The sequence below is a fragment of the Parashewanella spongiae genome, assembly GCF_004358345.1.
GTDB classification, from domain to species: domain Bacteria; phylum Pseudomonadota; class Gammaproteobacteria; order Enterobacterales; family Shewanellaceae; genus Parashewanella; species Parashewanella spongiae.
The window spans coordinates 3,633,307-3,690,977 of sequence record NZ_CP037952.1; the positions used below are offsets into that span (position 1 = coordinate 3,633,307).

The window sequence follows — 57,671 nt, forward strand, 5'->3', positions numbered from 1 at the left end:
AATGACTTTTTCTTGGCCGTAATCTTGGGTAGAGGCCATTGCCATACCCAATTGTTGTACCTGTTTTGGCTCTAAATGGCGCAAAACAGAAGCGGCATCCGCTTCGCTTAAGCTCAACAACAAGATTGCGGCTTTTTCTACACCTGTAATATTACTCACTACAGCCGTAGAGACTTGGGTTGGGTCATCACTACTAATATCAGGCATCTTCTTGCAACCAGCTCTTAATTACTTGAGTTGAAAGCTCGGGCTCGTTGGCCACAAGCGCGCGAATCGCTTTGATCATATCATCATCTTTATGCAAATCGGGTATAAGAATTGAGCCATCATCAGCATAACTGTACTCTGAGTCCGATTTATTTAGCATCCCCAAGGTATCTACGGCATATTGATCTTCAATTTCTGCTAATTCGTTACCAGTGCTGCTTTCATCATTCGCTTTATCGCCATCTGGTTGAACCATTCGCTTAAACATTGGGCGAATGACCGTCACTATTAACACAATGACAACTAATGCACCCAAAGCGAGTTTGACCGTTCGCATAAACCATGGTTGCTCCCAAATTTCTGGTTTAGGTGCGCTTTCTACCAATTGATCCATAAATGGCACACTGACAACTTCTAGCACATCACCTCTAGCAGCATTAAAACCAACTGCGCCCTCAAGTAAACGGCGAATATTAGCAATTTCTTGATCATTACGAGACACGCGATCAACTTGGCCATTTTCATCGGCTACACCAGATTTAAAATTAACAGCAACAGAAACAGAGACACGATTTACAGTACCTACTTGTTGGCGAGTGTGGCTTACTGTCGTGTCTAATTCGAAATTGCGAGTGGCCTCGCGGTGCAAAGAGCCTGACGCTCCAGTTTCACTTGCCGCTGCATTTGTGGCATCTTGAGGGATATCTGATGCCGCAGGAGGCTGATTAGTCAACGCCCCCGGGATACCTCCAATCCCACCACCTTTTGAGTTCGTTTCTAACGTTTGCTCACTTCGCACAGCATTTTGATCTGGACTAAAACGTTTTGTTGTTTTTTCAACTGCAGTAAAGTCCATAGAAACATCAACTTGAGATGAAAAGTTTTCAGGACCTAGTATCGGAATAAGAATTGACTGGATTTTATTGCGGTATTCATTTTCTTTTGCCTGAGCAATTTCGATTTCTCGGCGTGCTCTGGAGGAAGCACCATCTTGACTGCCAGAATTAAGTAATCGACCCGACGAATCTGTCACGGTTACACGACTTGGGTCCATTCCTTGAACCGCAGAAGCCACAATATCAACGATTGAATCGATTTCTTCTTGCCCCAAACCACTTCGGCGAGTAGTGATCACCACTGTTGCACTTGGCTTAGAAGCACTTCGTGCGAATACGTTTTCTTTTGGCAGAGCTAAAATTACTTTTGCACGACTCACGCGCTTGAGTTCTTCAATAGCTCTCGCTAAATTCATCTCTTGGCTGTGCTTTAATCGTGCTTGCTCCATCCTTTGGCTAACGCCAAAACCACTGTCTTTACTCAAATAGTCATCATTTTTACTGCTACTTTCAACACCGGCGCGGCTTAACAATAATTTGACTTCTTGATACTTATTTTCAGGGACTAAAACAACATCAACTTCTATTTTTCGATCGATTTTATTCTTATCAAGTACATCAAGTACTTGGATCATCTCTTGGGTATCCATTTTCCCAAGAGGGCGATACTCAGGTTCTTGTGCTATTAAGATCACAAACACCGCAAGTGCAAGACATACAGCTAATGCCAGGATCATTGTCACTTGGCGAAGTGCGTTTGAACTACCAAGCCCGCCTAACATTCCTGATTTGTGTTCTTGCGCTGCGCCATCAACGCTTCCATTTGCATCTGAAGACGTATTTCCGCTTAGTGCTAATTCTGTGCTCACGATAACTACCTGTTCGCCAATTTAACTTACGGATTAAACCGTCATATTCATTATTTCTTTGTACGCATCGACCAGTTTATTTCTCACTTGGACTGTGGCTTCAAAAGCAACACTCGCTTTTTCTCTTGCAATCACAGTATCAGAAAGTGTGACACTGGTATCACCCATTTCCAAACGTGTTGCTAAATTGGCAGAGTTAGATTGTAGCTGATTGATATTTCCCATTGCCATCGACAATAACTCACTAAAGTCACTCCCTGAAGTGTTATTTACTTCACGAATTAATCCTGCACTTTGTAGATTAGCGGACGGAGTAATCTCTCCCTTGATGGACTGCATTTCTTGCAATAACTCATTAGCATTGATTTGCATACTCGTCTCCCTGCGACTTATTTTTGACGATAACCACTGTCAACAAACTAAGCATTAAGTGTGCCAAAAAAACAATCATTAGGATCTGTTGATCTTTCGTGACTGTTTTTGCAGCGATAAATTGGTTATTTTATGCAAGGTAGAGTTTGTGAGGTTTGGTTATTATCGACATACAAAACTGTCGTTACTTCGTTTCCAAATAAGAAAATGATAACGCAGCACCTTTGATTTAGAAAGAGCGACCAATATACGCCCTCTCTTTTTTCGATGCTTTTGAGCATTCACTGCTCTGTGTTGTGACCAGCTCACTTAGATGGCTAAGCATCACTGCTCACACCTTGAACAGATAAACCTAAATAAATCGGTTGGGAGCGTTCATATACGCAGAAAAAATTACTGATAGCAAGTCATGAATAGCAGCAAGTAGTGGTTCTACTTGCAAAATTTATAACGCAGCTAGCGGTGATTTTGGCAAGTATATGAATGTTCAGCACTCACCTGATTGGTGAATTAGGGTTGTTTAGTTTTGTATTTAACTTCAATAGATTAAAGCTAAATTGTGCGTTCAACCGATTTATTTAGGATAAATGCTCAAATAGCACAAAATTTAATCCTGAAAGGTCAACAGACCCTAGTCTTATGAATAACGAGCATAGATCAAATCATGAACAAATCATCATTAAGATTTAACTTTAAGGAAATTATAAAAAAACAATTATCTTATAAAATTAACCTAAGCAAATGAAAGCCCCCGCGAAGGCTGGAAACCAAGTAACGACAGTTTGTATGTCGGTAGTGTAGCGCCTTTTTCTTGTTTAGAAAAAGTCTCTGGGTACCAGCCTACGCTGGTATGGCAAATCACAGATCTCACTGATTAGTTCGCCCCAAAGGGCGGGGAACTAAACCCAAAGAGATTAAACATTAAGGTGAACAATATGGCTGTAAATAACAATTTTTTAGCTCTAGTAACTTACAACTTTGAAAACGGTGATATTGACATTTCAGAAGGCAGTGAGTCTACCGCTAAAAGAATTAGTGATGCTGTTTCTCAAGGTGAGCCTTTAAAAGTCACCATAATGCGCCAACAATACTCTAACTCAGAGCAAAATCATGCTGTTGAAACAACCTTTAACTTAACTTTGAAAAATGGGAAGTTTGTTGAAGACTCATCAATCATGACGAAAGCGGCTCAAACACTAGAAAAGCTACTCCTTAATCAGAGTTATAATGCCAGCATAATCAGTGCCTTTCTTTCTAAAATAAATGAAGGAAAAAAATCTGACTTAAGTAGTTTTGCAGATAGTGAGTGGGTTATTACACAAAAAGGTGAAGATAAAAGCCACCCAAGCGAAACAAAACAAGCTTCAGCTCAAGCCAGCATTTCGTCGCAAGATGTTACGCCTATACTTGCCACACCAAAAGCGACTAATCACGAAAGTTATAGCAGTTATGAGAACGTTACAAAACTAGAAAGTATTAAGCAATTCATACAACCTATACCCGACACAGTCATAATTTTTGATTTAGACGACACATTAATTAGTGACGATGTAAAAGCGGAATATCAAACTAAATCAAAATTAACGCTAGAAGATGCATTAGTTGCTACCCACAAAACAACCACTATCCCAAATATACCGATGTATTTGGCTGAACTTAGAGCCAAATTACCTGATGGTGGTAAAATTGTTTTAATGACCAATTCGCTTGAATCTAGTATGAATCGAAAATTGCAAGCAATAGGATTAGAAAAGAAACTTTTTGACTTTATTGATACTAAAGATGAGGTTCTAGCCCGTACTCAAACTGAAAAAGCAACAAACAAAGGTTTGAGACTCGAAAACTTGTGTCAAAAGCACGGCCTTAAACCCAAACAAATTTGCATTGTCGATGACGAGAAACAACATTTAGATTCAGTTCGTAAATCGAGCCAAAAACTTAAAGTTCCAACGTTTGTTTCAGTCCAATATAGCGGTGCTTGCCTAATGCAACATCGTGCAGCGGCAATCACTCACTGCTACGATGATAGAATGGTAGGAAAATCATTAGATTACTATCTAAATTGGAACTACACAAAATCAGATTATAGTCGAGATGTTAAAGCTCAAAAAGATCAATATGACTCGGCAATATACTAGGGTCTGTTGATCTTTCGTGATTGTTTTTGCAGCGATAAATTGGTTATTTTACGCAAGGCAGAGTTTGTGAGGTTTGGTTATTATCGACATACAAAACTGTCGTTACTTCGTTTCCAAATAAGAAAACGATAACGCAGCACCTTTTATTTAGAAAAAGCGACCAATTTACGCTCTCTCTTTTTTCGATGCTTTTGAGCATTCACTGTTCTGTCTTGTGACCCGCTCACTTAGATGGCTAAGCATCACTACTCACGCCTTGAACCTAAAAACATTAGTTGAACGCTGAGTATATGAGTAACTGTTTGAGTCAATAAGATGACTTTATCATCATGGCTTTCACCCAATGAGTGAAGTGCTCTACGCTCACAAGCTTGCTAAAATGACTGATATCTGCGTTGTAACTTTTGCAAGTAGAATAACTACTTGCTGCAAGCTACGCCTTACTATCAGCCATTTTTTCTATGCTTGAGAACGCAGTCAACTGATGTTTCTAGGTTGAACAGAAAAATGCTCAAATAGCACAAAATTTAACCCTGAAAGATCAACAGACCTTAAGGATTGCATTCACTATGCTGGGATTTCTATCCCAGCATCTCTCATTTTAGCCATTTTATATCTAAGCGTTCTCGCACTAATACCCAGTTTTTCCGCAACCATTTTTCGGCTACCGTCACATTGATTTAATGTTTCTAATATAATCAAATGCTCTTGGGCTTGTAGCTCACCACCGAGACCTTCTTGCTGGGGTGCATTAACGACTTGTTCCGAACCACTGTTTGTCGATACATCCGCCGATGTCACCCTAGAGATTTCAGTAGCATCAATGATAATGTCGTTTGCGCTAATTTGTTTACCTTGCAGTAAAATCACCGCTCGCTGCATGACATTGTCAAGTTCACGAACATTTCCCGGCCAGCGATGCATTAATAACTTTCTAGTTGCTGCATCATCAAGTGTTGGCGTTTCCACAAAACCTTGTCTTTGACTGTGCCGCTCGATTAAGTGTCTCGCTAACGGCAGAATATCGGCAGGTCGCTGACTTAACGCAGGCCAAGTTAAAGGAAACACATTAATACGATAATATAAATCTTCCCGAAAGTTGCCTGACTCTGCCATTGCTTTTAAATCACGATTTGAAGTCGCAAGTACGCGTACATCAAGCTTAATGGTTTTTCGGCTTCCTAAGCGTTCCACTTCACGCTCTTGTAAAACCCTCAATAACTTAGCTTGTAAACCGAGTTCCATTTCTGATATTTCGTCAAGTAAAAGTGTACCGCCTTGAGCCTGTTCAAACTTGCCAGGACATGCCTGATGTGCGCCTGTAAAAGCACCCTTTTCATAGCCAAATAAGGTCGCTTCTAACATGTTTTCTGGAATGGCGGCGCAGTTAATTGCAATAAAAGCCGCATCATTACGATGGCTGTGTTGATGCACATAGCGAGCAAGCACTTCCTTACCTGAACCACTAGGTCCCATTATCATGACTGATGCGTCAGATTGAGCCACACGCTCCGCTAAGGATAGTAACTGCAAGCTTTTCTCATCTTCGACGATTGGCGCATTAAAATCTGTTTTACTCGGTAAGTATCGACTGACTTGGTTTATCAATACTTCTGTTGCAAATGGTTTAGCTAAATAATCCACCGCACCGAGTTTTATTGCCCTGACAGCGTCATTAATTGTGGCAAATGCTGTCATCATTAACATCGGAATTTTTGCATGGTTGGCTTGCATGTAATTTAATAACCCAAGCCCACCAATGCCTTCCATTTGGACATCGCTGATCACCATGTCAAAAGCCACTTTTTTGGTAACTGCAGATTTTAATTCAAGAATGGCATCCTCAGCACTTCCAACATCCACACAATCAAATTGTGCTAATAAAAGAGTATCAACTAATGCTTCACGAAGTGATTCATCATCTTCGACAAGTAATATTCTAGCTTCTGTCATAAGTACCTCTGGATGATTTTTTGCTTAGGCTGCAGCAGACAATGCAGGAAAGCTAAGGATAAAATGGCAACCTTTGCCAAGTTCACACTTTAAATTAATGTTGCCGTTGTGGTTTCTAACAACTGACTGAACAACAGCAAGCCCTAAACCCGTGCCTTGCGCCTTTGTTGTATAAAACGGTTCTAATATTCGTTTTTCTGTGCCTGACTCAAGACCTTTACCATCGTCAATCACTTCTAAAAACAATTGGGACTGTCTTTCACAAGATTTAACGGTGACATTTTTTGCGCCTGCTTCAAGACTGTTCATCACTAAATTGTTAATTGCTGAACTTAACGCATTTTCATTGGCCATTAACTGAGCTGATGATTCATTGATAAACCGTAATGTACAATTTTTCTTTTCTGCAATCGGCTCACAATCAGCTGAAACTTGTTCTAGCACTTGCTCGAAACTTACTGGTTCACCTTGTTGATTTTGGCGCCCTCTTGCCATTAACAACATGTCATTAACTTGATGTTCCAACTGATTTAATCGATTGATGAGTTTATCTTGAAACTTAGCTTTACTGGCTTCTGGCAACTTTGGATTTTTAAGATTTGATGCATAAAGCATCGCTGCTGAGAGCGGCGTACGAACTTGGTGAGCCAATTTTGCCACCATTTTTCCGAGCGAAGATAAACGTTGTAAATGAGATAGGTTCTGTTGAAGTTGCCGAGTTTCAGTAAGATCGGTCAAGACAATAAGCTGACCGGGTTCTGGCGATAGTGGCGTGATAGCAAGCTTAACTCGACGACCATTTCTGAGAGATACTTCATGCCCGTCATCTTTTTGCGGAGAAAAAGCACGATTAATGATGGTTAGCCACTTTTGCCCTTCGAGTGGTTCACCCAAGAGTTCTAATGCAACGGGGTTGGCCTGAGTCACCATACCATTACCATCCAGTATCACAATCCCTGAAGGCATGGCCTGTAAAATATGCTCGACACGGCTAGACATGTTATCAACTTCACCCTTAAATAAATTGGCTTTACTTGGGTGTGCAACGTCTTGTGCGTGTTTATTAATTGGCGTGACAGCCTGAACATTAGACAACTTACTCACTCCGTCAAAAAATTACCTATGACGGAGTTATGCAGTTATGATGCCAAAGTAAAACACCCCAGAGAAGCAAGGTATTGTCACTCTAGCGCAGGCCGGAAACCAAGTAACAACAGTGTTGTATGTCGGTAGTCTAGTGCCTTTGCTTTTTCTATAAAAGTCACTGGATACCAGCCTTAGTTGGTATGACAAAGATTGGTATTTTCTAAATCGCTAGATCCCTCAGTTCGCCCCTGTGGGCGAGGAATTAAACCTGAAGTAATCAAAGCTAATAGCTTGAACTGAATAGAATAGATAAAAACAATTATTCTTTTGAAAGCCCGTACTTTCGCATTTTTTCAACCAGCGTAGTACGGCGAATACCAAGCATTTCTGCGGCTCGTGCAACAACACTATCTTGATGATCTAAAGCTTGACGGATCATATCAATTTCGAGTTCAGCCAATAAATCTTTTAAGTTAACACCTTCAGGAGGAAGCTCGCTTGGAAATCGACTTTCGGGTATTTCTACTGGCTCATCGTCGTTAAATATTGCTGCAAGTGCATCACGCTCAGCTTGTTCCTCACTCACTTCAACTTGATACTCAGGAACATCAATATGTCGATACTTTAAAGGCAAGTCATTTACGTCCACTAAGCCGCCAGGAAGTAAAATCGTTAAACGCTCAACTAAGTTCGATAACTCACGAACATTACCAGCCCAACTATGTTCTTTTAATGAATCTATAGCACGCTGAGTAAAGCGAACTTTCCCACGCCCTTCATTGAACACACGCGCAACAAGCTCTTGAAGTAATAGTGGAATGTCTTCTTGACGCTCTTGCAGTGATGGCATTTCAATCGGGAATACATTCAAGCGATAATATAAGTCTTCGCGGAAAGTATTATCGTTAATCATTTCTTCCAAGTTTCTATGCGTAGCTGCGACCACTCTAACGTCTGTTTTAAGGGTTTTAGAACCACCTACCCGCTCAAAAACACGCTCTTGCAATACACGAAGCAATTTAACCTGCATTTGCAGTGGCATATCGCCAATTTCATCTAAAAAGAGTGTGCCGCCTTCAGCCAGTTCAAAGCGCCCTTTACGAGCCGTAATTGCACCTGTAAAAGAGCCCTTTTCATGACCAAATAGCTCACTTTCAAGTAATTCAGGCGGAATAGCACCACAGTTTACAGGAATGAAAGGCCCTGTGCGTCGCTCAGAAAGATAATGAATATTACGAGCAACCACTTCTTTACCCGTACCTGATTGCCCTAGGATTAATACCGTTGCATCAGAGCCAGCAACCTGACTAATCATATGTCTAACTTGATTGATTCCTTCACTGCGCCCCACAAGGCTACGGAAGAGTTTGGTTTGGTTTACGCTTGTCGGTACTTCTGTTCGTTTTGCCTGTCCGAAAACTTGGCAAAAGTGTAGGAACTCAGTTAACTGAGGATAAGTAACAGGATCAGAAATAAAACCGACGATGTTACTCGCGTCGATATTTTCATCGGCAGATAAAGCGATAAAAGGCTGCCAAGGCAACTGGCTTATTGTTGATTTTAGAGATTCAATCATTGCAGAGCTTTGCTCGACGACAATTGCTCTAAAGCGATGCCCTTGGGTTAAGTTAGCTAGTTCATCAATAGAAACAAAGTCAACTTGTTCACCAAGAAATTCTAAAATACAAGCCAAGCGATTAAATCGCTCTAATTCTGTTCCAACAAGTAAAATTCGTTGATCAATTTGCATCATTCAAAAGGCCATAAATGCGTAAAGTCGATTGATTCCAGCAAGCTATTATTGTTAACCACAGTATCAATTTCAGCTAATTCAATGTTACTCAAAGGTGAACACTGTTTACCACGTGGAATATTGTATTATCAGCAAGCCAGAAGCAAGTCCCATGTAACTATAATGTTGTTCTCAACTGTTTATAGCTCAAAAATACAACAACTGCAGAGGGAATCGTCAAAAATATGGCAATCAATAAAAAACAGGCGCCTATTTTGCGCCTGTTTTCTAGTGAAATCGAGCAGCCATTATTGTTATTTTTTATTATTAGTATTTACTATTTTAGCTGTTCAGCTCGCGTGAGCAGTAATGTGGTGCATGTCGTGAGGGATTGCATCCCAACCTTCTTTGATGGTTCTTAATACTTCAGAAACGTCATCAAGTATGGCTGCATTATTTTCTACATTGGCTCTGGTTAAACTCGCCAACATAAATTCATACAAGTTGCTCAAGTTGGTTCCGACCTCTGAATCGTCATCCATTACTAAACAGTTTCTTAAACCTTGAATAATACCAATTGCTTTGCCAATCAATTCACCTTTGGCTGCAGTGTTGTTATGTTCAATAGCATATTTTGATTGCGCCACTCTTTCAAGCGCACCTGCAAGTAACATTTGAGTGATTTTGTGTGGTGAAGCGTCAGCGAGCTGAGTGTCCAATGATACTTTACGATAAGACTGTAACGAACCCCTCATAAATACCTACCTATTTTTATTAACTGATTTATACACATCAACTTTACTTGAACCCACATTCATATTTGCAATCGACTCAGCATAAAACTGTCGGTGCTGTGTGAGTTCTTCAATAAAGTCAGTAGATAACGCCTTTTGCTCTTTCAAAAACGCTTCGTTTACCGAATCGTTCTTGCTCATAATTAATTCGAGCGCTTTTTGACGTTGGTCTACCAATTCAAGCAAAGATGACGCCAACTCTTCACTGCGATTAAAATCTTTATCGCGAACACGTGATAAGTTAGCAATGTATTTTTTAATTTTGGCATTTATTTCATTAACTGATGACGTGCTTTCTGAAATATTCATTTTATATCCCTACGACTGAGGTACAAGTCCAGGTAAAGAGTTTAACCTATTAGTTAAGTCAGCAGACTGCTGGCTTAAACTCCCCACTAACAAATCCATTGCGTTGTATTGCTGAGTCAAGCGGGCTTGTAAAGACACCATTTTGCGATCCAAAGCTTCGCGGCTATCACCGATTCGATCGACTTGACGATCTAAGCTTTCATCTCGACTATCAAGTAAGCCGCCAGTCTCGGAATACACTTCAACTCTATTAGTAAGCGTAGCAGCGAATCCTGTATCTTCCGCAGTAAAAAACTCAGACATTCCATTTAAATTATTTTCCAGTGCGTCATCGAGCCTGTCTGAATCAATCTCTAACATGCCATAGCGATCGGATGAAATACCAAACTCACTTAAACGCATTTCGCCATCTTCAGTGCCAAAGCCTGATGAAAGCGTGTTTCGAAGCTGAGATTCCACTGAACGAACTAAAGAGTCACCTTGTAATGCGCCAGCTCTTTGGGTGTCAGCGTCATAACCCGATAAATTATCAATCGTAGTCATTAACTCGTTGTATGCTTCAACAAATGACTCTATTTGAGTTTTAGCCGCACCCGTATTCGGTGCAATGGTAATCGTTGTTGACTCATCGACATCTGCATCTTTTAAATTAAGTGTGACACCTTGAATCGCGTTCTCCACTTCATTTGAAGCCGAGCTTATTGATAAACCATCAATATTTAACGTTGCATTTCGTGACGCTTGCAGCACTTCCATATTTTCAAAAGCATCTGTCAATGCCGTACCTGATACATCAGTCGCATCGACAGTAATATCGTTAACAACACCAGTATCATCTGACGTTAATACTAATCTTGAAACTGTCGGTGCATTGGGATCGGTAGGATCAGTACTTACGTTATTAACTATCGTCGCGGTAATCCCGATATTATCATCAGAGCTATTAATCGCACGCATAATGTCTTGAAGTGAAGCATCGGCCGCTACAGCTACATCGAAATCCTCACCACCAATTGCAAAGTTTAAGCTACCTTCACCAACAGGAGTCGTAACATCATTGAAGCCTTGGCTGCCAAGTTTTTGGCTACGAGCAAGTTCAACAACTTCGACATTATAACTACCGGCAACGGCATCATCTTCGGAGGTTGCACTGAGGTAGTCGCTATTTGATAAGGTGGTTTTATTACCTAAAAAAGTCGACGATTTGCCGAGGGATTCCATTGAATCCTCAAAGGTTTTCATCGCGCTTTTGAGTGAGCCAATAGCGGAAATTTCAGTAGTAAGCCGCCCTTGTTCAGCGTTTAACTGTGCATCTTTAGGGCCTCTTTCAGCACCAACTAAGGCCGTTACAATGCCCGAAATATCGAGACCAGAACCTAACCCTTGGTTAGAAATCATTTACTACTCCTACTTTATATCACCGCTTTTCACTCAGTACCCTAGCGCAACCAATTTTGTCGCGAATAGGAAAACTATTGCCGCTTAACTGCAATCTAGTAATTCTATACTTCAGTCTTTAGCAATAAACCTGACATTTCAGCAAATCTCTCTGCGAGTTCAATCGCTTCTTCTGACGGTATTTGGCGGATAATTTCACCCGACTCGGTATCCATCACACTTACAACTGTTTTGCCACTTTCTTCATGCACTTGAAACTGAATGCTTTTGCGCGACACTGACATCATTTCAGTCAATTCTTCCGCCGCGGCCGTTAGTGCATCAACATCAGCCTCTTTTGCCGACTCGAAGATTTTTTGTAGCTCAGCCACTCCGTTCGACTCATTCAACAACACATCAATCGGTGCTTGTTGAGATAAATTGCCGCTCACAGCATTAGACTGACCACTGCCTGACTGATTATTTGGCACTACATTACTTTGGTTGCTAGCTGAAGCAACATCCGTACCAGCTGTATATGTATTTATGTCCATAATGTTTACTCCCTGAAAGCTATCCTTAACTTAGCGCTTCCAGCATTTGTGAAACTTATACTTCCACCTATCTTTGTATATCGGAAAAACTCCTCTTAACTTTAGAAATTAAGAGAAGTTTTTCATTCATCAATCTCACTCTTTACTTTACTGAAGCAACGATAAGGCAATCTGTGGGATTTGATTCGCTTGCGATAACATCGCCGTAGAGGTTTGCAGTAAGATTTGCTGCTTAGTCATGTTTGCAGTTTCCTTAGCAAAGTCGACGTCAAGAATTCGGCTACGAGAATCTGCAACGTTATTCTGAATGTTTCCTAAGTTACTGATGGTGTGACCAAGGCGATTTTGGATTGCACCGAGGTCGGCACGATTTTCATCAATGCTTTTTATTGCAGCATCGATGATTTCAAGCGCGTTTTGAGCGCCAGTATCAGTGCCGATATCAATAGTATTTACTCCAAGTAACGAAGCTGTGGTAGCCAAAGTTACAGCGCTGTTATCCAACTCCAATGCTGTAGTACCTTCATCAACTTTTGCATTAGTAAAATCAACACTAAAATCTGTACGTGAAGCAGGTGTGGTATTAGTTGTGCTTGCAACTATTGTTGAATTACCTGTTCCTGTAGTCGTTGCTCCACCAATTGCAGTCCCGCCAATAGTTAAACCTAAATCTAACGTACCGTTAGGAGAACCATTAGTTTCATCCACATAGTTATTTGCTACGACAGTAAACGCAGTTGCCGTGTCTGTTGATGTTATATCAATGCTTGTACCACTTACTGCTGATGAATAAGGATTACCAGCTACACCAGCTATAGCTGTTGAAATAGCTGATTCTAAGTTAGCTATAGTATCTGTATTACCAGCATTTAAATTAACAGTCACTTGTGATAACCCAGTTCCAATGACTAAATCAAGAGTTTCATTGCCAACCAGTGATGATGTTAATCCAGAAAGATTTAAAGTATTAGTAGCTGGATTAACTGTATTAGAAGCAGGAGTTACTACACCACCTGTAACTGCAACACCACTAATACCATCAACTGAATTGATGGCGTCTGCTAAACCTGACGCATCTAAAGAACCACTAGCTCCTATTGCACCAATAGTAATAGTTGTATCATCTGTTCCTAAGGTCAAAGTAGTGCTTGCGCTATTACCTGAAATAGTTTGAGTAGCATTACCTGTGACGCCTAATACACTACGTCCAATCGCATTAGACGCAATATTCTGCAGGCTAATTCCAATAGTCTCGTTTGCATTTGCTCCAACTTGAAATGATCTAGAACCAAAATTACCATCCAATAACTTTATGTCACCAAATCTTGTTGTATCTGAAATACGAGTTAACTCACTTTGCAAAGCAGCAATCTCTTTTTGCATGTTAACTCGATCTGAATTTGAATTTGAACCATTTGCAGATTGTAAAGACAGGTCGCGCATTCGTTGCAAAATATTAGTTGATTCTTGCATCGCACCTTCTGCGGTTTGAGCAATTGATATACCATCGTTTGCATTTCGCTGAGCAACATCTAAACCGCGCATTTGCGATGTTAGGCGGTTTGAGATTGCCAGACCAGCAGCATCATCTTTAGCTGAGTTAATGCGTAAACCTGACGATAAACGCTGCATTGATTGTGCGACCATATTGTTTGCGCGGTTGGTATTTCCTTGAGCGCGCATTGATGTCACGTTTGTGTTGACTGTAATAGGCATAGTGTTGTCCTCTTATCCCTGAGTTACACCTGTCTATTGCTGATTGAGTTCACATAGAGTCAGGCGGATTTTTTAGTTACAAACTTTTACTTACAAGTAGGGTAACGGACAAAAACTGAACAACTTTATGTGTTTTTTGATTAACTTTTGTTCATGTTTGATTTTTTAAATTAAATATCTTTAACTGAAAATCTAATATCTTGATGATTTAATTATGATAAATATCACTAACCTTGAATGATAAATATGGCGGCATCAGCGACGAATATATCCTCAACTAATAGTTTTGAACCTAATGTAAGCGACCTTACTACAGAGGAAAGCGAATACTTTAGACGTGACTCAAAAGACATAGAAACGGTAAATGAAGTAAAATTTCAAGACTTACCTGGTGAAATTATTTTTAATCAAACTCTTATTCCAAGGGGTCTTAATGCTGTCACACTTAATTGCAAAATTTACAAACCTAATGTTAATTCAGAATTTTATTTTCAAATAGAAAAAGCAATTGAACAAAATGTGAGGTTTGCATTGTGTATTGTTGATGTTAGAGACTCTCAAATATTAAGAACCACTCAATTAATTCAATTTTGCAAATCAAAATCAATTCCCATATTCGCATTTGAATACAGCAATAATATTTGTGTGTTTGAGGATATACCATCTGAACTCAAGGCTCTCCTCCCCAAAAATCAACCAAGACTGATAAAAGAAACATTTTCTATTTTCTCTGTACCCAAGTTTCACCGCGAATTAACTAGAGTAAAACCTGACGCCCTTATTGTTGCAGGCTCAATTGGCGAATGCTGTATTAAAGCCTCAATACTTGGCACAAGCGATGACTTTAAATGTATGCTTTGGCATGATAAAGAATATGGGGCGGTTCAATATGGTATTCCGGTTTACACACAAAGCCGTCTGATTTTTTCACACACTAAACTGTTTGATGAACTTGAACACCCTTTATTGTATAAGTTTGATGATATTACCGACCACATCAGGCCGCAACCTCATATTAAGCAACGCACAAAAAAGCCAGTCAAATGACTGGCCTTTAATATCATGTATTACTTGTGATTTACTTCATTTAGTTCCGCTTTAGCGGTAAAAATTAAAGTAGTGACAAAGCAACCTGCGGTAACTGGTTAGCCTGTGCCAACATCGCAGAAGATGTTTGCGACAGAATTTGCTGCTTAGTCATTTGCGCTGTTTCTTTGGCAAAGTCAACATCTTGAACACGGCTACGTGCATCAGATACGTTGTTCGAAATGTTACCCAAGTTGTTGATGGTATGACCTAAACGGTTTTGAGTCGCACCTAAATCAGCACGTTGACCATCGATTTGAGCGATAGCGGCATCGATAGTTGATATTGCGTTCTGCGCGCCTGCAGCAGTCGAAATATCAATTTTATCAACATTTGCAGAACTATTACCAGCAACTGTTCCGTCTGCAGCATCCGCGCCGTTGTCAAATGCAACAGTACCTGCACCACCTGCTGCAGTACCAGAAACTTCTAACGTATTTACTGGAGCACCTCCTGTATTGTTAGCAACAGTACCACTTATTGCAATCGATTCGTCTCCATTACTCGCGACCACAATAGACGCTGTGATATTAAGTCCGGCATCTGACGCTGCTCTATTAATTGCTTCAGCAACACCGCTTGCACCTTCCGCATCCTCAATATTTACATCAAGATCTGTAGCGGTATCATCACCATTAAAATCTGCTTTAATCGTTACAGTTCCATCATCATCAGCACCTGCAGTTAATGCCGTAATTCCGTCTTTTGAAATGCTTGCACCCGTGACTGCACGGCTTTCCCCTAATTTATCAGCACCTATATCACTCAAAGAGACTGAAATAGTTTCATTAGCTTCCGAACCAACTTGTATTGACTGTGTCCCATAAGAACCATTAAGCAGCTTTTGACCACCGAACGACGTGGTTTCTGAAATACGTGTTAACTCATTTTGTAAAGCACCAATTTCTTTTTGTGAAGCTGCACGATCTTCTGCTGAATTCGAGCCGTTAGCCGCTTGTAAAGACAGATCACGCATACGTTGCAAGATATTTGTCGATTCTTGCATCGCACCTTCAGCGGTTTGTGCGATTGAGATGCCGTCGTTCGCGTTACGAGTTGCGACATCTAGACCATTAATCTGAGAAGTAAATCGGTTTGATATTTGTAGACCAGCAGCATCATCTTTAGCGCTGTTGATTTTAAGACCAGAAGCAAGGCGTTCCATTGATTGTTGTACACCCATGTTTGACTTGTTCAAGTTACCTTGGGCTTTCATTGACGTTACGTTGGTATTGACTGAAATAGGCATAATTACTGTCCTCGTTATTAGCCTGACTGATCAAACCCGCAGCGCGCTTCAGTCAGAATATTGTTATTGGTTACATTTTCATTAACGGCTCTCCCAACATTAACTTTAGATAATTTTTAACTTTTTTTTTGACATATGTGAAAAGTAGACTATATGCACTTCCGTCATACCTGCGCAGGCAGGTATCCAGTGACTTTATTTTAAGAAACATCCAAACAAGGCACTAGACTCCAGCCTACGCTGGAGTGACGAATTTTAAGCCTTCCGTCATACCTACGCTGGAGTGACGGACTTTAATTCTTCCGTCATACCTGCGTAGGCAGGTATCCAGTGACTTAGTTTTAAGAAACATCCAAGCAAGATACTAGACTCCAGCCTACGCTGGAGTGACGGACTTTAATTCTTCCGTCATACCTGCGTAGGCAGGTATCCAGTGGCTTAGTTTTAAGAAACATCCAAACAAGGCGCTAGACTCCAGCCTACGCTGGAGTGACGAATTTTAAGCCTTCCGTCATACCTGCGCAGGCAGGTATCCAGTGGCTTATTATCAATTCATACATCTATCAAAAGGCACTAGGCTCCAGCCTTCGCTGGAGTAGGCGCTAGACTCCAGCGTACGCTGGAGTGACGGATTTTAATTCTTCCGTCATACCTGCGCAGGCAGGTATCCAGTGACTTATTATCAACTCATACATCTATCGAAAGGCGCTAGGCTCCAGCCTTCGCTGGAGTGACGAATTTGAACACTTCTGTCATACCTGCGCAGGCAGGTACCCAGTAACTTATTATCAACCCATTCATCTATCGAGAGGCGCTAGGCTCCAGCCTTCGCTGGAGTGACGGATTTGAACTCTTCCGTCATACCTGCGCAGGCAGGTATCCAGTGACTTAGTTTTAAGAAACATCCAAGCAAGATACTAGACTCCAGCCTACGCTGGAGTGACGGATTTTAATTCTTCTGTCATACCTGCGCAGGCAGGTATCCAGTGACTTATTGTCAACTCATACATCTATCGAAAGGCGCTAGGCTCCAGCCTTCGCTGGAGTGACGAAATTGCAGAGTGACAGATTTTGATTCTTCCGTCATACCTGCACAGGCAGGTATCCAGTAACTTATTATCAATTCATACATCTATCGAGAGGCGCTAGGCTCCAGCCTTCGCTGGAGTGACGAAATTGCAGAGTGACAGATTTGAATTCTTCCGTCATACCTGCGCAGGCAGGTATCCAGTGACTTTTAGCCGGAAAATCAATAAAGTAAAGCTAAACACATTTCAAGGACTAGAAATGGAAAAGCAGCCTTGTGTCTATATTCTTGCTTCAAAAAGGAATGGGACACTTTATATTGGAGTAACCAGTAATCTTATAAAACGGATCTGGGAGCATAAGAACAATATCGTCGAAGGGTTTACTCAAAAATATTCAGTCCATCGATTAGTATATTTTGAGCAACACGACAACATGGAGTCTGCAATAACTCGCGAGAAGCAATTAAAAGCGTGGAAAAGGCAATGGAAGATAAATTTAATAGAAGAAACAAACCCATCTTGGAATGATTTATGGAAATCTATTTTATAAAGCCACTAGGCTCCAGCCTTCGCGGGAGTGACAAATGTTAATTCTTCCGTCATACCTGCGCAGGCAGGGTATCCAGTGACTTTATTTTAAGAAACATCCAAACAAGGCACTAGACTCCAGCCTACGCTGGAGTGACGAATTTTAAGTCTTCCGCCATACCTGCGTAGGCAGGTATCCAGTGACTTAGTTCTAAGAAACATCCAAACAAGGCACTAGACTCCAGCCTTCGCTGGAGTGACGAGAAAGTTAAATCTATTAGCCCAATAACGATAAGGCTACCTGTGGTAACTGGTTAGCCTGTGCCAACATTGCTGACGAGGTTTGTGACAAGATTTGGTTCTTCGTCATTGTTGCGGTTTCTTTGGCAAAATCGACATCTTGAACTCGGCTACGAGCATCTGATACGTTATTTGAAATACTACCTAAGTTATTAATAGTATGACTCATACGATTTTGTACCGCACCTAAATCAGCACGTGAACCATCAATTTGAGCGATAGCTGCATCTATCTGAGAAATTGCTGATTGAGCGCCACCTGCTGTTGAAATGTTAATAGTGCTAATATCTGCAGTGCCGTTTGCACCTACTGTTGCATTTGCTGGTGCTGTAAATGCAGCTGGAGTTGATGTACCAGCTGCATTATCAGGGTTCGCTGCTGCAGTACCTGTGATTGCCATAGCGCTTGCTGCAGAACCCGTGGCAGTTGTTCCATTTTGAACTGTGCCTGTAAATGATATTCCACCATCCTCTTCCACATTTGCTGTGATATTAGTATTTTCACTTGCAAACTTTTTATTCAATTCATCCACTAATTCACCAGCATCTGTCGCTTTTGTGTCAGTAATCTCAATATCTGTTGCATTACCATCTCCATTAAAATCAGCATTAAATGTTAAATCTCCTGTGCCATCTCCAGTTGTTAATGAAGTAACACTTTCAGCACTCAATTTGCCGCCAGATACAGATCTTGCATCTGACAATGCATCAGCAGCTACATCTTCAAGCGTTACTGAAATAGTTTCATTGGCTTCGGCACCAACCTGAAATGACTGTGTGCCATACGAACCATCAAGTAATTTCTGCCCACCAAAAGAGGTTGTTTCTGAAATACGTGTCAATTCATTTTGAAGTGCTGCCATTTCTTTTTGCGATGCGCCACGGTCTTCTGCTGAGTTCGAACCGTTAGCCGATTGTAAAGAAAGATCACGCATACGTTGCAAGATGTTTGTTGATTCTTGCATTGCGCCTTCAGCGGTTTGAGCAATCGAAATACCATCGTTAGCGTTACGAACCGCGACATCTAGTCCATTAATCTGGCTGGTAAAACGGTTTGAGATTTGCAGGCCAGCAGCATCGTCTTTTGCGCTGTTAATTTTAAGACCAGATGCAAGACGTTCCATTGACATTTGAACACCCATGTTGGACTTGTTTAAGTTTCCTTGGGCCTTCATTGAAGTGACGTTAGTATTAACGCTAATAGGCATAGTATTTCCCCTTAAAAAATCAAGCCAAATCCAACAGACAGGCAAAGATTATTGTTTTTAATTTAATTGTTTATAATTTAATTATTTCTAATAAATATCGCTGTAGCGCCTGAATTAACTACTCTTCAGACTTGCATTTATAATTACAACGCTCTGCGTTAAGTACCTGAACACAAATTTTCTCGTATTTTTAAAAATATCTTCAGCACTACTTTGGTTACATAGCTACGGCTATGCGCCCGTTATTGCATCTTGTATTGCACTAAATCTATATTCCAAAATTGTGCGAAAACTTATGTTCAGCCACTTTTAGCGTTAGTGAACATTCTGTTTAACGACTTCTTATAAGTTAAAAATTCCTGAGTTAACAAGAACGCAAACACCTTGTATTAAATAAAGTCAAACAAGGTTGTCGAACTTACTCTGCTAAACAGGCTTGACGCGGCATTCAGTGCTAATTGTTGTTTTTCAAACTCACTGATGGCCGATGCCAAATCCAGATCTTCTAACTTCGACTGTGCCGAGGTGTTCACTAACTTTGCCTCTTCGTGCCGCATTGCATAGCTTTCAGTGTTGCTTAAGCCAATGCCCGCTTCACTGCGCGCCATACCGATCTGGTTGATACCTTGATTCATGTTATCCAATATCTGTGCCATTTCTGCTTGGCCGTTTGGATTTTGTAGTTCTCCGCTTTCTGCTAGCGTAATCGCTTGTTCAATGGTGTCGAAAATACTGACCTGAGATTGCTCTGAAATGGCGACAGAATCACCGATAGCAGGGACTCCATCGAATTTAAGCTCCACACCATCTATCACAAGAGGGTTAGTAAAAGCAGTGGTTTGGGGTGCACCCGAAGAGTCGGTGTAATTTACATTTACGCCACCTGAATTATCGTCAACAAACGCAAGGGTATAATTTGCCGCTGGATTTGCCGCACTAGCGTCAAATTTTGCCGAGCTAATAGAAAATTCGCCCGTTTGACCTGCCTGATAATTGACAGAATAATCACCTATTGCGTTTTCACCATTCATAAAGGCGGCATCACCGGCAATATTTGTCGCTTGCAGCACACCTGAAGAGATAACCGAGTTTCTTACCCCGCTATCACCTTGATATGATATGGTTCTTGGTGTACCTGAACCAAACTCGAAAGGTTGTTGCTCGGTTTCAAAACCTGCAAAAATATAGTTACCTGACTCATCACGGGTATTGGCTAATGACTGCAAAGCTTCTAAGTTTGACTTCATTTCAGTTGCGATGGCTTGTATGTCATCATCTGAGTGTCGACCATTGGTGAGCGATAGCATTTGATCTTTAATTGTGCGTGATAATGATTCAGCGCTACCTAATGTTGACTCTGCTACTGAAAGTTTATTATCGGCATAATCGATATTCTTGAGGTATTGGTCGATTAAGGTATTTTCTTGCTTTAAGTTATCAATACCTATCGAGGCTACTGGATCATCCCCTGCAGTATTGACACGCTTACCGCTTGATATTTGTTCAAGCGTTTGCGCGGTAGCTGACTGCTGACGCAATACACTGTTAATGCTTTGTTGATGAAATTGTGCTGTAGATACTCTCATGACGACAACCTCTAGTTCACTGCACTAAGCAGAGTGTCAAAAATTTGCTGAGATGTAGTCATGATCCGCGCTGACGCTTGATATGACTGTTGAAAACGAAGTAGATTGGCGGCTTCTTCATCAAGGTTCACGCCCGATTCACTTTGCACCCGTGATTCAGCTTGTTGAAAAACGGATGTTGCACTGGCTAATCGAGTTTCTGCGCCTTTGGTTTGGCTACCAATTTCGAGCTTAGTCCCTTCATACACGTCGATAAATGATGACTTGCCACCATTCATGGTTTGGGCTTCGCTCAGCGTTGCCATTTCAAGGGCGTTGGTGTTGTCGCCTGCCCCTGTTGTGCTGCTACCTGCTGCGGCAATGCCTTCTGGGTCGGTGAGTTCAACTTTAAACCCAGCTGCTGCGTCTGCCGTTGGACGTATTTCAAAGCTGTCACCATCGGCTACTGTTCCAGTGTCAATATTAATACTGAAACCATCTGCTCCGGTTAACTGATCACCAGCGGCATTTAAGGTTAATGTAGTTTCATTTCCTTTATCGTCTGTCAGTGTGTATCCGCCAGAGGTAGTGAAATCAAGCTGATAAGTTGAGCCTGTAAGCTCACCTGTATTTGAAATATCAACGGATAAGTTTGCACTGCCAGTGTTATCACTTAATGCACCCACTCGACCTGCTGAAATTAGCGGATCATTAATGTCTGTAAAGATGTTTTGTCCCACTTGACCATTCAAATCAAAACCATTGGCTTGCGCTTGATTAAATGCATCAGCCACACCCAACGCAAATTGGCCAAGCTCTTGTTGAGCGGATACTAAGGTTTCATCGCGATATTCAAATAATGCGCCTAGCTGCCCACCTAAATTTGCACCAGATAATTTGATTTCATGATCACCTGATGTTGCGATTAATTGAGGCTCTTGCGGGAAGGGATCACCTTGTTTGGTACCAACTTGCATGGATACTTCACCGGACACTAACATTACCGAACCGCCGAGCATAACGCTTTTAGCGCCTGTTTCAAGAGGAATGACATTGACTTCGGCGTACAGGCTAAGCTCTTGTATTAAGGCATCTTGACGATCCAATAACTGTGAATCATCGCCACCGCTTTCCATGAGCTCGCGATTGATACTACCAATTGCACTGCTGAGCTCATTAATACGATCCGTGATGCCTTTGATTTGATCGTTCGTTTGGCTCATTTCACCATTCAAACTTTTCTGCATTTGATTGACTGAATTTGCAAGGTTATTTGCTGAGCTTAAAACCGTTGAGCGTACTCCTAAATCATCAGGCAAGTCTGCAAGGCTATTAAGCTGGGCATAAAAGTCATTCAAGCCAGAAGGAACTGCTTTACCTGATTGGGAATACAGTTGGTCAAGGGACGACAATTTGCTAAATTTTGTCTCTGCTTCACTTAGCCCTGTTTGACCTATGCGCAATTCTCGTGCTGCAAAGTCATTATAAATACGCTTCACATCTGAAATGTAACTGCCTGATCCAAAGCTGATGTTGCCTGCTTGGAAGGAGTCTAGTGACGACTGTGTCGCTACCTGACGGTGATAGCCTACGGTATTAGCATTAGCAATGTTATTACTGGTTACCGCTAATTGTGCTTGAGAAGTTTGCACACCATTTCGAGCAATATTGAGTAGATCGCTAGCCATTACCACATCCCTCTGACTGTATTCACTTGTTGAATATCGGTTTGTTTAACGACTTTATTTGTAAGCATTACAAATGAAGCCGTATCACTAAAATTATTTACATTTCTTGTGTTCATCGCTTCACTTCCCAGCTCCAATAGAGTCCATGACAGACATCACCTTTTGAGCATACTTAGGATCTGTGGCATAGCCTGCTTGCTGTAAGGCTTGAATAAACTGCTCAGGCTTTGCTGCAACTTTAAGTGCATCTTTATAGCGTTCACCGTTAGATATGAAGCTGACAAAGTCATCGAAGCTCTGTTTCATATCTTCATACACTCTAAAGTCAGCTTGCTGCTTTACTGGTATGCCTTGTTCGAATTCCAATGTGCTGACTTTGGCTTTTTGCCCTTGCCAGCTTTTGTCTGCTTTTATATTGAATAAATTATTGCTTGGTTCACCATTGCTTTGATGAACCATTTTTTTACCCCAACCTGTTTCGAGTGCTGACTGCGCAATTAAAACTTCTGGTGTGGTACCAAGCTTGTTTGCAGCTTTTTGTGCATGGGGATAAAGCTGTTTGATAAATTCTTCTTTATTGGCAAATCGTTCGCTTGCCTGCTGGTGAACTTGAGAGGGCAACACCTTGCCGCTGACAATTTGATCTAATGCGGCTTTATCACGCATCGAACTTCCCATCACAGCGCTTGTATCATTTTTAACCAAGTTACTTTTTGTATCGGCTGAATTTTGAACAGCATGAGTAATATTTTTGACTGAGGTAATTGTGTCTATTGACGGAGAAAACGGATCTTGTCGTAAAACTGACGCCGGTTTAATGCTGCTGGTTTCAGGCGAGAGCTGTTGCACCATTAAGTCGGCGAGTCCTAGTACCCCTTTACCAGATATGTCTTGGGACAATTGCTGATCACGCATTTGTTCATAAAATGCAGTGTACTGACTGTTAAACGGGCTGTCGGACTTGAATGCTTCGTTAGCATCGCGCATGCTTTTCATCAGCATTTGTACGAAGATGCCTTCGAACTGTTTTGCCACTTCCTTTATTGCGCCTTTCTCATCCTTTTGGGCTTGAGCACGCAAGTTATCTATACTGCTTAAGTCTAGAAAATGTGATGAGTTTGCAAGCTTTTCCATAGCCTTTCCGACAACCTAAATGAATTAACTTAAATAATTATCAACTCACCATGCAAAGCACCTGCCAATTTAAGTGCTTCAAGTATGGCAAGAACATCTGAAGGTGCAGCACCAACTAAATTCACGGCACGAACAAGTTCGTCTAGCGTAGTTCCTGGGTTAAAGAAGAACATGCGTTTAAAGTCTTCACTGACATCAATATTCGAGTCGGTCGTGACAGCGGTTTGACCTTGGCCAAAGGCGTTTGGCTGTGAGACTTGAGTAGTTTCAGCAATAGTGACTGTTAGGCCGCCGTGTGTAATCGCCGCAGGCATTAGCTTGACTTGTTGACCGACCACAATAGTGCCAGTACGTGAGTTCACAATGACTTTGGCTGACTCAGCCGCTAAATCGACTTGTAAGTTTTCAACGGTGGCGAGAAATGACACTCGTTGGGATGCATCTCTTGGGGCGCTAACACGTACAGATGTTCCATCTAACGCTTTTGCCATTCCTGGGCCTAATAATTCATTGATGCTGTCGGCCATACGCTTAGCTGAAGAAAAGTCTGCTCGATGAAGGTTAAAAGTGAGGTAGTCGCCATTGGCAAATGGTGAAATGACTTCTCGCTCAATAATTGCGCCATTAGGAATACGGCCCACTGTGGGTGTGTTTTGTATGACTTTAGAGCCATCTAACCCTTCAGCACTAAAACCACTGACAACTAAACTGCCTTGTGCAACTGCGTAAATTTTTCCGTCAACACCTTTTAAAAAAGTTTGCAGTAAGGTGCCGCCACGTAAGCTTTTTGCTTCACCCAAACTCGATACGGTAATATCAATATTTTGCCCGGTTTTAATAAATGCAGGCATTTGTGCGCTAACTGCTACAACAGCAACGTTTTTAACTTTTGGACGGAAGTTGCTGGGTAAATTAATGCCAAAGTTATTTAACATGGTTTTGAAGGTTTGCTCGGTATAACGAGTTTTTTCACCTGTGCCCGGTAAACCCACCACAAGCCCATAACCTAGTAATTGGTTGCTTCGCACACCTTGGATATTGGCTATATCTTTTATACGTTGAGCACTAACCTGAGGTGTTAATAAACAGCACGCTAATGCCAAACCTAATAGTTTTTTTATGTTCATTTTTATACTCCTAGAATGGCCACCAATCGCTCAAAAAGAATTTGCTTATCCAACCCACTTTTTGAGAGTCAGCAAAAGAGCCTGTTCCACTGTATTGGATTCGTGCGTTGGCAATTCTTGGGGATTCAATCGTGTTGTCTGGTCGAATATCTTGGCTACGGACAATGCCTGTGACTCGAATAAACTCGTCACCGTTATTAATGGAAATCCACTTTTCGCCACGGATAACTAAGTGTCCATTACTTAACACTTTCATTACGTTCGCTGAAATCTGCCCATCTAAACTGTTGCTTTGATCGGCATCTGCTTCGCGATTCGTGTTATAAGCATCGCGGTAACGTAAATCGATTGGGTTACCTTTAATGGTGGCGTTTTTACCTAAACCAAATACTGGTTCGACGTTTAAGTTACTGCCTTTAGAAATTTCATTGGTGGCACTTTTTGTCGCTTGAGTAGACTCAACTAACATAACGGTTATGATGTCACCCACTTTATGTGCCCGAATATCCGAATACAGGCTCGCGACTTGTGAATCAACAAAAATAGAACCCGTTCGAACAACTTGTGTCGGCGGTGCTTCTGGATACACAGGCGCATAAAACGGATCATCAGCGATAGGCTTCTTACTGGTTGATTGACACGCAGTAAGAAACAAAATGCTAATAATAGTGAGTAATTTAAACCTGTTCATATTCATTGCGATTGCCTACTACATATTCTGGTTAACGTAAGACAACATTTGATCTACGGCTGAAATCACTTTTGAGTTCATTTCATAAATACGTTGACTTTCAATTAGGTTAACCAGTTCTTCCGTTACGTTTACGTTTGATGTTTCAAGTGCGCCTTGACGAATCGCCCCCATGCCATCAAGCCCTGCCACACCTTGAATTGGTGTGCCACTTGCCCCTGTTTCGGTATAGAGGTTTTGACCCATTGGATCTAAACCTGATGGATTAATGAAGTCAGCCATATTGAACTGACCTAACACTTGGTTTTCAGCATTACCGGCTGTCTTAACCGATACTTCACCTTCAGAAGAAACGGTAATGCTTGATGCGTCGTCAGGAATAGTAATACCGGGTTGTACGACATAGCCTGAGCCTGACGTTACGATTTGACCTGTATCGTCAATACTAAATTGACCACTACGGGTATAAGCCGTATTTCCGTCTGGTGTTTGGACTTCAAAAAAGCCCGGCCCTTCGATCATCATGTCCAGTGAATTATCGGTGGTTTGCATATTGCCTTGGCTAAACACTTTTTGTGTCGCAACAACTTTAGTACCTGCTCCAATATTTAAACCATTTGGTAATTTAGTGTTCGATGCACTAATACCACCTGCTTGATTCACTGTTTGATAAAGCAAATCTTCAAATACCGCGCGACTTTTTTTGTAACCCACCGTACTGGCGTTTGCTACGTTATTTGAGATAACTGCAATATCGGTTTGTTGAGCGTCTAGCCCTGTTTTACTTATCCATAATGCGGGATGCATGACTATCTCTCCTAACTTACGCGCATTAATGAAGAAGAGGCTTTATCTATCTCTTCTGCGGTTTTCATCATTTTGACTTGTAGTTCAAACTGACGCTGTATATCAATCAAAGCGACCATTTCTTCAACGGCACTGACATTACTTTTTTCAATCGCACCACTTTCAACCATTACAGTTGGATCGGTTGGTGCTGGTTGGCCTGATGTTTGACGAAATAAGCCATCTTCACCCCGCATTAACGTTGCCGTATCAGGATTAACAAGTTTAATTACTGCGACTTGTTCTAATGCGTCAGCTGGCGCACCTTGTGGGCGTACTGTGATTATTCCGTCTTGGGATATTTCAACTTTTTCAATAGGAAGGGGTAAGACAATTGGGCCATTTTCACTCATGATTGGATTACCACGGTCATTTTTAAGTAATCCAGTATTATCAAAACTTAGACTGCCAGAACGGGTATAAGCTTCTTGACCATCAGCTCCCTGAACGGCAAACCAACCGTTACCATTAATAGCAACGTCAAGATCTCGACCTGTGGTATTTAAAGCGCCATCACGGAAGTTGGTAGTGGCAATTTCTGTCATCGCAAAAACACGAGTCGGTAAACCTTCGCCAAACGCCTGCATCGAACGAGCTTGCGCCATATCAGCTTTAAAACCATCCGTATTAGCATTGGCCAAATTGTTGGCTCTAACAGCCAATTCAGCCATATTTTGTTTAGCACCACTGGTGGCGATATACAGTAATTTATCCATTAGTCGATCCGTCAAACATCCTACTTGAACGAATTTAAAGCATTTCTTATGCCAACCTTTGGAACGCACGTATTTACTGAGCGGAAATTAATCGGATAGATTTTTTAAGTGGATAAAATTAGTCATAGACTACAAAGAGGAAAAACATTGCCGCAAAAAATAAAACATGAAATTATTCAAAAAATAACAATACATTTTTATATTAAACTTCATCTGGTTACGAGGAAATATGGTTATCAAAGAGAACGGATTTAGGGTCTACTCAAAAAAGCAAAGTATTCGTTTAAAGTGAGAACATCACTTTCCTCTATTGGTTTTTGTGTCAAAGGATTGCGCCCTGTTTCCTTCATTACTCGCTCGATCGTGGCCTTTGAAAATAACTGTGGTACGTCTTTATCACCGCGTAACACAATTGCATCTTGGAATGTAACTTTCTCAAATGATATTGGACAGACGCCAATGACCACACTAGAATCATTTTGATGATTACTCACCTTTTCAGCTGCCATTAACACACCATTATTAATCACTGTATCTTCATTTTTATCAGTCGAAGTTCTCTCAACGAACGGCTCATCTTCGTCTGACACTATGGGCGTTGCTGCACTATTTATTGCACTACGTTGTAAGACTCTACCGACAGCAGCAGTATGAAAGTTTGCTTCATTCCATGCTCTGGCAGCACTTTCAATATGAGCAGCTATTCTAGGCATTGCTAATGCTGATGATAATTGTTTCTTAGTCACATATTTAATTAAAGGATTTTTCTCCCATGGAAAGCCTTGATAATCACATGTATCTTTAGTGAATTCAGCTCTGAAATATAGCCTAACGACTCTATTTCCATCTACCTCCGAACTTTTTTGAACAAGATCAAAACCAACTCCATTTATGCATAAAGATCGTGACGCTCCTTCGACACCGTAGGCTTTGAAACTTTCTACAACTTCTTGACCAATTTTATCAGGTGAAAAAGTTAATTTTAAAAGTGACATAAAAATGGACCTTCTTCAGCTCCATACATGTTCTGATGATTAATTAGACAGCTTTACTTTGCAAGGAACTCTTAGTTTTCGTGAGCAGAGGTTGTTCTAGGTTCAGTTTATGTTCAGCTATTCCAAAAAAAGGCACGGCTTAATTACCGTGCCTTTAACCTAAAAACATAAGTTGAACGCTGAGTATACGAGTAATTGTTTGAGCAATAAGATGATTTTATCATCATAGCTTTCACCAAATGAGTAAAGCGCTCTACGTTCACAAGCTTGCTAAAATGACTGCTATCTGCGTTGTAACTTTTGCAAGTAGAATAACTACTTGCTGCAAGCTACGCCTTACTATCAACCATTTTCTCTACGCTTGAGAACGCAGTCAACTGATGTTTCTAGGTTTAAAATAAAACAATAAATATAATTAGTTAATCTGAAGAATTGTTTGCTGCAAGGTATTATTCACTTCTAGCGTTCGTGAATTAGCTTGGAAATTACGCTGTGCTGAAATCAAATCCACCAATTCAGTAGTCAAGTCTACGTTCGATTGCTCTAAGGCTGATGACCGAATGCTACCTAATGTGCCGCTATTTGCTTCACCAGCTAGTGCTTGCCCAGAATCTAGGCTTGCACGCCATGACGTATTACCCACCTGTGTCAGTCCTTGGTCATTAGGAAAACGAGCCAGTGCTACGCGAGCTAATGGAACCGTTGAACCGTTACTATAACTCGCATTGATCAAACCATCAGCGCCAACTTCAACATTCGTTAAACGGCCTACTGTTGTGCCATCTTGCGTAAGCTCTGTTACTTCAAATGGTGCTGCATATTGAGTCGGGTTATTAAAGGCAACTGTTAAAGCTTGTGTTCCATCTGCACCGGGGCCTAATACACCAGCACCACCTACACCGAGCGGTTCGGTGGTTATTGCCGTTGGGCTACTTCCTGTATAAGTACCTGTATCGTTAAATTTAACAACAGCGCCTTGCCAACCACCAGCAGTAACTGCATTTCCTGTAGCATCTGCCGCTCCATCTCCGGTAGTGTCTCTGCCATAGGTTGCTACAGGGCCTGTTACATCAACTTGTTCTCCATCAACCGCATAATATGCTACCCAGTTGCTCTCGCCAGTATATGAACCATTATTTGGTTTAACATAGTACGTCGTCATGACATGTGGCTCACCGAGTGAGTCGTAAAAAGTCACCGAAGTTGAGTTATTAAAAGTATCGCTATCGTCCGGATTAAATAATGCAGGATCTTTAGTGCTTTCACCGGCATTAAGATTCATTTGAATGCCAATATTATCCGTTTTTACAGGGCTACCAGCGGTATCAGGAATTTTAACAGGTTGGGTGGTTGTTAAGCTCACTGACGTCGAATTACCATCTTTATCTACTGGAAATGTACGTAAGTAATTGCCCGCTGAATCAACCATAAAGTTTTCAGAATCAACTTTAAATGCACCAGCTCGGGTATACGTTAAATCTTGAGAGTTTTGATCACTTGAAGTGACAAAGTAACCGCCTCCGCTGATCGCCATATCAAGCGCATTTTTAGTAATTTGCAAACTTCCTTGATGAAATTGTTGCGCTACTTGAGAAGTTGTCACACCACCACCGACAGCCGTTTTTCCATTTGAAAAAATAGAGTTAGCATAAACATCAGCGAATTCTGCACGAGATTCTTTAAAACCAATAGTATTCGCGTTAGCGATATTATTAGCGGTTGTGTTTAAATCCTTTTGTGCGGCTTCAATGCCACTTAAAGCGATGTTGAACGACATAAGTCCCCCTGTTCCTGCATCAAATTTAACTGGCGAGATCCCCGCCAATATTATTTTTCCAATTAATAAGGCTTTATTTTTAAGTGGCTATTCTCTGAGCCTGAAACCGCCACTTAAGCCTGATTTACTTGTACTAGCTCTCTGAAACAGCAAGTACATCTGTTAATTTAATTCCACTGCCGCCTTTCAAATTCAAAATAGCGCCAGTACTCGCATTACCTAATGAAACACTCGTAACGTGGGCATAAGTTGAAACGGCTAAATCTTGTGATTCACTGCCCACAAGCCCACTGGCTTTAATTGAATAATTGCCTTCGGCTACAGGATTTCCGTTTTTATCTAATCCATCCCATGCCACTTCGACATTACCGCCAGCACGGCCATCTACTTTGAATGTTTGAACCAACTGACCATTCTCATCTTCAACACGAACAGTAATTTCATCAATTGGACGGGGCGTACTGACGACACCTTTCAGTTCAGGCTCTGCAGGTGTTACATGACCAACATTGGTTGGGATCAACACTTTACGACCAACAAGACTCGATGCTTGCAAAGCTTGGCTTGAGCTAGTCAAACCATTAAGATTTTGAATTTCTTCATTCAACTTAGAAATACCATCAACAGTGGAAAATGAGGACATTTGCGAAATCATTTGGTCATTATCAACAGGCTTAAACGGGTCTTGGTAAGACAACTGCTGTGTTAACAAGGAGAAAAAGTCTTCTTGAGTCAACTGCTGATTATTATTTGGCGCAGGAATATTTGACTCTTCAGGCAAACGAATGCCATCTAAAAACGGATTTCCAGTAGAATTAACTGTATCCATATGTCACCCCTTATTTGCCCATTCTTAATGTCTGCTGAAGCATACTTTTTGCGGCATCAGCAACTTGCGTATTCATTTGATAGGTGCGTGATGCCGAAATCATGTCGGCCATCTCTTCCATTACATTAACGTTTGGTTTGTAAATAAAACCGTCAGCGTCTGACATTGGATGATCCGGTGAGTACTCCTTTATCAAGGGTGCATCACTTTCAACAATGCCTTTGACAGCCACTTTCATAGAGGATTGCTGACCTAAAGATTGAGCTGCTGTGGCATTCGCCATTTCAGCAGCAAAAACAGGGTGGCGAGCTCGATAGGTTTCATTGATACTGCTCGATACAGCATCAGCATTGGCAACGTTACTGGCCGTCGTATTAAGACGAACTGATTGCGCTGACATGCCTGAACCTGCAACATCAAAAATATTAAATAAGCTCATGATTACTCGCCTCTAATTGCTTTTTTTAATCCATTAAATTTACTTTCTAAAAAACCAAGAGACATTTGGTACTCAAGAGTGTTTTCCATGAAAGCAGCTTGTTCCTGTTGCATATCTACCGTGTTGCCATCACCAGTATCTGGTTGATTTGGTATGCGATACCCAGATTCAGCTTGAAGAGATGATTGAATAGCGAAATGATTTTGATGTGTTCCACCTAAGCTAACTCCCCGCTGACGAGAAGTGGCTTGTTGCATTGCCTTAGCAAAATCTACATCTTTAGCTTTAAATTGAGGAGTGTCTGCATTTGCTATATTACTTGCCAACACTTCAGCACGTTGGGCTCGAATACCCAAAGTATGTTGATGCACACCCAACGCTTTATCAAAACTAATCGCCATAAAACCGCCCTTCCTTTAAACTTATTCAAAGAAAAGCAATTGTTATGCCAAAACGGTGTTTCGTTATTAATAAAGGAAAAACGCACCAATAAGAGAGAGGAATAAAAAAGCTAACTATTTAATAAAACAGGCTGTTAGCTCTTTTTCTGGTAATAGATCCCAGGGTTACAACGTATCATGTCAAATTCATCACTGAGTCCAGTAATTGACTCTGAAGCACCTAAAAAGAGAATACCTTTAGGGTTAAGTGCGGCAGCATATTGCCGTAGTATTTTTGCTTTTGCCTCAGGAGAGAAATAGATCAACACATTGCGACAAAAAATAATGTCAAACTTTCCTAACAAATTGTAACTATCAAGCAAATTATGAGACCGAAAACTCACCAGAGAGCGTACATTTTGTTTAACCTTCATATTTCCTGACGGAAGAGGATCAAAAAACTGACGCTTACGTTCTTCGGACAATCCTCGAGCTAATGCTAAGCTGTCGTACTCAGCTTCTTGGCAACGCTCTAACATCGTTTTCGATAAATCGGTAGCAAGAATTGAAATATTTTTGTTAAGATTCACTGGGTTGTGTTGTCGATGCTCTAAGATACTCATCGCAATCGAATACGGTTCTTGCCCTGACGAACAAGCTGCCGACCATATTTTAATTGGTTTATTCTGTTCACAAAGCTTTGGGAGAATTTTTTTACTTAGTAACTCAAACGGGTATCGATCTCTAAACCATAAAGTTTCATTGGTCGTCATCGCATCAACCGCTTCTATACGCAATTGGCGCTCAACAGGCTCCATAGAACGCTGGACGACATGTGAGATGGAAGGCAAATTGAACTTTCCCATCAAAGGTGCAAGTCGACTACGAACTAAATACTGTTTATTATCACCGAGAACAATACCACTTTGTTGTTCAAGGAAGTTTTTAAACTTTTGATATTCTTCTTCTGCTAGCGTTCGATTCGGCACCGTTTCATCCTACTTATATTAAAACAAGCATCAGCTCTTGGTTGGGGTAATCCATTACAAAAACTGAAGCGCTGGCGTTATACCTTAATACTTACATTTGTTCAACAAGAGCATTAACTCTAGTCTAACATTTGCGCCTATGCGAGATGTTTATAAGCTCAATTGTTTATTTACAGCTGTTGCTAATTCATCTGGACTAAATTTCGCAATAAAATCATTCGCCCCAACCTTTTCAACCATAGCCTGATTGAATACACCACTTAAAGATGTATGTAATACCACTTTAATATTTTTTAACTTAGGATCATCACGAATTTCAGCCGTTAATGTATATCCATCCATTTCTGGCATCTCAATATCTGAAATAATAAGCGGGATCTCATAAGACAAATCATCTGTATTTTCAGCCGCTTCTTTTAAAATCTGTAGCGCTTCTTTACCGTCTTTAGCGGTATCGATATTCAAGTTAAGATCACTCAAAGATCTTACTATTTGTTTTCGGGCAACAGACGAATCGTCGATTACAAGAACATTATACTGTTTATCGCGGTCAAGTGTTAAAGCATCTGAGGCTTCTTTACTGAGAGACGTTTTAACAGGTGAAATTTCATCAAGGATTTTTTCAACATCTAAAATTTCTATCAACTCATCTTCAACTTCTGCAACTGCGGTTAAATAAGAGTTACGCCCTGCACCTACTGGAGGAGGTAAAATAGATTCCCAGTTCATATTAATAATGCGTTCAACTGATTGAACTAAAAAGCCCTGAACACTTCGATTGTATTCAGATATAATAATAAAACTGGATGAAATATCTTGAATTGGCTGACCACCGGTTGCTGCACTCAAGTCTATCACTGATATTGTCGTACCTCGGATATGTGCAACACCACGAACAAAAGGATTTAATTTAGGTAAAGTCGTCAATGGAGGGCATTGTAAGACTTCTTTTACTTTGAAAACATTGATACCAAATCTTTGTTTTCCATCAAAACGAAAAAGTAACAACTCTAAGCGATTTTGCCCTACAAGCTGGGTACGCTTATTAACGGATTCAAGAATGCTCGACATAATCCAACCTACTTTTTTAACAGAAACATAAAGTGTAATTTCACATTATAATACCATTTATTAACATTCTTAGGCATAACCTTTGGATATTAAAGCGCTGGCCAACATCTTCGACTAATAACGTCAGTATCCTTAAGAGATTTCTGACTGATTTGTTAACCGAATATTATACACGAATTAAAGTATAGGCTTGTTTTTATAGAACGACAGAGATCCAAGTTAATGAAACTAAAAATTATATTTCTGCTCATCATTTTTACATTTTCATCATCGGCGATGAGCACATATTTCATACCCAACGCTAAAGAAATTGCACAGATTGCCGAGCAAGCTGTAAAAGAAAAAATGAGCACACTTCCTAATGCAAAGGTCGATTTACATATTCAACGTTTTGATAAACGATTCATTTCCCCTAAATGTAGTGCTCCTATAACTTCACAGATAACAGCAGAAAAAATTAAACGACACAATACCGTTAAACTCAGCTGTGAAAGAGCCGATCAAGATTTTCTATGGACAATTTATTTGTCGGTAAATGTCACTATCAGTTATCAAGTCGTCGTGGCAAGCAAAACCATTATGGCTGGCGAACGAATTGAAACATCGAATACGACTTTGGAGTTTGTCAATGAAACCAGTCTTCGAGGTGGGCAATTTCAATCTCTTGAAAGCGTAATGGGAACTCGTACAAAGCGTCGTTCTATGAAAGGCGCGGCCATTTTAAAGCAAAATATTTGTTACGTATGTAAAGGCGACGACGTTGCCATTTACGCCAAGTCAAAAAACTTACATATAAAAACCAGCGGTGAAGCTCTCAAAGACGGAAATTTACAAGATTTAATACGAGTTAAAAACTTAAATTCAAACAAAATCATAGAAGCACGTGTGATAGGGATTGGCGAAGTTGAAGTCAGGATGTAAAATAAACTAAAGCTATAATTTTTATTGCCGATACACTATATAGAAAAATGATCTTTTGATGCTGGGGCACACTATGGATATCGAAACAAGCAAGTTTAATAGCAACATTAACTCAAGGATGAAGGCTCAACAAACGGCAAACCAAACGCCTAAAACTGAGACGAGTTCTTCTCAAAGCAGTGAAGCAGCCAAATCACCAAAAGGCGATTCAGTCGTTATTACGGCTCAGGCTCAACAGCTACAAAAAATGCAAACAAAGCTGACACTAATGAGCGATATCGATCAAAAGAAAGTCTCAGAGATTAAACAAGCTATTTCTGAAGGCAAATATAAAGTTGACCCGCAAAAGCTCGCAGAAAACATCGCAAGTTTTGAAACAGAGCTCAATGATCTGTATAACGATCAACAAAACGCTACAGTGAAGTAATATAAATATGGTTGAAGTTGCTAAAATACTTGAGCACCAGCTCAGTTTATTAAGCCATTTAAAAAGTGTCATTAGTGATGAAAATGAAGCGTTAACATCTCAAAACGCCGAAAAGCTCTTAAATCTCGCTAAAGAAAAGTCAGATTGTTTGATCAAGCTTCAACAAAATGATTCTCAACTTGCTTCCCCAGAGCACGTTGAGTTTTTTACTAGCTCAAAAGAATATTCGGATAAAGCCATTCTAGCAAAAGCAATGTTAAAAGAGTGCCAAGATTTAAATGAACAGAATGCCAGCCTTATCGAACATAGCATTGCCAGCTTAAACCGTTTGTCCCAAGCCCTTCAAGCCAGTCGAAATACCTTCTCATTAACCTATGATGACAAAGGCAAGACTTCTACGATTTCAACCTTAGGAAACAAGCTAGAAGCATAAACAAATCAATTGGTTATGAAAAACGCAAAAAATAAACTTTCGCATTTTTGTATGCTTTCAACTAATAGTATTTAAACTTTAGATAAATCGGTTGGGAGTGTTCAGATAGCAAGGCATGAATAGCAGCAAGTAGTGGTTACCGATATACAAAACTGTCGTTAGGAACTGTCCCTAAATAACTTCCCGATTTGTTACTGCTTAAAATTGCCAGTATCAAGGCGCGAAGAATGAAGTTTAGTTATTCTAAATGAAAAATGAGTAACGCAGAGAGTGGCAATTTTAAGCGTAACCCTTTGGGCTGTGTTTATTTTTGGCTTCTACTGTGTTGTCGAAAGCTTATGTAGAGTAACTACACCACACTTTCTTCGCCTTGTATAAGCTCAAAAATAAACGACAGCAAAACAGGGAAGTTATTTTGGGACAGTTCCTTACTTCGTTTCTACTTGCAAAACTTATAACGCAGCTAGCGGTGATTTTGGCAAGTATATGTATGTTCAGCACTCACCTGACCAGTGAATCAGGGTTGTTTAATTTTGTATTTAACTTCAATGAATTAAAGTTAAATTGTGCGTTCAACCGATTTGTTTAGGTTAAAAGTAGGTTACTCTTTTGACCTTTCGGCTGGGATTCTGCTGCTCATACAACTGCCAGACTTGTTGATAATCAAGCTCAAGTTCTGTCACATAAAAATCACCAGAAAGATAAGTTTTGATGACTTTCGCGCCACGTATTACGCCTGAAACCGAAGCCTTTACCTTATCATTTTTCAACATCCAATCGTTAACACTCGATTCAGCAGTGATCTTTTGACCGTAAACCTGTTCGGCTAATTCACGATAGGCCGCAACTTTTGAAGCTTGAATGGCCATTAACACTTTTTTTGAATGAGACTTTGCAGGTTGTTCATCTAAAGGGGCATACCCAATAGCGGTAAGTGTTGGAAATGATTTAGGCTGTTCATTTTCCCACTGCACGTATCTATCGCGCTGAGCACACCCTACAGAAGCGATGATTAAAAGAAATGGAATCAAAAGTTTCATTGCTTTACTCCTACTTGTTGAACATTCTCATGGCCTCTTTGCGGGTAACGATAAATATTACCATCTCTCACTACTACTTTTTCAGATAGTGCTAAATACTCTGCCAGCATTTTGGCAGGTGTACGACTCTGTACCGCTGATAACACATGATTATCGGTAAGATTAACGATTCGGCTATTAATGATAATTCCGCGAGTATCCATATCAATACTTGAAACGACAATATGTTCAACATTTTGATCTTGAGGTAGCAGCTTCCAATCGCGAGATAAAATAAAGTCGCCAGTTGAAGTGACTCTAAGGGCTTCAGCTACATTTACATCAATGACTTGATAACCATGCATTTTAAAACCAGCAATCAAGCCCTGCTGCAATTGACTCGACAGTGAGGTTGTAGAAGTAAAATCGTTTGATAAAACTGGCGTTGCGATAACGACTGGAGTATCAATCGCAAACAAATCACTTTGCTCAATGAGATTCGTTGCAATTTCTTGAGTTAATTTATGGATTACAACAACAGGTTTATGTTTTGAATTTTGCATAGACTCAACAAACTGATAGTCACGACCTTTATTTGCAGCACAACCACACATGGCACCAATCAACAAAAGTAAAGCTAGCCTTCTCATATGATACTCCATCCCACAATTTTGGACTTTAATGCCAAAACTCGTTGAACTTAATTTTATGCTGGTAATCCAATTCCGACTTCCCAACTCAATATTGTTTTATCGACCTACAACTTAAAGTCTTTACTACTTTAATTAGGTCAAAATTAAATTATTGGAATAAACTTTGCTTAAAATTATATCATTTACATTTTGTCAATCACATGACGTGAGCATTAAAGGCCGTAATTCTATGCGTTCAATAACCAATAACTTGTTTATCATTTGCATGAGTTTTGCAGTGTTCTCCTACGACACTCAAGCCGAATGGCTAACCGTCAGTGGTGAAGCGCTTATAATGAATAACGAAGTGAACTCTGCTCGAAATGAAGCGATTAACAATGCATTAAAATCTGCAAGCTTTTATCATGGTATTCAAATAAACAGCACTCAAGAATTTCAAAATGGCAAATTACTCTCTGATAACATCACGTTAGAGAATCCCCCTAATTCACAGAAGTTCGAATTCGTCAGTGAACAAATTAGAAATAATATTATCCACGTTGAAATTAGAATTGACACAGACGTTCATAACAAAAATACTGATCAACTTAGTTCTGGAAAGTCTATAGTATTTATCCCTCAAGCCACTGTTAAGGACAGAACGCAATTAAGATATGGACAACTATATGGTTTCGAAGAAGCAATTTCGGAGCAAATAGGTCGTTCATTGACAAAACATTCTCAGCTTACACTCGCCAATGTTCATGCAACGGAACGATTGGATCATCAACAAAACACCTTTAACAATACAAATGAGCTTCCTAAATGGATTAGTTTAAAAACCGATAGTCAATACATACTTACACCTACTGTTCTAAATATTGCCCCTGAAACCGCTAAAACTGGTCCACTCGGTTTTTGGAAAGTATCTCAGTCCAGACAATTCCGAATTCGTTTTTCACTCTATCATGGCATTAGTGGTGAAAACATTTGGAATCGAGTGTATTCAACCTCTGCAGATTGGGATTTTAAACCTCATGAAATTATCTCACCTTTTTCAGATGAGTTTTGGAATTCAGAATACGGAGAAGAAATAGAACACACTCTAGAAAAGGCAAGCCATGAGATGGATGAAGCGCTTAAAGAACGTCCATTAATGGGACAAATAATCTCTATCGACAACTACCAAATGATCATCAACCTCGGACGAAAGCATGGAATGGTAGTAGGAGATACGCTAAAAATAGTGCTGAAGAATGATCTCCCCGATAGATTGAATGTCAGTAGGATCATTGCAATAAAAAGTAAAGCTTCTGTTCATGTCACACAGTTAACTGAATCTACCGCTGTGGTTCGTTGGAGTAACCCTAAAATCCTTGAAAACATACAAATTGACGATATAGTGCTTAAGATTTAATCAAACAAAACCAATATTTACTTAAGGCTTTCAATAGCAAACAAAACAAGTATAATTTTGCTTGTTTCCATCCTCCCTATAGTTCAACTGGATAGAACTGCCGCCTCCTAAGCGGCCGATCGGGGTTCGAGTCCCTGTGGGGAGACCAAAAACACCTTTTATAGCTTATTTTTCAACAGGTTAATTTTTTAGTTAAATTTTGTGCCAAGTATGTGCCAAGTTGAAACAGGCCTTTTTACCCTTATTTTCGTTTTTTTCGTCGCCTTTGCTTATCAATATTCAACTACCGACTGCTTCACTAATCCCACTAACTTACATTTGTCATCGAGTGTGATTATTGGGTATTGAGGATTAAAAGATTTCAAATATCGGTTCTGACCTTCAATGATGAGCTGCTTAAAAATAGCTTGTTCTGCACCGGGTAAAACGGCAATGACTAGATCACCAGACTTAAATAAGCTTTCAACTTGGGGCTGAACAATAATGATTGCCCCTTCAGGAATATTTCGACTTCCAGAGCCTTCCATTCCATCACCATGAACACGAAGCACAAAACCTTTCTCATCGGTTAAATCTGCGGTAACTCGCCAGTATTCACCCAACTCACTTGAATCAAAAGTTAAATAAAACTCATCCCAACAAATAGCCTGCTTCCAACTGACTTCAGGAATTCGTCTTATTTGGTCTTTTAACTCTTTCCTTTGAACAAAAGGCTCCCCAACTCCTGTAGACAACCAATTGGAATCAACTCCAAGTTCATCACACATAGGCAAAAGAAAGGTCGAGTTTTTAGTTTGCCCTCTGCAGACCCGACTTATTGCCTGTTGCTTTACACCAAGCCGTTGCGCAAGCTCCGTTTGCGTGATGCCCGAAGTTTTAAGTACATATTCCAAGCGTTCTGAAAGTTTGTTCATAGCAAAATCATATAAATAAGTACGATATTGAACAAGGATACACTTGCCTTGAAACAATAATAAGAGTAGAAAACCTAATTACACATTAATGTGTATTAGTTTAAATATACCTTTATTCACCAAAATTAAGCCACAAATCGCTTATAAAATGATGTTTTCGGCCAATTAAAGAGGTGCATTATGCGAGACTATGGAAAAGTATTCTCTCGATATTGGCGAAATAATGACATTTTACACACATCTGATGCAGATAAGCTACTTGGAACTTACTTACTGACTTCATCACACACCAACTTGATCGGCTGTAGTCATTTACCAATAGGTTATGTTATTGCAGATCTTGGTTGGGATGAGCAAAAGATATTATCGCTTTTCGAGCAACAAGTTAAACGTGATTTTATTACTCGATGTACCGTTACCAATTGGCTGCTGATCAACAATTATCTTAATTACAACCCAATTCAGAACCAAAATCAGGGCATTGCCGCTTACCGATTACTACTTGATATTCCAGATGAGTTTTGCGGCAAGATAAGATTGCTGAAGAATTTAAAAGCCTTTCAGTCAAAACTACCGTCCTCATTTGTTGCCTATTACAACCAAAATATTACCGATTCACCTATGCAACCTTTTACTGCGCTTCAACAAAGCAAAATAACCAACCAATACACAAATAAAGAAAACTACTTCGAAGATTTCTGGCAGCGGCAACTTCGTAAAGAAAAGAAAAACAAAGCCCATGACATTTGGAATAAGCTTGGCTTAGACAAAGACAGTGACAGAGCTATGCACATTATCCATTGCTGGGAAGATCAAAAGCGGCACCGAAAACAATACCAAGATAAAACTAAGACTCCACTGCCGCATAACTGGCTTGCCGATGAACAATGGTTAGATGAATTTATACGAGCCGATGATCCAAGTATTAACCCAACTAATCACCTTTCTAAAAATAACACTCAAATTAGTCTAGAAAGCAATAACCAAGCGATTGTTCAGCAATGGACTGGCTTACCAACCAAGAGAAAATAACATGACCGATCACGACAAAGAAGAATTTGCAGAAGTTTGGTCTGCCACTTACAACTTATACAGTAAGCAAATTACTCTGCAAACCCTTGCATTGGCTTTTGAAGCTTTAACCCATTATGACATTCAGCAAATTCGTAATGGCTTAACAGGGCATATTCAGTCTCCTGAAATCGGACAGTTTTGCCCTAAACCTGCTGATGTCATTAAACAGATAGAAGGAACAGGTAATGACAGAGCATCTACCGCATGGGCAAAGGTTTTATATGGTATCCACCATGTTGGCGCTTGGTCATCAATAAAGTTTGATGATGTGCTCATTCATCACGTTATCGAAAAAATTGGCGGATGGGTTTCATTATGTAAATTGAAGGAATCAGAACTAGCGTTTAAACAGAAGGATTTTATTAGTCACTATCAAGGTCTATTAAGTAAACCCATGTCAGATCATTGCCCTGACATATTAAAAGGCATTATAGACTGCCAGCAAACAGCTACTTCAAAACCTGTTGAATATGCTCACCTAACTAACCAAAACCAGATCACTCAACATAGACTCACTCAGTCTAACGAAAAGAAACTCAAGGAGCTGAACCGATGAACTTACTTCAAAAAAGCTCTCAAACATTACGAGCCGCAGAATTGATCAAATGCGGTTTTAAAACCAACATCGTAGTTCAAGATACAGGGCTTTCCTCTAACCTTATTCGAACACTGTATAAAGAAGTCCAAGGTGAATCACCAAAGGCCGGACAATTACCGTCACCAGCCAGCATTTTGGCAACCATACAATCACTGGCTCATGCTTCTATTGTTATTGAGAATTACATTGAGTTAGTAGAATCCGATACAGTAAGGGTTGATATCAATGCATTGATTCAAGCAAACAAGCAGTATCGAACAATTTTAAAAAAGAATAGGGAACTTGAGTTGACGAAAGAACTAACGATTAACGAATGCTGGGTACTCATTCGAGGTCTACAAGCTAAACAGGTTAAGCTCCATCATTGTGATAACGGGCATTTTTTCATCACAACACCAAAACAAAGAACGTTACCGACCTGCCCTTTTTGCCAATTGCATCAGCATTGATGACACTAAAAGCAAAGGAGTTGCTTCTTTATTTTATTTTTGGTTTCACACAAACTGATAGCGGTGTTTTCAAACGATAGTGTTAGTTTATTCTGTGATACATCATTTGAATTATTCCCAAATTGAGTTAACCAGTCAGAAAAACCAACACCTGCAAAAATGCTCCATTCAAAACCCAATCGATTACGAATATATATCCCTTTTAATGCAATTGCAGTCGTGGTAATCAGAGAATCATTGAATCGCACCAGATCTATCTCGCTACTATTAAAACCATCAGCAGCCTCAATAACAGCCTTTGTCATACAAAGTTCAAATAATGAGTAATCATAAACGGTTAGATGGTTACTGATAAAGTTAGCTAACGCATTCACTGTGACAGAAGCTATTGGCCAAACATCAATAAAATCAAAATAGAGTTCTGATAATTGAGGGTACCTTTCAAGCCAATGCTCAAGCATTTCATCATGGCGTAGAAAGGTTGGTTCTAAAGTAACGCAGTGCTTCATAACGATACCTTTACAGCTTATGAATAAGGTCTCGCATCCTTGGAGATTGATGGAAATATCTCTACGTTACTCTTTATGAACTTAAATGGAAAATATTTAGTAATAATTTGGTAATTTAACCAGCAACTTTAGCCCAATCCCTAGGTAGACCTCATACAACCCTACCATTCAACGACTGGTTTTCAGGCAACAAAAAAGCCGCACTTAGCGGCTTTTAGAAGCAAACTCAACTATGCCGGAAAAAGCTCTAATGGGTGAACACTCTTTGATTCACTTTCATAGCTGTTTCTAGTTTCCCATAGATCAACAGCATGCTGAATATTAAGCCAAAACTCAGGAGTATTCCCTAGAGCACAAGCAAGTTTTATTGCATTTGGTGCTGTTAATATTCCACCATTAACAATATTGCTAACAGTATTTCGGTGGACTCCCATCGCATCAGCTAATTGTTGATTGGTTAAGCCATATGGCTTCATAAACTCAATCTGTAGCATTTGACCCACTGTTAGTGGTTTGCGCTTTGTCTTACGCATAGACTCCTCACTTGTATTCGTGCTTATCTAAATAAAGGTCTTCGACATTGCCTTCAATCCACTTGAAAATAAGCCTATACTGTTTGTTTACTCTTATTGAGCAATACTCTTTCAGGTTCCCTTTTAAATGCTCAAACTTATTTGAGGGTGGAAGCCTTAAGTCGCACTCCATTTTTGCGGCATCGAGTAATTGAAGCTTTCCATATAACCTATCCTCAAGCTCATTTGGGATCTTTTTATGGCTTTTGTCTTCTTCATAGAAGTTCTCAAGCCATGAATGTTTAAAGGTAATAATCATATTATGTTTTAACCCAAACGCACAGCCATAATGTGCGCACATTTAAATTGTGCAATCAAGTGACAAAAAAATCAAGTTTATGGAAAAGTTTAATGTGTCTCAGCTCATAAATATCTATAGCCAATCAGGTTAGATAGTGACTTTCTCTACTTTATTTGAAAATCCTGAGCCATCATTCAAAACCAAAACGGATTGTAGTTAACATTGGTGTCGTAGACATCAATGTTATCTTTCTTCTTGATGTAACGAACAATAAACCAAGCGGGGACGACGAACAATAGACTATAGGCCATTTTGATTTTCCAACCTGAAAACATCATTTTGGCTAATGCAGTGTTGCTCATCTTTCCAGAAAAAGCTAAATAATCCACGACGATACTCAATAAACCTTGACCCAAAGCCGTAGTGCAAACGCTCCGAATGATAAAGTGTTTTCCTTGCAGCCAGATTTTAGTCGTTGATAACAAGTAAGCGTTAATAAATTCACCGCAGAAAAACCCCGCCATTCCAGAAAACACATATCGAACAGTTGGTTCAAAAACCGTATCGTAGGCTGCGCCATGAAGAAACACATCAGGATTGGGTAAAGCGATTATCCACTGAGAAGTGAATGCAAAAATGAGTTCGACAATAATGCCAACCCAAACAAACACTCTAGCTGTTGCATAGCCATAAACTTCTACAACGATGTCACAGATGATAAATGACACAGGAAAGACAAAAATACCTCCGGGCAAAGTCATTCCAAACACGGTTATAAAGTAATTAGCAAAACAAACCGTTAAGCACAGTACAGAAAGATAAGCCGCCTGTAGTAATAACAGCTTATAATGCATCGTCACAGTAGAATTAAGACTACCATTATTAATCAAGTCATCGTTTTTCCGCATAAGTACCCCATTTGCAATAGATCTAAGCCATTAAAGTTTGAGTAAAGCTCTTCGTCTTTCTTTAGATCAGAGTATGAAATGCTGCGGTGATAGTTCTTTTGACGATCAGTGATTTTAAACGTGATGTCGTTATCTTCGCAGAACATGATGCTGTGAAGAGCAAAGCGAGATTGATTCGGAGTATAAAACTGATAAAGAGTCAGATTACGAACGTCAATTTGAGATAATGAATTGATCCATCCTGTATCACTTAAAATATCATTGATAACCATTCTAAAAACATAGTGAGAATAGCGCATAACAACGTATGCGTATTTAATGCTTTCCAACTCAACCATTTTCACTACTCGATACGCGATTCGAGTATCATCATTGAATTCGTAATATAGACCTTTAACCTTGGAAAGAAAGCCCCTACTTTTAATCGTGGTCATCATTACTTCCTCTTGCCAATGATGCCGACACTTTCACGACCGTCAAGCAATAGGCTATCTGGAAACTGTCCTTTGCGATTAATGTAATCAACCTCGACAATTTCAAAACCAGCCTCTTCAAATAATTTGGAGAGTGACTCTTTATCTAACCAATGCACAAACTCAGGTAAATTATCAGACCAACTCTTTTCCCAATGTTTTGGGTTATCGATCTCACCGGGGAACTCCGCACCTTCTGCTTTGCGCTTTTCATATTCAGGGATAAAGGACAGCCAATTTGTCAGAAACGTGGTCTCACAAACCACATAAAGCTCACCATTAGGCTCTAGCCAGTCATGAACTTGCTGTAATGACGACTTAATTTTCTCACCGGAAAAGAAGTGAAGCACCCTACTGATTAGTATTTTCTTAAATGACTTTGGAGGGAAATTCAGCTCATAAGGAAACTCTGCAGCCAAAGTTTCGACTTCGGTATAACCAAACTTACCAGCAGCTTCTTTAATATGCTCAAGGTGTCGAATGTCCATATCATTTGCAATGACCTTGGCACCGCTCTCCAGTGCTTTCATTGTCGCGTAACCAAAAGCTGCACCTATTTCCAAAAATTGACCATCCGCATACTCAGTAAACTTTAGAGAAAATGGATCAAGGTACGGCGCTGCATACCCTTGCTTATTGAGAGTCGGAACAAATAACGGCATTTCTTCATTCATCAGCCTACTCCAGTATCATTGAATATATTGATAGCAATAATGAGTTAGATCAAAAATTAAACAATGGATTTGCTATCTGCAAACTAATTCCCAAATTCATTCAATTTGTATTCAGAAAAAATTTCAAATTAAGATTTTTCTAAGTTTTGGAGTCAGCTTTAAAAATAAAAGATTTAGAAGATGCGAAAGGGATGATTGTAATCGTATCTGTAAAATACTAGTGCAGGATTCGCAAACTGATGGCAAAACCCGTAACTTTTGCTGGCATATTACGGAAACGCCACATTTCACGTAATTCATTCTAATTTATAACCAATTCAACTATTCCGTATAGCGACAATATGCTGAGAATTAATCATTATGGTATTGTTTTTGTGTGAAGAGTTTAGAGGACAAAATGGCAAGGATTGAAATTCTGCTCAGTGACGAAGAAAAATCAAATCTCAAACTTTACTGTCAATCAAAAGGAATGACAGCATCACATATGCTTAGAACACTGATCAATCAATCCTCACCAGATATGGCCTTTATCGCAAACTTTCAAGAAGTGAAAACCAATAAAATTACTGTACGTCTTACTTCCTATAATTTACAGGTACTGGCAAAAAAGGCAAAAGCCGAAGGCTATGTCAGTCAAACCAACTGGGCAACAGCTTGTATCATGTCTCAACTGCATCAAGAGCCAGTGCTATCAGCGGATGAAACTCAGGCCTTAAGAGAATCAAACCGACAACTTGCCGCCATTGGACGCAACTTGAATCAAATTACCAAGGTTCTGAATATCGAATTTAGAGATAGCGATAAAATCACCAAAGAGATGATTCAACTACTTGAAGATAAGCTCACTCAACACAAACAAAAAGTAAATGCGCTTTTAACAAAGAATTGCCAGCGCTGGAGTATCAATGATGAGTCATTCAGCAGCTGATTCCATCTCCGATTTACTTACGGGTGATGTTCGCACTAAATCAAACCGCATCAAAAGCTCATCTCGTTACACAAAAAAGCCACCTGAAGTTATGGTAAAAATCAGTGGCTATTGTTACAGCAGTGACCACACCAAAAGCCATTTTGATTACATTACTCGCAACGGGAAATTAGAACTTGAAGACGAACTGGGTGAAACCTATGACGATAGAAATATCATTCACCAACTTGCCTGTGACTGGCAAGAACTACAAACACATTCAAAACGCAGAACCAGGCACAGCACACACCTAGTTCTATCTATGCCCGATGGCACAGAACCAAAGGCGGTAAAGCAAGCCGTAAGACAATTTGCTAAAAAGACCTTTGCGCATAATTACCAGTACGTCATGGCACTTCATACTGACACCGACAGCCCGCACGTTCATTTAACGGTTAAGAACTTAGGCTTTGATGGTAAACGACTGCATGTTAGAAAAGGGGTACCACAGGTGTGGCGAGAGCAATTTATGTGTGAGTTAGAAAGATTAGGCGTAGCGGCTGAGGCTACGCCTAGTTTGAAAAAGGTAAACTTCAGAAATAAACAAGTCTCAACACTCGCTCATGAAAACAATTCTAGTGAAACAAGCATTGAGCGTTAAATAATCTATCTACTCAAAAACGATATACACCGCCCACAAACCAGTTTGTCAAATTTTCATAGTTAAACACTGATACCTGAGCATCAAAATGCTGCGTAATATTGTAACGACCGCCAACTGTCCAGCCTATTTCAGTAGAGTTCCCTTCTGAATATTTTATAGCATCAACTTTAGCAAACACCTCAAACTGATCATAAATTTGAGAACGACCGCCAACGCCAAAACGATAAAAATCATCATCAGCTTTCAACTCAGATACAAAGTTAAAGTTATGATCTGAGTTATCTGTAAATTTTTCTTCACTGGTTATTTCAGAATTACCAAATGCCAGTTCAGCGAATAAATCTGACTTATCTGAAATTGAGTATTGATAACCTAAACCAAGTTCATATTGCTTAACATCGCTTTCAATCTCAGCCTTTACATCGCCTTGAGTGACAGAATCCGAATACTCAACCGCTGAATATTCACCAAAAACAAACACGCCCGAATCACCAAACGATTTACTGGCTTTAAGCGATAAGCCCTTAAAATTGCCATCAATACCATCAATACTTAAGGTCTTATACCCTAAACTAACGGTATCGTAGCTAAATACCGAACTTGAATCCTGAGCTTGAGAAACAAAAGAAGTGATAGAGGCTAAAACCGATAAGGCAAGAATACGTTTTTTCATTTTACATCCATATAGTTACAACTCAGCCATTGCGACTGAACAACAAGGGACGGATTATGCCTTAACGATATGAAATATTAAACTATCCAGTTACCGTAATTCCATTTTCTTTAGCCCACTCCAGCAAAGCTTGTTTATTGTGTTGCTCTTCAAATTTGTGCCATTCATCCAGTTTTTCTCTACGCTCTAACAGCGACTTAAAACGACCGTAAGCGCCCTGCTTTCTGAAGTACTGAGATACTGTTTCAAAATCGCTCGCTAAAAATTGATAAACAAAATCAAAAACTAATTTTTTTCCGAGATCTAACTCATGCTTACTAGGTACTTGAATATACTCATCGGACTGATACAAATCATCAGGAAGTGGCTCATCTTCTTCATCAATATTATCTGAAACCCAATAAACCTTACCTGTTTTAGTGCTGAGATAAGCCTGATTGTCAGAGTAAGAACCAAATGAAACAAAATCGAATGCACTTTCTAAATCTGAATATTTGATGACCATTGATATTCCTTTTATCAAAGTTCGCTGAATGAATGGGTTACAGGTGCGATATAGTTTTTATAAATCTTCTCAAGTGCTTCATCTACCGTAAGATCTTTTTCATTCTTCATATAAAGCTTTACTGTACGAATGATGAAATTCGAGTTTTGCTTGTTAGCTTTAGCAAATTCACGACATTTTTTTTCAAACAGTCTTTGCTCCATTTCTTGTTGAAAAGCCGTGATTGCTTTATCAAAACTGTTGTTGTGTTTTGCAAACAACTCTTTGAGTTTTGCTTTTGGTACACGATAAGACTTACTGGCATAATCCAGTGCATCACGGAAGTTATCAAAAGTTTCACCAAATACACTCAGTTTTTCAGTTTGAACAAAATTAGAGTGTCGCTTTTGACCATCAACTTCGAACTCAAATCCTTTAAATTTAATACGTTCGTAAGTTTCAGTACCAAGCTCAATACCTGCATTCAGGCTCTTTTTAAAGTTATGATCAAAATCATCAAGCTCATCTTTATGCCAAAGATGATAAACCCGAAGTGCTTTTTCATACTTTTTGGCCAGTTTTGACTTCACAAAATCAACTCGCTGGCCTAATAAACCGGACTTATCTTCCTTAAGAAGATTGAAACACTCATTGCAGGCTGGTATTTCGTAAAAGTCAGCTTCTTCTCCCGTTCGAATATAAAATTCAGCCAGTTTTAAAGGTGGAATAAAATCATATTCTGTCGCAATACAACCACAATAAAAGCATACATTGAAATGACGACTTTCCATTGCCATCACTCGACTATACAACTCACGATTATTCAACATCATTTTTCCTATCGCGAAATACTCCAGATTATTCGATTTTATGAAAATATCAGAGCTCTGTTAACCCAAACACTAAAGAAGATTAACTCACTCGTATCCACTTTTTCTGACTTTCTGGCATACGTGCTATTTTTTTGCCTTTAATAAGTTCATTCAAAGCCCTTGTAAAATCTGGCTTAGGCATACTTAATTTCTTTCTTACATCTTCAGTCGATTTAGGGTGCTGTAGTTGTTGTAAGATTTTTTGGTGTGTAGAGCAATCCGATTTAGTCTCAACCAATGCTTGGCTTTTGGAAGGTAAAGGTATGGCGCAAGCAACACGATGCAGGTGGCATTGAAACTTAAACGCCATAATTAATGAGTTATCTTGGCTGAATAAAACAAACTGACACTGCTTCTTTTGCTCGTCATTCAACGATGCCAGTACACCAACAAGGTTCCCTATGATGTAAAAGTCAGCTTGATTAGCTCCAGTTGGGTAACTAGAAAACACTTGAAACAGCCTGCGCTCACAAAGTTCTATAATCTGCGTGTTTTTAGAAAAAACATAAACCTTATCAGAAAGAGAAGCCTTAACATCTGCAACAGCGTTTAATCCCACATTCTCAGCATCAACAAAAATAAACTTCAAAATACACTCCATTTATACTTGGTGCTATCCATAACACATTGAAATTTATCTTATCAAACCTCAATATGTTTACTAGATAACAGCGAAACAACTGAACAAATAAAGAACAGTCATGGAATAACTATGATTAATCAAACTGAAACTAACAAGCAGTGGCTAAACAGCAAAGAAACACAAAGAGCATTGAAAATATCAGGTTGCCAGTTGATGCACCTTCGAGAGTCTGGCAAATTGCAATTCAAGAAAGTCGGACGCGCATATTTTTATTGGGTTGCTTCAAAAATTAATTAATCACCTAAAACAAAAAAGAAAGGTTGCCAATGAATGCTCAGCTCTTTGCAGAATTAATCTCAAAAATTAAAATTGGCAAACATTTACCTGAAGCTATCTATCTTCATAAAGACGCTTTTTCTGCTCTACCACCTGAGTTGCAATCATTTATTCCAGCCGTTGCTAAAGCTGTCTTGTTAGACGATGAAAACTGGGATTTAGTTAAACTGTTCAAAAAAGACTTTCGCATATCATTACTGTCCTACCCTACTTTTTATCAAGACTCTTATCCCACACTTAAGCAAAGTATGAATGTTGATCTTAGCAAGCTAAAACACAAAATCACATCATACGAACAAACAGACAATCCACCGATATTGCATAGAAAGGAAACAATGGTGCTGTCAGATGATCCACATTACCAAGAGTTTGTTGATATCACACAAGAAGGCGAAAATGCAGGGCTGTATGAAAATACACGTACCATTGGATTTAAAAGAAACTGGGAAACGTTAATTCAAAACAAAGGTTTTACCCTTGTTGACGGCAGACTTTTTAGAAACTCAGCAGTAATCAAACCACAAGAAAGCGATAGCATTGATAGACATAAAACAGCCATAGTGCGTTATGGACTTTCTGTTCCTATGAAGTTGTTGTCAAAACATGGTTACTTAAATGGTGAACACTCTATCTTTGACTACGGTTGTGGACGACAAGATGACTTAACAGAGTTAAATGCCCACGGTCTTGATGCCACAGGTTGGGATCCTAACTTTGCGCCTGACAACGATAAATGTGAGTCTGACATTGTTAACCTTGGTTTCGTGTTAAATGTAATTGAAGATCAAGAAGAAAGAATAGAAGCATTGCTCGGTGCGTGGGATTTAACACAAAAACTGCTTGTTATATCTGTGATGATTGCAAATGAGGAATACATTGCCCAATTTAAACCATACAAAGATGGCATAATTACATCAATCAATACCTTTCAAAAATACTATGCACAAGCTGAAATCAAAGGCTATCTAGAACGCTCATTACAAGAAGAACCCATCGCTATCGCACCCGGTATTTTTTATATTTTCAAAGATAAAATCGCAGAACAACAATACCTGCAAAACAAATATAAGCGTCATCATAAGTGGGAGCAACGCACATCACCGATAAAACTGGATTCTAAAGAGAAACTTCAATTAGTTATTGCTCAAAATGAGATTTTATTTCAAAGTTTTTGGAATAAATGTTTAGAGTTAGGGCGAGTACCTGCTAATGATGAGTTTGATGATACGCATAAGGTGAAAGAGCTCATAGGTTCAAACAAGAAAGTGTTTGAGCTATTAAAAGAAACGTATCCCAAGGAAGAGTATGGGAAATATCAATTAGCAAAGACTGAGCATACCGAAGATATACTGTTGTACCTTTGCATGGAGCTGTTTGAGAAGCGTAAACCCTATATTCATCAGCCAGATTCATTTAAACGAGATATAAAAGTCTTCTTTGATGGTTACCAGCATGCTAGGGACTCAGCTAAAGAGCTTCTATTTTCGATAGTAGATACTGAAAATATTGAGCAAGAATGCATAAAAGCTCATAACACATTACCTGCCAGCCTCTTGAATGAAGGTCACTCCCTAATATTCCATAAAGACTATGCGGAGCAACTTCCCTTACTTTTGAGGATTTATTTAGGTGCAGCTTTACAAATGTATGGTGAAGTTGATGACGATATTGATCTAATAAAAATTCATATTCAATCAGGTAAACTCACCCTAACTGCTTATGACGACTTTGAAAAGTCAGTTCCAATGTTGGTTGAGCGCATAAAAATAAAGATGGCTGACCAAGATATCGATTTCTTTGATTACGTCAATAAAGAAAAGCGCCCTCCTCTTTTAAACAAGCATTTGTTTTTGCCTGAGAGTCAAGTCCAATACAAAAAGCAGTTGAGCTTTGATAGGCGGCTGGCTAAGGCTTTGGAATTTGAACATGTTGATGAAGTGATGATGACCAGAAGTGAATTCGAGTCATCATTGTTACAAGTAAATAAAAAGATATCAGGATTTAAAATTGCTTCAAAATAATACTGATACGATACGAGTATCTGGATTACTCAAATATCAAATCTGCATCAAAATCATGTACTAAAATAGATTGAGCTTGAATTCCAATCCCTTTCTCAATCATAATCTCTGCTAACTGTTCACCATCAATCAAAATTATTGGTACACAACCCGGCTTAAAGGATATATCCATTGCTTCTTTGGTAAATGAGCTGGTCGTAATAAAAATACCCTGTTCAAACTCACCAGTTATATCGCCTCTAAACTGTGAAATGTCCGGTCTGCCGACTTTGTTTGACTCGCAATAGCGTTTACACTGTGCCGCGACGCCCATTTCAGCAATACCAATTTTTAGTGAACCTTTAACGTCAATCCCGCCATCGCGACCTGAGGGAGTTACCTGCATTTTTGTGAAACCATAACGTTGAAGAAAGTGACGACTAAACTCTTCAAACTCACTCGGTGATATAGTACGCAAATATTGAAGAATTTCAGATTTTACTTTTTCTCGTTGTTGGGCAGCTAAATCTTTAATTTGCTCGATGTAATGATCGGCCAATAACTCTTCTTTGCTTGGTTCTCTGACTTCAAAAGCCCTACGGCTCTCAACTCTATACTCTTTAAGTAACTCGAAAGCACCATCAGAGTGCTTATAAAAGTACCGCTCTTTATGCATTTGAGAGATATTTTTATTACTACAATGACGATCTAAAGTTACCCTGAGAGCAGCCAGAGGAGTTTTAGAACCAAAGTCATACAACTTGTTATCTACTATTACCTTGTACAACAAGTCTAATTTTGCTGGTTCACCAATAATCTTAAGTGCTTCAATACCTGCTTCAAAAATTTTCATAATTACAGAAACTTAGAAATCCTTTCTTTCATTTCTTCCAATGGTAACTCTTTTGTCATGTAACACCAAGACATCCTAATAGCACTGTCTATTCTTTCATCATCTAACTGCATTGCGGTTAAAACATGACTGGGAGTGTAACTTGATGAAGTGCAGGCTGAACCATTTGATACGGCGATAACACCTTTCAGAGCTACTAAAGCAGCTTCTGAGTTAAGCCCCGGAATAGAAAAATTGAGAACACTTGCTGAAGTGTTATCTCCATTAACCTGAATATTAAAACAAGATAATTCTTCAACCGCTTTATTCTTTAACTTTTGGCAGTGTTCCTGCCACTGCTCAGAATGAGATAATGAAAGGCGAGCCGACTCCCCAAGCCCAGCAATTAAAGCAACTGGTAATGTGCCGGGTCTAAGCCCTTTTTCTTGACCACCTCCGTACATTAACGGTTGTAGAGGGACTTTCTTAAAACCTCTCTTGCGAGTGATTAAAGCTCCCACACCTTTAGGTGCATAAATTTTATGACCACTCACACTGATCATATCTATTCTCTTGTTTTGTAAATATTTGGAATATTTACCGAAACTTTGAGCTGCATCAACATGAAAATAAGCTTCTGATTCATTTAATACATCACAGAAAGCTGTAATGTCTTGTATGCACCCAGTTTCATTATTGATATGCATAATGCTTACTAGAACGGTATCATCTCGCAATGCTGACTTTAAACTTTCAGGAGATATTAAACCTGTTTGGCTCGGTTCAATGTACGTAACATCAAAACCTTGCTTTTCAAGTTCCATTATGGGTTCTAAGACCGCCTTATGCTCAATACAAGTCGTAATAATGTGTTTTTTATTTGCCGTTTTAGCAAAAGAGTTAAGACCAAGTATCGCAATATTGTTGCTTTCTGTTGCCCCACTAGTAAAGGTAACTTCAGATTTGTCTGCATCTACCACCGAAGCCACACTCTTTCTCGCTAATTCAACTGCTTGCTTAGCGTTAACACCAAACTCATGAGTACGACTTCCAGCATTCCCATACTCTTCAAAAAGATATTTGGTGACAATTTGTGCTACTTCTGGAGCAATTGGGGTTGTAGCATTGCAATCTAAATAAGTTGTCATTACTATTGCGCTCTTGTTCGTACGTACACTATGATAATGTACGTATGGTGCCATAAAGAAATCTATCAGAGAAGGATAATATGTACGAACCAGCTTTTGAGCATGTTTTTCCAGCAATCAAAGGAATCCAAGCTGGGCAAGAGTACTATGTAACAATGTGCCCACTTAAATATATTCCAAAAATCTTTGAATTTCATGAAGATGAATTGGCACCCGAGTACCGAGCTCAACGAACTCTAAATGATAAGCGTATCCCAGGCTTAAAGCGCTATCTAACAGAAAATAAAAAAAGCTATGTATTTTCTTCTATTACGGCTTCCATTGCAGGGAAAGTCAGCTTTGTTCCGATGGAAGAAAAAGGTGCTGGAAGTAAAATTGGTGCACTAAAAATTGATATGGACAGTATTTTAAATATCATTGACGGGCAGCATAGAAGAGCAGCAATTGAAGCAGTTTTGGCCGACGAACCAGACCTTGCAAATGAAACAATATCCGTTGTGTTTTTTGTAGAAAAAAACTTATCTCAACGACAACAAATGTTTGCAGACTTAAACCTATATCAGGTCAAAGTGAATCAATCTGTTTCAAAAACCTATAACCAGCGTGATGAGTTTGCACAAATATCCCGAGAAGTAGCAATCAAGTGTAAAGCCTTAAAAGGCTTAATCGATTTCGAACAAACAAAGTTAAGTAAGCGTTCGCGAAAGCTTTTTACACACAATGCACTTAATCAGTCCATCATTAGCCTTCTAAAAGGGTCTAGTGAGTTAGATATAAAATCTAAAATAAAACTCAGCAATCACTTTTATGACGAAGTTGCTAAAAATATCGCTGAATGGGATTTGATTAAAAAATCTAAAATCACTGCTGGCGAATCAAGAGAAGACTTTATCCATTCGCATTCGATATTTCTTCACGCTATCGGAATCGTTGGTAATCAGCTTATTACCAGTGATAATTGGGAAACTACGCTTTCTCAACTTTGTGAAATTGACTGGCACAGAAGCGCGACAGAGTTATGGGAAGGTCGTTGCGTATTTAACGGCCGCCTTCAAAAAAATAATCGTACCACACAACTTACCGCTAACTTGATTAAACAGAAATTAGGACTTCAGCTATCGAAAGACGAGCTAAAGACCGAAAGTACTTTGGAAAGAGATTAAAATGGCTGTACAAATCCAAAAGAAAATCTATTCAGCATTTAACGAATCAGGGTTTAAGCCTACCGTTCGTAATTTGATAGATAAGACCAAAAGAATATACCAAAAAGATGATTTCCCATGGGTAATTGGGTATAGCGGAGGAAAGGATTCAACAGCCATCTTACAAATCATTTGGTCAGCGGTAGCAGAACTAAAGTCTGAGGGTAAAGCACATAAAACTGTTCATGTTATCAGCACCGATACTTTAGTTGAAAACCCAATCGTTGCCTTATGGGTGGAACGCTCTTTAAACACAATGAGAGCAAGTGCAGAAAAACAAGGCTTACCAATCATCCCCCATCGCCTAACTCCAAAGGTTACAGATAGATTTTGGGTAAACCTGATAGGACGAGGTTACCCAGCGCCAAGATATAAATTTAGATGGTGTACAGACAGACTTAAAATTAGCCCTTCAAATACTTTTATTAAAAATATTGTTGAATCCAATCACGAAGCAATTTTAGTTCTTGGTACTCGAAAACATGAGAGTACAGTACGTGCAGCTAATATGGAAAGTATCGAGCAACGTGCAGATAATACACGTAAAGATGACGGCTTAAATGTTAATACACAGCTAGACCGAGTTTGGGTTTATACCCCAATTGAAGATTGGACGAACGATGATGTATGGGTTTACCTAACACAAGAAAAGAATCCGTGGGGCTATAAAAACACCGATTTATTAGGTATGTACCAAGGTGCAACAGATGGTGGCGAATGCCCTCTTGTCGTTGATAAGTCAACCCAAAGCTGTGGAGACAGTCGTTTTGGTTGTTATGTTTGCACAATGGTTGGCGAAGACAAATCAATGGCTGCAATGATAGCAAACGACGAAGAAAAAGAATGGATGTTGCCACTGCTTGAGCTTCGGAATGAAATTGATATCAACGATTCAAATCCAGTCAAAAAGTCTAATAAAATAGCTAGAGACAAGAGCAACCGTGACTTCAGACGAATGAATGGTCGCTTAACAACACATATTAGTATGAAAGACTTCAGTGATGCCAAAGAGCTTGTAGATTCTGAAGATCCATACGAACTGTTAGCTCAATATGAAGATCATACAGATCATAAATATGAAAACCTTCCTGCAGATATTGTTCGAGGTCCGTATCGACAACACTTCAGAGAACACATGCTCACAAAAGTGCTTGAGGCACAACAGCATGTCATTGAAACCGCACCTGAAGATGTAAAGAGCATCGAGTTACTGACCCTCGAAGATCTAGAAGAGATACGACGAGTTTGGGTTGATGACAAAAAAGAGATAGAAGACTCAGTACCTCTTATTTATGAAAAGGTCATGCGTAAGCCTTATCCAGGTAATAAGCGTGTATTTAACCCCGCACTAAGTTCTGATGTATTGTCAAAATTAAAGGCTCACTGTAAAAAACAACAAGATCCAGATGGCTTAAAGTATGAACAATTACGTGGGTTATTAGCTATCGAAGACAAGTACAAACATCAATTGAGAAGAGCAAAAATCTCAGATGATCTTGAAAGTGAAATAGATAAAGGCGCTTTTGATAGTATTGATGAAGCAAGGCGCTTTGCACTTGGTCGAGTGAGAAATGACTACGCCATCAAACTTAAAAGGCTTGAAGACGTCGGTGAAACAGAAGAGTATTTAAAGAATATTTCTGCAAATCTTATCGTATTAAATGCAAAGCGAGACCTATATAAAGTAAAGAAATATAAAGCCTTATATGACAATGTTATCGACATTAATACGCTTAGTAAGGATGAATATCCCCATGCGCATAAAGTGACAAAAGCACTTAAAAAACTTTATACATACTTCATCAGGCAAATCGATATTTCACAGAACCTACTGACTAAAAAAGACAAAGAGCAAAAAAGTGAGCATGCGAGAGCCTTAAAACTTAGCAGCTCAAAAAGTATTACTGTTAACGAGATTATGTCATGATTTTTGAACAACTCACTTTAATCAACTTTGGTATCTACCAAGGTCAACACATAATTGATCTAGATAAAGTCAATTCGAGTAAACCGATAGTTTTATTCGGTGGCTTAAACGGTGGCGGTAAAACGACATTTTTAGATTCTCTACAGCTAGCCCTTTATGGTAAACATGCTAAATGTTCAAACCGTGGTCGCATGTCTTATAGTGATTTTTTAAAGCAAGCGATTAACCGCTATAGTGAGGGTGAAAAAGCTTCAGTCTCATTAAAATTCAAGCACAAAACAGGCATTGAAACCAACCATTATCAAATTACTCGTCAATGGCAAACTAAAGGCTCTCAAGAGATTACTGACAATGTCACAGTGCTAGTCAATGGCGAACAAGATGACTTACTTACAGAAAACTGGAATGACTTTGTATCAGAGTTTATACCTCAAAGTTTATCAGAGTTATTTTTCTTTGATGGTGAAAAAATAGAAGATCTTGCCGATCCTTCACGCTCCGCACAGTTAATCAAAACTGGTGTTGAAGCCTTGCTGGGTTTAGAGTTATTTAGCCAATTAACTAAAGACTTAAAAACTCAGCGACAGCGTAGACAAGAGCGAAACTTAACTTCTGAAGCAAGCCAAAGAGCTAATGAGTTACAAGAAAGGAAAACTCAGTTAGAGTCAAATCTAACTGAGCTTGAAGAGGACACAAAAAAAACCATTCAAGAGAAAGAAGATCTTGAAGAACTATTAAAAAATAAAGAAATTGATTTGCGTGCTTCAGGCGCACACTTAATTGATTCTTTAGCTGATGTACAAGCAGCTCAAGGGAGAGTTCAATCAAAAATCGAAGCTACCGATGCAAACTTAATAAAAGCAGCCGCAAGTGCTTTGCCACTCATACTAGCTAAAGGTTTATTAAACGCTACAAAAGTACAATCTGAAAAAGAAGTTAAGTCTAAAGAGTTGCAAACCGCACAGAAGTTCATCAAACAGCAACATACAGATTTAATTGAACAGCTAAAAGACTCACTTGATGCCGACGCCATTACAAAAATTGAAGTTGCATTATCAAGTATTGAAAATAAAGCTACAGATCAAGTTAAAGATACAACACATTACTTAAACTCTAGTCCTGCAATTTTTGACTTTGCGTTATCATCGCTTGATAGTGAAGCACAAGAGTGCGCCTTGCTACTAAAAGATAAAC

The 57,671-nt window shown here is 39.5% G+C and carries 59 protein-coding genes and 1 tRNA gene (2 of these 60 only partly in view); 18 read left to right on the forward strand and 42 right to left on the reverse strand.

Annotated elements, in window-relative coordinates; all coding sequences use genetic code 11:
* The 3 genes in view from fliG to fliE are tightly spaced (at most 33 nt apart) and all read right to left on the reverse strand, a layout consistent with a single transcriptional unit that may run on beyond the window.
* Positions 1–207: the 5' end (the start) of a flagellar motor switch protein FliG gene (gene fliG, locus E2I05_RS14305; protein WP_121851665.1), read on the reverse strand. 843 nt of this gene lie to the left of the window's left edge; only the first 207 of its 1,050 coding nucleotides appear in the window; its start codon is at positions 205–207; its stop codon lies beyond the left edge, outside the window.
* Positions 200–1,912 carry a flagellar basal-body MS-ring/collar protein FliF gene (fliF, locus tag E2I05_RS14310; protein WP_121851664.1) on the reverse strand — a complete coding sequence of 571 codons (1,713 nt, stop codon included), beginning with the start codon at positions 1,910–1,912 and terminating at the stop codon, positions 200–202. Before fliF ends, fliG begins: the two co-directional genes overlap by 8 nt.
* Before the next feature lie 33 nt (positions 1,913–1,945).
* Positions 1,946–2,284, reverse strand: coding sequence for a flagellar hook-basal body complex protein FliE (gene fliE, locus E2I05_RS14315; protein ID WP_121851663.1), 339 nt, complete (start codon positions 2,282–2,284; stop codon positions 1,946–1,948).
* Between the two features lie 935 nt (positions 2,285–3,219).
* Between fliE and E2I05_RS14320 the strand changes: the two genes are divergently transcribed.
* Entirely contained in the window at positions 3,220–4,422 is a 1,203-nt protein-coding gene (locus E2I05_RS14320) for an HAD family hydrolase (protein ID WP_121851662.1), read from the forward strand.
* A gap of 567 nt (positions 4,423–4,989) precedes the next feature.
* Here the strand turns inward: E2I05_RS14320 and E2I05_RS14325 are convergent.
* The 8 genes from E2I05_RS14325 to E2I05_RS14360 form a co-directional block, all read right to left on the reverse strand.
* On the reverse strand, positions 4,990–6,375 hold the full coding sequence (locus E2I05_RS14325; RefSeq protein ID WP_121851661.1) for a sigma-54-dependent transcriptional regulator: 1,386 nt from the start codon (positions 6,373–6,375) through the stop codon (positions 4,990–4,992).
* A 24-nt stretch (positions 6,376–6,399) separates the two neighbouring features.
* Positions 6,400–7,470, reverse strand: a complete 1,071-nt coding sequence (locus E2I05_RS14330; protein WP_279387021.1) for a sensor histidine kinase — start codon at positions 7,468–7,470, stop codon at positions 6,400–6,402.
* A gap of 310 nt (positions 7,471–7,780) precedes the next feature.
* A complete protein-coding gene (locus E2I05_RS14335) occupies positions 7,781–9,214 on the reverse strand; it encodes a sigma-54 dependent transcriptional regulator (RefSeq protein WP_121851660.1) in 1,434 nt (477 codons plus the stop codon).
* Positions 9,215–9,543: 329 nt separating this feature from the next.
* A complete protein-coding gene (gene fliS / locus E2I05_RS14340) occupies positions 9,544–9,948 on the reverse strand; it encodes a flagellar export chaperone FliS (protein WP_121851659.1) in 405 nt (134 codons plus the stop codon).
* 6 nt (positions 9,949–9,954) lie between these two features.
* Positions 9,955–10,296 carry a hypothetical protein gene (locus E2I05_RS14345; RefSeq protein ID WP_121851658.1) on the reverse strand — a complete coding sequence of 114 codons (342 nt, stop codon included), beginning with the start codon at positions 10,294–10,296 and terminating at the stop codon, positions 9,955–9,957.
* 9 nt (positions 10,297–10,305) lie between these two features.
* Positions 10,306–11,694 carry a flagellar filament capping protein FliD gene (gene fliD, locus E2I05_RS14350; protein WP_121851657.1) on the reverse strand — a complete coding sequence of 463 codons (1,389 nt, stop codon included), beginning with the start codon at positions 11,692–11,694 and terminating at the stop codon, positions 10,306–10,308.
* 104 nt (positions 11,695–11,798) lie between these two features.
* On the reverse strand, positions 11,799–12,227 hold the full coding sequence (locus tag E2I05_RS14355; protein WP_121851656.1) for a flagellar protein FlaG: 429 nt from the start codon (positions 12,225–12,227) through the stop codon (positions 11,799–11,801).
* Positions 12,228–12,374: 147 nt separating this feature from the next.
* The gene (locus E2I05_RS14360; protein WP_121851655.1) at positions 12,375–13,943 is read right to left on the reverse strand and encodes a flagellin N-terminal helical domain-containing protein; all 1,569 of its coding nucleotides are present in this window, start codon (positions 13,941–13,943) and stop codon (positions 12,375–12,377) included.
* Between the two features lie 246 nt (positions 13,944–14,189).
* Between E2I05_RS14360 and E2I05_RS14365 the strand changes: the two genes are divergently transcribed.
* Positions 14,190–14,990 carry a cysteine hydrolase family protein gene (locus E2I05_RS14365; RefSeq protein WP_165905410.1) on the forward strand — a complete coding sequence of 267 codons (801 nt, stop codon included), beginning with the start codon at positions 14,190–14,192 and terminating at the stop codon, positions 14,988–14,990.
* A 64-nt stretch (positions 14,991–15,054) separates the two neighbouring features.
* Here the strand turns inward: E2I05_RS14365 and E2I05_RS14370 are convergent, their stop codons facing one another.
* Positions 15,055–16,278, reverse strand: coding sequence for a flagellin (locus E2I05_RS14370; RefSeq protein WP_121851653.1), 1,224 nt, complete (start codon positions 16,276–16,278; stop codon positions 15,055–15,057).
* 1,287 nt (positions 16,279–17,565) lie between these two features.
* Between E2I05_RS14370 and E2I05_RS14375 the strand changes: the two genes are divergently transcribed.
* Complete coding sequence (locus E2I05_RS14375) at positions 17,566–17,856, forward strand: GIY-YIG nuclease family protein (protein ID WP_121851682.1); 291 nt, start codon at positions 17,566–17,568, stop codon at positions 17,854–17,856.
* A 255-nt stretch (positions 17,857–18,111) separates the two neighbouring features.
* On the opposite strand, the gene E2I05_RS14380 is transcribed toward E2I05_RS14375, so the two are convergent.
* The 15 genes from E2I05_RS14380 to E2I05_RS14450 all read right to left on the reverse strand — a co-directional run bounded on the left by E2I05_RS14380 (position 18,112) and on the right by E2I05_RS14450 (position 33,588).
* The gene (locus E2I05_RS14380; RefSeq protein ID WP_121851652.1) at positions 18,112–19,341 is read right to left on the reverse strand and encodes a flagellin; all 1,230 of its coding nucleotides are present in this window, start codon (positions 19,339–19,341) and stop codon (positions 18,112–18,114) included.
* Positions 19,342–19,730: 389 nt separating this feature from the next.
* Entirely contained in the window at positions 19,731–20,927 is a 1,197-nt protein-coding gene (gene flgL, locus E2I05_RS14385) for a flagellar hook-associated protein FlgL (RefSeq protein ID WP_121851651.1), read from the reverse strand.
* Between the two features lie 11 nt (positions 20,928–20,938).
* Positions 20,939–22,594 (reverse strand): flagellar hook-associated protein FlgK, encoded by a 1,656-nt coding sequence (gene flgK / locus E2I05_RS14390; RefSeq protein WP_121851650.1) that lies wholly within the window; start codon positions 22,592–22,594, stop codon positions 20,939–20,941.
* A 120-nt stretch (positions 22,595–22,714) separates the two neighbouring features.
* Positions 22,715–23,728 carry a flagellar assembly peptidoglycan hydrolase FlgJ gene (gene flgJ, locus E2I05_RS14395; protein ID WP_121851649.1) on the reverse strand — a complete coding sequence of 338 codons (1,014 nt, stop codon included), beginning with the start codon at positions 23,726–23,728 and terminating at the stop codon, positions 22,715–22,717.
* Positions 23,729–23,757: 29 nt separating this feature from the next.
* A complete protein-coding gene (locus E2I05_RS14400) occupies positions 23,758–24,849 on the reverse strand; it encodes a flagellar basal body P-ring protein FlgI (RefSeq protein ID WP_376707887.1) in 1,092 nt (363 codons plus the stop codon).
* A 16-nt stretch (positions 24,850–24,865) separates the two neighbouring features.
* Positions 24,866–25,546 (reverse strand): flagellar basal body L-ring protein FlgH, encoded by a 681-nt coding sequence (gene flgH, locus E2I05_RS14405; RefSeq protein ID WP_121851681.1) that lies wholly within the window; start codon positions 25,544–25,546, stop codon positions 24,866–24,868.
* An 18-nt stretch (positions 25,547–25,564) separates the two neighbouring features.
* A complete protein-coding gene (gene flgG, locus E2I05_RS14410; protein ID WP_121851647.1) occupies positions 25,565–26,353 on the reverse strand; it encodes a flagellar basal-body rod protein FlgG in 789 nt (262 codons plus the stop codon).
* Positions 26,354–26,364: 11 nt separating this feature from the next.
* Entirely contained in the window at positions 26,365–27,108 is a 744-nt protein-coding gene (flgF, locus tag E2I05_RS14415) for a flagellar basal-body rod protein FlgF (RefSeq protein WP_121851646.1), read from the reverse strand.
* A 251-nt stretch (positions 27,109–27,359) separates the two neighbouring features.
* The gene (locus E2I05_RS14420; protein ID WP_121851645.1) at positions 27,360–28,103 is read right to left on the reverse strand and encodes an RING finger protein; all 744 of its coding nucleotides are present in this window, start codon (positions 28,101–28,103) and stop codon (positions 27,360–27,362) included.
* A gap of 415 nt (positions 28,104–28,518) precedes the next feature.
* Positions 28,519–29,880 carry a flagellar hook protein FlgE gene (flgE, locus tag E2I05_RS14425; RefSeq protein ID WP_121851644.1) on the reverse strand — a complete coding sequence of 454 codons (1,362 nt, stop codon included), beginning with the start codon at positions 29,878–29,880 and terminating at the stop codon, positions 28,519–28,521.
* 133 nt (positions 29,881–30,013) lie between these two features.
* Positions 30,014–30,709, reverse strand: coding sequence for a flagellar hook assembly protein FlgD (flgD, locus tag E2I05_RS14430; protein WP_121851643.1), 696 nt, complete (start codon positions 30,707–30,709; stop codon positions 30,014–30,016).
* Positions 30,710–30,719: 10 nt separating this feature from the next.
* On the reverse strand, positions 30,720–31,148 hold the full coding sequence (gene flgC, locus E2I05_RS14435; protein WP_121851642.1) for a flagellar basal body rod protein FlgC: 429 nt from the start codon (positions 31,146–31,148) through the stop codon (positions 30,720–30,722).
* 2 nt (positions 31,149–31,150) lie between these two features.
* Positions 31,151–31,549 carry a flagellar basal body rod protein FlgB gene (flgB, locus tag E2I05_RS14440; protein ID WP_121851641.1) on the reverse strand — a complete coding sequence of 133 codons (399 nt, stop codon included), beginning with the start codon at positions 31,547–31,549 and terminating at the stop codon, positions 31,151–31,153.
* 134 nt (positions 31,550–31,683) lie between these two features.
* Entirely contained in the window at positions 31,684–32,517 is an 834-nt protein-coding gene (locus E2I05_RS14445) for a CheR family methyltransferase (protein ID WP_121851640.1), read from the reverse strand.
* 150 nt (positions 32,518–32,667) lie between these two features.
* Entirely contained in the window at positions 32,668–33,588 is a 921-nt protein-coding gene (locus E2I05_RS14450) for a chemotaxis protein CheV (protein ID WP_121851639.1), read from the reverse strand.
* Positions 33,589–33,810: 222 nt separating this feature from the next.
* Here E2I05_RS14450 and flgA point away from each other — a divergent pair, with 222 nt between their 5' ends.
* From flgA to E2I05_RS14465, 3 genes are all read left to right on the forward strand, one after another.
* On the forward strand, positions 33,811–34,509 hold the full coding sequence (gene flgA, locus E2I05_RS14455; RefSeq protein WP_121851638.1) for a flagellar basal body P-ring formation chaperone FlgA: 699 nt from the start codon (positions 33,811–33,813) through the stop codon (positions 34,507–34,509).
* Positions 34,510–34,582: 73 nt separating this feature from the next.
* Positions 34,583–34,936, forward strand: coding sequence for a flagellar biosynthesis anti-sigma factor FlgM (gene flgM, locus E2I05_RS14460; protein WP_121851637.1), 354 nt, complete (start codon positions 34,583–34,585; stop codon positions 34,934–34,936).
* Between the two features lie 7 nt (positions 34,937–34,943).
* Positions 34,944–35,369: a flagella synthesis protein FlgN gene (locus tag E2I05_RS14465; RefSeq protein WP_121851636.1), complete on the forward strand. Its 426-nt coding sequence runs from the start codon at positions 34,944–34,946 to the stop codon at positions 35,367–35,369.
* Positions 35,370–35,959: 590 nt separating this feature from the next.
* On the opposite strand, the gene E2I05_RS14470 is transcribed toward E2I05_RS14465, so the two are convergent.
* Positions 35,960–36,409 carry an LPP20 family lipoprotein gene (locus tag E2I05_RS14470; protein WP_121851635.1) on the reverse strand — a complete coding sequence of 150 codons (450 nt, stop codon included), beginning with the start codon at positions 36,407–36,409 and terminating at the stop codon, positions 35,960–35,962.
* On the reverse strand, positions 36,406–37,038 hold the full coding sequence (locus E2I05_RS14475; RefSeq protein WP_121851634.1) for a FlgO family outer membrane protein: 633 nt from the start codon (positions 37,036–37,038) through the stop codon (positions 36,406–36,408). Before E2I05_RS14475 ends, E2I05_RS14470 begins: the two co-directional genes overlap by 4 nt.
* Positions 37,039–37,270: 232 nt before the next feature.
* Between E2I05_RS14475 and E2I05_RS14480 the strand changes: the two genes are divergently transcribed.
* Positions 37,271–38,437, forward strand: a complete 1,167-nt coding sequence (locus tag E2I05_RS14480) for a flagellar assembly protein T N-terminal domain-containing protein (protein WP_133309712.1) — start codon at positions 37,271–37,273, stop codon at positions 38,435–38,437.
* 72 nt (positions 38,438–38,509) lie between these two features.
* Positions 38,510–38,585: transfer RNA gene (locus E2I05_RS14485), tRNA-Arg, on the forward strand.
* Positions 38,586–38,709: 124 nt separating this feature from the next.
* On the opposite strand, the gene E2I05_RS14490 is transcribed toward E2I05_RS14485, so the two are convergent.
* Positions 38,710–39,351 (reverse strand): LexA family protein, encoded by a 642-nt coding sequence (locus tag E2I05_RS14490; protein ID WP_121851632.1) that lies wholly within the window; start codon positions 39,349–39,351, stop codon positions 38,710–38,712.
* A gap of 180 nt (positions 39,352–39,531) precedes the next feature.
* On the opposite strand from E2I05_RS14490, the gene E2I05_RS14495 reads away from it, so the two are divergent.
* The 3 genes from E2I05_RS14495 to E2I05_RS14505 are packed head-to-tail and all read left to right on the forward strand — an operon-like array spanning position 39,532 to position 41,472.
* A complete protein-coding gene (locus E2I05_RS14495; protein ID WP_121851631.1) occupies positions 39,532–40,383 on the forward strand; it encodes a hypothetical protein in 852 nt (283 codons plus the stop codon).
* Between the two features lies 1 nt (position 40,384).
* Positions 40,385–40,981 carry a DUF6475 domain-containing protein gene (locus E2I05_RS14500; protein WP_121851630.1) on the forward strand — a complete coding sequence of 199 codons (597 nt, stop codon included), beginning with the start codon at positions 40,385–40,387 and terminating at the stop codon, positions 40,979–40,981.
* Positions 40,978–41,472 (forward strand): FlhC family transcriptional regulator, encoded by a 495-nt coding sequence (locus tag E2I05_RS14505; protein ID WP_121851629.1) that lies wholly within the window; start codon positions 40,978–40,980, stop codon positions 41,470–41,472. Before E2I05_RS14500 ends, E2I05_RS14505 begins: the two co-directional genes overlap by 4 nt.
* Positions 41,473–41,477: 5 nt before the next feature.
* Here the strand turns inward: E2I05_RS14505 and E2I05_RS14510 are convergent, their stop codons facing one another.
* From E2I05_RS14510 to E2I05_RS14535, 6 genes are all read right to left on the reverse strand, one after another.
* Positions 41,478–41,981, reverse strand: coding sequence for a hypothetical protein (locus E2I05_RS14510; protein ID WP_121851628.1), 504 nt, complete (start codon positions 41,979–41,981; stop codon positions 41,478–41,480).
* 230 nt (positions 41,982–42,211) lie between these two features.
* Complete coding sequence (locus E2I05_RS14515; RefSeq protein ID WP_121851627.1) at positions 42,212–42,514, reverse strand: HigA family addiction module antitoxin; 303 nt, start codon at positions 42,512–42,514, stop codon at positions 42,212–42,214.
* A gap of 7 nt (positions 42,515–42,521) precedes the next feature.
* On the reverse strand, positions 42,522–42,812 hold the full coding sequence (locus E2I05_RS14520) for a type II toxin-antitoxin system RelE/ParE family toxin (protein WP_121851680.1): 291 nt from the start codon (positions 42,810–42,812) through the stop codon (positions 42,522–42,524).
* A 176-nt stretch (positions 42,813–42,988) separates the two neighbouring features.
* Complete coding sequence (locus E2I05_RS14525; protein ID WP_121851626.1) at positions 42,989–43,702, reverse strand: queuosine precursor transporter; 714 nt, start codon at positions 43,700–43,702, stop codon at positions 42,989–42,991.
* Positions 43,681–44,139, reverse strand: a complete 459-nt coding sequence (locus E2I05_RS14530; protein WP_133309713.1) for a hypothetical protein — start codon at positions 44,137–44,139, stop codon at positions 43,681–43,683. The genes E2I05_RS14525 and E2I05_RS14530 overlap by 22 nt, the downstream gene beginning before the upstream one ends.
* The gene (locus E2I05_RS14535) at positions 44,139–44,849 is read right to left on the reverse strand and encodes a class I SAM-dependent methyltransferase (protein ID WP_121851624.1); all 711 of its coding nucleotides are present in this window, start codon (positions 44,847–44,849) and stop codon (positions 44,139–44,141) included. Before E2I05_RS14535 ends, E2I05_RS14530 begins: the two co-directional genes overlap by 1 nt.
* A 376-nt stretch (positions 44,850–45,225) precedes the next feature.
* On the opposite strand from E2I05_RS14535, the gene E2I05_RS14540 reads away from it, so the two are divergent.
* Together E2I05_RS14540 and E2I05_RS14545 are read left to right on the forward strand one after the other, a co-directional pair.
* Positions 45,226–45,777: a plasmid mobilization protein gene (locus E2I05_RS14540; protein WP_145964474.1), complete on the forward strand. Its 552-nt coding sequence runs from the start codon at positions 45,226–45,228 to the stop codon at positions 45,775–45,777.
* Positions 45,755–46,417, forward strand: a complete 663-nt coding sequence (locus E2I05_RS14545; RefSeq protein WP_243641001.1) for a relaxase/mobilization nuclease domain-containing protein — start codon at positions 45,755–45,757, stop codon at positions 46,415–46,417. Before E2I05_RS14540 ends, E2I05_RS14545 begins: the two co-directional genes overlap by 23 nt.
* A 13-nt stretch (positions 46,418–46,430) precedes the next feature.
* Here E2I05_RS14545 and E2I05_RS14550 read toward each other — a convergent pair whose 3' ends face one another.
* From E2I05_RS14550 to E2I05_RS14565, 4 genes are all read right to left on the reverse strand, one after another.
* A complete protein-coding gene (locus E2I05_RS14550) occupies positions 46,431–47,093 on the reverse strand; it encodes a hypothetical protein (RefSeq protein WP_121851622.1) in 663 nt (220 codons plus the stop codon).
* 82 nt (positions 47,094–47,175) lie between these two features.
* Positions 47,176–47,598, reverse strand: a complete 423-nt coding sequence (locus E2I05_RS14555) for a UPF0158 family protein (protein ID WP_121851621.1) — start codon at positions 47,596–47,598, stop codon at positions 47,176–47,178.
* Between the two features lie 14 nt (positions 47,599–47,612).
* On the reverse strand, positions 47,613–48,410 hold the full coding sequence (locus E2I05_RS14560) for a hypothetical protein (RefSeq protein ID WP_133309714.1): 798 nt from the start codon (positions 48,408–48,410) through the stop codon (positions 47,613–47,615).
* Between the two features lie 79 nt (positions 48,411–48,489).
* Entirely contained in the window at positions 48,490–49,038 is a 549-nt protein-coding gene (locus tag E2I05_RS14565) for a hypothetical protein (RefSeq protein WP_121851619.1), read from the reverse strand.
* A 123-nt stretch (positions 49,039–49,161) separates the two neighbouring features.
* Here E2I05_RS14565 and E2I05_RS22095 point away from each other — a divergent pair, with 123 nt between their 5' ends.
* Positions 49,162–49,329 carry a hypothetical protein gene (locus tag E2I05_RS22095; protein ID WP_165905409.1) on the forward strand — a complete coding sequence of 56 codons (168 nt, stop codon included), beginning with the start codon at positions 49,162–49,164 and terminating at the stop codon, positions 49,327–49,329.
* A 29-nt stretch (positions 49,330–49,358) separates the two neighbouring features.
* Positions 49,359–51,389 (forward strand): DNA phosphorothioation-associated putative methyltransferase, encoded by a 2,031-nt coding sequence (locus E2I05_RS14570; protein ID WP_121851618.1) that lies wholly within the window; start codon positions 49,359–49,361, stop codon positions 51,387–51,389.
* 25 nt (positions 51,390–51,414) lie between these two features.
* Here E2I05_RS14570 and E2I05_RS14575 read toward each other — a convergent pair whose 3' ends face one another.
* On the reverse strand, positions 51,415–52,221 hold the full coding sequence (locus E2I05_RS14575) for a restriction endonuclease (RefSeq protein WP_121851617.1): 807 nt from the start codon (positions 52,219–52,221) through the stop codon (positions 51,415–51,417).
* A gap of 2 nt (positions 52,222–52,223) precedes the next feature.
* Positions 52,224–53,348 (reverse strand): cysteine desulfurase DndA, encoded by a 1,125-nt coding sequence (dndA, locus tag E2I05_RS14580; RefSeq protein WP_121851616.1) that lies wholly within the window; start codon positions 53,346–53,348, stop codon positions 52,224–52,226.
* 80 nt (positions 53,349–53,428) lie between these two features.
* Between dndA and dndB the strand changes: the two genes are divergently transcribed.
* The 3 genes in view from dndB to dndD are tightly spaced (at most 1 nt apart) and all read left to right on the forward strand, a layout consistent with a single transcriptional unit that may run on beyond the window.
* Complete coding sequence (gene dndB, locus E2I05_RS14585; RefSeq protein ID WP_121851615.1) at positions 53,429–54,511, forward strand: DNA sulfur modification protein DndB; 1,083 nt, start codon at positions 53,429–53,431, stop codon at positions 54,509–54,511.
* Position 54,512: 1 nt separating this feature from the next.
* Positions 54,513–56,477, forward strand: a complete 1,965-nt coding sequence (dndC, locus tag E2I05_RS14590; RefSeq protein WP_121851614.1) for a DNA phosphorothioation system sulfurtransferase DndC — start codon at positions 54,513–54,515, stop codon at positions 56,475–56,477.
* A protein-coding gene (gene dndD, locus E2I05_RS14595; RefSeq protein WP_121851613.1) for a DNA sulfur modification protein DndD crosses the window boundary here: on the forward strand, positions 56,474–57,671 show its 5' portion. 776 nt of this gene lie beyond the right edge of the window; 1,198 of the gene's 1,974 nt are visible here — the first part of the coding sequence; its start codon is at positions 56,474–56,476; the stop codon falls past the right edge of the window. The genes dndC and dndD overlap by 4 nt, the downstream gene beginning before the upstream one ends.

Bases quoted from the DNA above. Each gene is read 5' to 3' on its own strand.
- flgB (WP_121851641.1), bottom strand. From the start codon at position 31,549: ATGGCGATTAGTTTTGATAAAGCGTTGGGTGTGCATCAACATACTTTG.
- E2I05_RS14345 (WP_121851658.1), bottom strand. From the start codon at position 10,296: ATGAATATTTCAGAAAGCACGTCATCAGTTAATGAAATAAATGCCAAA.
- E2I05_RS14560 (WP_133309714.1), bottom strand. From the start codon at position 48,410: ATGATGTTGAATAATCGTGAGTTGTATAGTCGAGTGATGGCAATGGAA.
- flgL (WP_121851651.1), bottom strand. From the start codon at position 20,927: ATGAGAGTATCTACAGCACAATTTCATCAACAAAGCATTAACAGTGTA.
- E2I05_RS14370 (WP_121851653.1), bottom strand. From the start codon at position 16,278: ATGCCTATTTCAGTCAATACCAACGTAACGTCAATGAAAGCCCAAGGT.
- E2I05_RS14520 (WP_121851680.1), bottom strand. From the start codon at position 42,812: ATGATTATTACCTTTAAACATTCATGGCTTGAGAACTTCTATGAAGAA.
- E2I05_RS14495 (WP_121851631.1), top strand. From the start codon at position 39,532: ATGCGAGACTATGGAAAAGTATTCTCTCGATATTGGCGAAATAATGAC.
- E2I05_RS14545 (WP_243641001.1), top strand. From the start codon at position 45,755: ATGATGAGTCATTCAGCAGCTGATTCCATCTCCGATTTACTTACGGGT.
- dndB (WP_121851615.1), top strand. From the start codon at position 53,429: ATGTACGAACCAGCTTTTGAGCATGTTTTTCCAGCAATCAAAGGAATC.
- flgE (WP_121851644.1), bottom strand. From the start codon at position 29,880: ATGTCGTTCAACATCGCTTTAAGTGGCATTGAAGCCGCACAAAAGGAT.
- fliE (WP_121851663.1), bottom strand. From the start codon at position 2,284: ATGCAAATCAATGCTAATGAGTTATTGCAAGAAATGCAGTCCATCAAG.
- flgD (WP_121851643.1), bottom strand. From the start codon at position 30,709: ATGGATACAGTTAATTCTACTGGAAATCCGTTTTTAGATGGCATTCGT.
- E2I05_RS14500 (WP_121851630.1), top strand. From the start codon at position 40,385: ATGACCGATCACGACAAAGAAGAATTTGCAGAAGTTTGGTCTGCCACT.
- E2I05_RS14365 (WP_165905410.1), top strand. From the start codon at position 14,190: ATGGCGGCATCAGCGACGAATATATCCTCAACTAATAGTTTTGAACCT.
- E2I05_RS14470 (WP_121851635.1), bottom strand. From the start codon at position 36,409: ATGAAACTTTTGATTCCATTTCTTTTAATCATCGCTTCTGTAGGGTGT.
- E2I05_RS14550 (WP_121851622.1), bottom strand. From the start codon at position 47,093: ATGAAAAAACGTATTCTTGCCTTATCGGTTTTAGCCTCTATCACTTCT.
- E2I05_RS14575 (WP_121851617.1), bottom strand. From the start codon at position 52,221: ATGAAAATTTTTGAAGCAGGTATTGAAGCACTTAAGATTATTGGTGAA.
- E2I05_RS14380 (WP_121851652.1), bottom strand. From the start codon at position 19,341: ATGCCTATTAGCGTTAATACTAACGTCACTTCAATGAAGGCCCAAGGA.
- dndA (WP_121851616.1), bottom strand. From the start codon at position 53,348: ATGACAACTTATTTAGATTGCAATGCTACAACCCCAATTGCTCCAGAA.
- fliS (WP_121851659.1), bottom strand. From the start codon at position 9,948: ATGAGGGGTTCGTTACAGTCTTATCGTAAAGTATCATTGGACACTCAG.
- E2I05_RS14480 (WP_133309712.1), top strand. From the start codon at position 37,271: ATGCGTTCAATAACCAATAACTTGTTTATCATTTGCATGAGTTTTGCA.
- E2I05_RS14505 (WP_121851629.1), top strand. From the start codon at position 40,978: ATGAACTTACTTCAAAAAAGCTCTCAAACATTACGAGCCGCAGAATTG.
- flgA (WP_121851638.1), top strand. From the start codon at position 33,811: ATGAAACTAAAAATTATATTTCTGCTCATCATTTTTACATTTTCATCA.
- E2I05_RS14515 (WP_121851627.1), bottom strand. From the start codon at position 42,514: ATGCGTAAGACAAAGCGCAAACCACTAACAGTGGGTCAAATGCTACAG.
- E2I05_RS14420 (WP_121851645.1), bottom strand. From the start codon at position 28,103: ATGTCACTTTTAAAATTAACTTTTTCACCTGATAAAATTGGTCAAGAA.
- E2I05_RS14525 (WP_121851626.1), bottom strand. From the start codon at position 43,702: ATGCGGAAAAACGATGACTTGATTAATAATGGTAGTCTTAATTCTACT.
- flgC (WP_121851642.1), bottom strand. From the start codon at position 31,148: ATGAGCTTATTTAATATTTTTGATGTTGCAGGTTCAGGCATGTCAGCG.
- flgK (WP_121851650.1), bottom strand. From the start codon at position 22,594: ATGGCTAGCGATCTACTCAATATTGCTCGAAATGGTGTGCAAACTTCT.
- E2I05_RS14450 (WP_121851639.1), bottom strand. From the start codon at position 33,588: ATGTCGAGCATTCTTGAATCCGTTAATAAGCGTACCCAGCTTGTAGGG.
- E2I05_RS14490 (WP_121851632.1), bottom strand. From the start codon at position 39,351: ATGAACAAACTTTCAGAACGCTTGGAATATGTACTTAAAACTTCGGGC.
- flgJ (WP_121851649.1), bottom strand. From the start codon at position 23,728: ATGGAAAAGCTTGCAAACTCATCACATTTTCTAGACTTAAGCAGTATA.
- E2I05_RS22095 (WP_165905409.1), top strand. From the start codon at position 49,162: ATGATTAATCAAACTGAAACTAACAAGCAGTGGCTAAACAGCAAAGAA.
- flgF (WP_121851646.1), bottom strand. From the start codon at position 27,108: ATGGATAAATTACTGTATATCGCCACCAGTGGTGCTAAACAAAATATG.
- E2I05_RS14325 (WP_121851661.1), bottom strand. From the start codon at position 6,375: ATGACAGAAGCTAGAATATTACTTGTCGAAGATGATGAATCACTTCGT.
- flgG (WP_121851647.1), bottom strand. From the start codon at position 26,353: ATGCATCCCGCATTATGGATAAGTAAAACAGGGCTAGACGCTCAACAA.
- flgH (WP_121851681.1), bottom strand. From the start codon at position 25,546: ATGAACAGGTTTAAATTACTCACTATTATTAGCATTTTGTTTCTTACT.
- E2I05_RS14510 (WP_121851628.1), bottom strand. From the start codon at position 41,981: ATGAAGCACTGCGTTACTTTAGAACCAACCTTTCTACGCCATGATGAA.
- dndC (WP_121851614.1), top strand. From the start codon at position 54,513: ATGGCTGTACAAATCCAAAAGAAAATCTATTCAGCATTTAACGAATCA.
- E2I05_RS14320 (WP_121851662.1), top strand. From the start codon at position 3,220: ATGGCTGTAAATAACAATTTTTTAGCTCTAGTAACTTACAACTTTGAA.
- E2I05_RS14335 (WP_121851660.1), bottom strand. From the start codon at position 9,214: ATGATGCAAATTGATCAACGAATTTTACTTGTTGGAACAGAATTAGAG.
- fliD (WP_121851657.1), bottom strand. From the start codon at position 11,694: ATGATTTCTAACCAAGGGTTAGGTTCTGGTCTCGATATTTCGGGCATT.
- E2I05_RS14465 (WP_121851636.1), top strand. From the start codon at position 34,944: ATGGTTGAAGTTGCTAAAATACTTGAGCACCAGCTCAGTTTATTAAGC.
- E2I05_RS14535 (WP_121851624.1), bottom strand. From the start codon at position 44,849: ATGAATGAAGAAATGCCGTTATTTGTTCCGACTCTCAATAAGCAAGGG.
- E2I05_RS14570 (WP_121851618.1), top strand. From the start codon at position 49,359: ATGAATGCTCAGCTCTTTGCAGAATTAATCTCAAAAATTAAAATTGGC.
- E2I05_RS14375 (WP_121851682.1), top strand. From the start codon at position 17,566: ATGGAAAAGCAGCCTTGTGTCTATATTCTTGCTTCAAAAAGGAATGGG.
- E2I05_RS14355 (WP_121851656.1), bottom strand. From the start codon at position 12,227: ATGGACATAAATACATATACAGCTGGTACGGATGTTGCTTCAGCTAGC.
- E2I05_RS14555 (WP_121851621.1), bottom strand. From the start codon at position 47,598: ATGGTCATCAAATATTCAGATTTAGAAAGTGCATTCGATTTTGTTTCA.
- flgM (WP_121851637.1), top strand. From the start codon at position 34,583: ATGGATATCGAAACAAGCAAGTTTAATAGCAACATTAACTCAAGGATG.
- E2I05_RS14530 (WP_133309713.1), bottom strand. From the start codon at position 44,139: ATGATGACCACGATTAAAAGTAGGGGCTTTCTTTCCAAGGTTAAAGGT.
- E2I05_RS14360 (WP_121851655.1), bottom strand. From the start codon at position 13,943: ATGCCTATTACAGTCAACACAAACGTGACATCAATGCGCGCTCAAGGA.
- E2I05_RS14475 (WP_121851634.1), bottom strand. From the start codon at position 37,038: ATGAGAAGGCTAGCTTTACTTTTGTTGATTGGTGCCATGTGTGGTTGT.